This window comes from Mucilaginibacter sp. P4_D1 (genome assembly GCF_056401935.1).
Genome location: NZ_JBFUIJ010000036.1, coordinates 1 through 57,671, shown reverse-complemented (window position 1 = coordinate 57,671; position 57,671 = coordinate 1). Strand labels below are relative to the sequence as shown.

Annotated in this window: 45 protein-coding genes and 1 tRNA gene (1 of these 46 running past the window's edge); 27 read left to right on the top strand and 19 right to left on the bottom strand. The window is 43.0% G+C overall.

Going from position 1 to position 57,671, the window contains the following annotated elements; all coding sequences use genetic code 11:
• The 4 genes from pfkA to AC1DV1_RS23415 form a co-directional block, all read right to left on the bottom strand.
• A protein-coding gene (gene pfkA / locus AC1DV1_RS23430; RefSeq protein WP_477364312.1) for a 6-phosphofructokinase crosses the window boundary here: on the bottom strand, positions 1-363 show its start. Its footprint begins 615 nt before the window's first position; the window shows 363 of its 978 coding nt (coding positions 1-363); the start codon lies at positions 361-363; its stop codon lies off the left edge, out of view.
• Between the two features lie 142 nt (positions 364-505).
• Positions 506-2,269, bottom strand: a complete 1,764-nt coding sequence (locus AC1DV1_RS23425; RefSeq protein ID WP_477364309.1) for a protein-disulfide reductase DsbD family protein — start codon at positions 2,267-2,269, stop codon at positions 506-508.
• 18 nt (positions 2,270-2,287) lie between these two features.
• Positions 2,288-2,740, bottom strand: a complete 453-nt coding sequence (locus tag AC1DV1_RS23420; RefSeq protein ID WP_477364306.1) for a protein-disulfide reductase DsbD domain-containing protein — start codon at positions 2,738-2,740, stop codon at positions 2,288-2,290.
• Positions 2,741-2,743: 3 nt separating this feature from the next.
• Positions 2,744-3,517: a biotin--[acetyl-CoA-carboxylase] ligase gene (locus AC1DV1_RS23415; protein ID WP_477364303.1), complete on the bottom strand. Its 774-nt coding sequence runs from the start codon at positions 3,515-3,517 to the stop codon at positions 2,744-2,746.
• A 47-nt stretch (positions 3,518-3,564) separates the two neighbouring features.
• On the opposite strand from AC1DV1_RS23415, the gene rsfS reads away from it, so the two are divergent.
• The 11 genes from rsfS (at position 3,565) to AC1DV1_RS23360 (ending at position 13,334) form a co-directional block, all read left to right on the top strand.
• On the top strand, positions 3,565-3,939 hold the full coding sequence (rsfS, locus tag AC1DV1_RS23410; protein WP_274211159.1) for a ribosome silencing factor: 375 nt from the start codon (positions 3,565-3,567) through the stop codon (positions 3,937-3,939).
• A gap of 90 nt (positions 3,940-4,029) precedes the next feature.
• Positions 4,030-6,126, top strand: a complete 2,097-nt coding sequence (ftsH, locus tag AC1DV1_RS23405) for an ATP-dependent zinc metalloprotease FtsH (protein ID WP_274211158.1) — start codon at positions 4,030-4,032, stop codon at positions 6,124-6,126.
• Positions 6,127-6,182: 56 nt separating this feature from the next.
• Positions 6,183-6,833 (top strand): LutC/YkgG family protein, encoded by a 651-nt coding sequence (locus AC1DV1_RS23400; RefSeq protein ID WP_477364300.1) that lies wholly within the window; start codon positions 6,183-6,185, stop codon positions 6,831-6,833.
• Positions 6,834-7,074: 241 nt separating this feature from the next.
• The gene (locus tag AC1DV1_RS23395; RefSeq protein WP_477364297.1) at positions 7,075-7,428 is read left to right on the top strand and encodes a hypothetical protein; all 354 of its coding nucleotides are present in this window, start codon (positions 7,075-7,077) and stop codon (positions 7,426-7,428) included.
• 79 nt (positions 7,429-7,507) lie between these two features.
• Positions 7,508-8,179 (top strand): hypothetical protein, encoded by a 672-nt coding sequence (locus tag AC1DV1_RS23390; protein ID WP_477364294.1) that lies wholly within the window; start codon positions 7,508-7,510, stop codon positions 8,177-8,179.
• A gap of 377 nt (positions 8,180-8,556) precedes the next feature.
• Positions 8,557-8,919: a hypothetical protein gene (locus AC1DV1_RS23385; RefSeq protein ID WP_477364291.1), complete on the top strand. Its 363-nt coding sequence runs from the start codon at positions 8,557-8,559 to the stop codon at positions 8,917-8,919.
• A gap of 374 nt (positions 8,920-9,293) precedes the next feature.
• On the top strand, positions 9,294-9,959 hold the full coding sequence (locus AC1DV1_RS23380; protein ID WP_477364288.1) for a hypothetical protein: 666 nt from the start codon (positions 9,294-9,296) through the stop codon (positions 9,957-9,959).
• Between the two features lie 106 nt (positions 9,960-10,065).
• On the top strand, positions 10,066-10,659 hold the full coding sequence (locus AC1DV1_RS23375; RefSeq protein WP_477364285.1) for a hypothetical protein: 594 nt from the start codon (positions 10,066-10,068) through the stop codon (positions 10,657-10,659).
• Positions 10,660-10,793: 134 nt separating this feature from the next.
• Positions 10,794-11,627, top strand: coding sequence for a sensor histidine kinase (locus tag AC1DV1_RS23370; RefSeq protein ID WP_477364282.1), 834 nt, complete (start codon positions 10,794-10,796; stop codon positions 11,625-11,627).
• Positions 11,590-12,234 (top strand): response regulator, encoded by a 645-nt coding sequence (locus AC1DV1_RS23365; protein WP_477364279.1) that lies wholly within the window; start codon positions 11,590-11,592, stop codon positions 12,232-12,234. Before AC1DV1_RS23370 ends, AC1DV1_RS23365 begins: the two co-directional genes overlap by 38 nt.
• Positions 12,235-12,263: 29 nt before the next feature.
• Positions 12,264-13,334, top strand: a complete 1,071-nt coding sequence (locus AC1DV1_RS23360; RefSeq protein ID WP_477364276.1) for a PA0069 family radical SAM protein — start codon at positions 12,264-12,266, stop codon at positions 13,332-13,334.
• 1 nt (position 13,335) lies between these two features.
• Here the strand turns inward: AC1DV1_RS23360 and AC1DV1_RS23355 are convergent, their stop codons facing one another.
• From AC1DV1_RS23355 to AC1DV1_RS23340, 4 genes are all read right to left on the bottom strand, one after another.
• Entirely contained in the window at positions 13,336-13,710 is a 375-nt protein-coding gene (locus AC1DV1_RS23355; RefSeq protein ID WP_477364273.1) for a ribosomal maturation YjgA family protein, read from the bottom strand.
• A gap of 67 nt (positions 13,711-13,777) precedes the next feature.
• The gene (locus tag AC1DV1_RS23350) at positions 13,778-14,521 is read right to left on the bottom strand and encodes a zinc ribbon domain-containing protein (RefSeq protein WP_090652193.1); all 744 of its coding nucleotides are present in this window, start codon (positions 14,519-14,521) and stop codon (positions 13,778-13,780) included.
• Positions 14,521-15,618, bottom strand: a complete 1,098-nt coding sequence (locus AC1DV1_RS23345) for a Nif3-like dinuclear metal center hexameric protein (protein WP_477364270.1) — start codon at positions 15,616-15,618, stop codon at positions 14,521-14,523. Before AC1DV1_RS23345 ends, AC1DV1_RS23350 begins: the two co-directional genes overlap by 1 nt.
• A gap of 31 nt (positions 15,619-15,649) precedes the next feature.
• Positions 15,650-16,012: a TM2 domain-containing protein gene (locus AC1DV1_RS23340; RefSeq protein ID WP_477364267.1), complete on the bottom strand. Its 363-nt coding sequence runs from the start codon at positions 16,010-16,012 to the stop codon at positions 15,650-15,652.
• Between the two features lie 201 nt (positions 16,013-16,213).
• Here AC1DV1_RS23340 and AC1DV1_RS23335 point away from each other — a divergent pair, with 201 nt between their 5' ends.
• A complete protein-coding gene (locus AC1DV1_RS23335) occupies positions 16,214-17,872 on the top strand; it encodes a glutamine--tRNA ligase/YqeY domain fusion protein (RefSeq protein WP_477364264.1) in 1,659 nt (552 codons plus the stop codon).
• Positions 17,873-17,989: 117 nt separating this feature from the next.
• Here the strand turns inward: AC1DV1_RS23335 and AC1DV1_RS23330 are convergent, their stop codons facing one another.
• Positions 17,990-18,826 carry an N-acetylmuramoyl-L-alanine amidase gene (locus AC1DV1_RS23330; RefSeq protein ID WP_477364261.1) on the bottom strand — a complete coding sequence of 279 codons (837 nt, stop codon included), beginning with the start codon at positions 18,824-18,826 and terminating at the stop codon, positions 17,990-17,992.
• Positions 18,827-19,387: 561 nt separating this feature from the next.
• Positions 19,388-19,738, bottom strand: coding sequence for a hypothetical protein (locus tag AC1DV1_RS23325; RefSeq protein ID WP_477364258.1), 351 nt, complete (start codon positions 19,736-19,738; stop codon positions 19,388-19,390).
• 154 nt (positions 19,739-19,892) lie between these two features.
• On the opposite strand from AC1DV1_RS23325, the gene AC1DV1_RS23320 reads away from it, so the two are divergent.
• The 4 genes from AC1DV1_RS23320 to AC1DV1_RS23305 all read left to right on the top strand — a co-directional run bounded on the left by AC1DV1_RS23320 (position 19,893) and on the right by AC1DV1_RS23305 (position 27,583).
• Complete coding sequence (locus AC1DV1_RS23320) at positions 19,893-20,540, top strand: hypothetical protein (protein ID WP_477364255.1); 648 nt, start codon at positions 19,893-19,895, stop codon at positions 20,538-20,540.
• A 1,164-nt stretch (positions 20,541-21,704) separates the two neighbouring features.
• Positions 21,705-24,176, top strand: a complete 2,472-nt coding sequence (locus AC1DV1_RS23315; RefSeq protein ID WP_477364252.1) for a TIR domain-containing protein — start codon at positions 21,705-21,707, stop codon at positions 24,174-24,176.
• A gap of 741 nt (positions 24,177-24,917) precedes the next feature.
• Positions 24,918-25,985: an AAA family ATPase gene (locus AC1DV1_RS23310; RefSeq protein WP_477364249.1), complete on the top strand. Its 1,068-nt coding sequence runs from the start codon at positions 24,918-24,920 to the stop codon at positions 25,983-25,985.
• A gap of 632 nt (positions 25,986-26,617) precedes the next feature.
• Entirely contained in the window at positions 26,618-27,583 is a 966-nt protein-coding gene (locus tag AC1DV1_RS23305) for a DUF6371 domain-containing protein (protein WP_477364245.1), read from the top strand.
• Positions 27,584-28,177: 594 nt separating this feature from the next.
• Here the strand turns inward: AC1DV1_RS23305 and AC1DV1_RS23300 are convergent.
• Together AC1DV1_RS23300 and recQ are read right to left on the bottom strand one after the other, a co-directional pair.
• Entirely contained in the window at positions 28,178-29,497 is a 1,320-nt protein-coding gene (locus tag AC1DV1_RS23300) for a UDP-N-acetylmuramoyl-tripeptide--D-alanyl-D-alanine ligase (RefSeq protein ID WP_477364242.1), read from the bottom strand.
• Between the two features lie 192 nt (positions 29,498-29,689).
• Positions 29,690-31,861, bottom strand: coding sequence for a DNA helicase RecQ (gene recQ / locus AC1DV1_RS23295; protein WP_477364238.1), 2,172 nt, complete (start codon positions 31,859-31,861; stop codon positions 29,690-29,692).
• A 313-nt stretch (positions 31,862-32,174) separates the two neighbouring features.
• On the opposite strand from recQ, the gene AC1DV1_RS23290 reads away from it, so the two are divergent.
• Positions 32,175-34,670 (top strand): M14 family metallopeptidase, encoded by a 2,496-nt coding sequence (locus AC1DV1_RS23290; RefSeq protein WP_477364236.1) that lies wholly within the window; start codon positions 32,175-32,177, stop codon positions 34,668-34,670.
• 177 nt (positions 34,671-34,847) lie between these two features.
• Here AC1DV1_RS23290 and AC1DV1_RS23285 read toward each other — a convergent pair whose 3' ends face one another.
• From AC1DV1_RS23285 to AC1DV1_RS23270, 4 genes are all read right to left on the bottom strand, one after another.
• A complete protein-coding gene (locus tag AC1DV1_RS23285; RefSeq protein ID WP_477364232.1) occupies positions 34,848-37,298 on the bottom strand; it encodes a TonB-dependent receptor domain-containing protein in 2,451 nt (816 codons plus the stop codon).
• Positions 37,299-37,545: 247 nt separating this feature from the next.
• On the bottom strand, positions 37,546-37,767 hold the full coding sequence (locus tag AC1DV1_RS23280) for a hypothetical protein (protein WP_477364229.1): 222 nt from the start codon (positions 37,765-37,767) through the stop codon (positions 37,546-37,548).
• 17 nt (positions 37,768-37,784) lie between these two features.
• Positions 37,785-39,479 (bottom strand): PspC domain-containing protein, encoded by a 1,695-nt coding sequence (locus tag AC1DV1_RS23275; RefSeq protein ID WP_477364226.1) that lies wholly within the window; start codon positions 39,477-39,479, stop codon positions 37,785-37,787.
• Positions 39,480-39,503: 24 nt separating this feature from the next.
• A complete protein-coding gene (locus tag AC1DV1_RS23270; RefSeq protein ID WP_090639171.1) occupies positions 39,504-39,836 on the bottom strand; it encodes a PadR family transcriptional regulator in 333 nt (110 codons plus the stop codon).
• 183 nt (positions 39,837-40,019) lie between these two features.
• On the opposite strand from AC1DV1_RS23270, the gene AC1DV1_RS23265 reads away from it, so the two are divergent.
• The 5 genes from AC1DV1_RS23265 to AC1DV1_RS23245 all read left to right on the top strand — a co-directional run bounded on the left by AC1DV1_RS23265 (position 40,020) and on the right by AC1DV1_RS23245 (position 47,900).
• Positions 40,020-43,235, top strand: coding sequence for a SusC/RagA family TonB-linked outer membrane protein (locus AC1DV1_RS23265; protein ID WP_477364223.1), 3,216 nt, complete (start codon positions 40,020-40,022; stop codon positions 43,233-43,235).
• Positions 43,236-43,255: 20 nt separating this feature from the next.
• Entirely contained in the window at positions 43,256-44,827 is a 1,572-nt protein-coding gene (locus AC1DV1_RS23260) for a SusD/RagB family nutrient-binding outer membrane lipoprotein (protein WP_477364220.1), read from the top strand.
• Between the two features lie 42 nt (positions 44,828-44,869).
• Positions 44,870-45,790, top strand: coding sequence for a DUF1735 domain-containing protein (locus AC1DV1_RS23255; protein ID WP_477364217.1), 921 nt, complete (start codon positions 44,870-44,872; stop codon positions 45,788-45,790).
• A gap of 326 nt (positions 45,791-46,116) precedes the next feature.
• Entirely contained in the window at positions 46,117-47,100 is a 984-nt protein-coding gene (locus tag AC1DV1_RS23250) for a carboxypeptidase-like regulatory domain-containing protein (protein WP_477364214.1), read from the top strand.
• Between the two features lie 95 nt (positions 47,101-47,195).
• Complete coding sequence (locus tag AC1DV1_RS23245; RefSeq protein WP_477364211.1) at positions 47,196-47,900, top strand: hypothetical protein; 705 nt, start codon at positions 47,196-47,198, stop codon at positions 47,898-47,900.
• 46 nt (positions 47,901-47,946) lie between these two features.
• Here the strand turns inward: AC1DV1_RS23245 and AC1DV1_RS23240 are convergent, their stop codons facing one another.
• Together AC1DV1_RS23240 and AC1DV1_RS23235 are read right to left on the bottom strand one after the other, a co-directional pair.
• Positions 47,947-48,354, bottom strand: coding sequence for a DoxX family protein (locus AC1DV1_RS23240; RefSeq protein ID WP_477364208.1), 408 nt, complete (start codon positions 48,352-48,354; stop codon positions 47,947-47,949).
• 179 nt (positions 48,355-48,533) lie between these two features.
• Entirely contained in the window at positions 48,534-49,496 is a 963-nt protein-coding gene (locus AC1DV1_RS23235) for a S66 peptidase family protein (RefSeq protein WP_477364204.1), read from the bottom strand.
• A 118-nt stretch (positions 49,497-49,614) separates the two neighbouring features.
• Between AC1DV1_RS23235 and metG the strand changes: the two genes are divergently transcribed.
• The 5 genes from metG to AC1DV1_RS23210 all read left to right on the top strand — a co-directional run bounded on the left by metG (position 49,615) and on the right by AC1DV1_RS23210 (position 54,738).
• Positions 49,615-51,687, top strand: coding sequence for a methionine--tRNA ligase (gene metG / locus AC1DV1_RS23230; protein WP_477364201.1), 2,073 nt, complete (start codon positions 49,615-49,617; stop codon positions 51,685-51,687).
• 170 nt (positions 51,688-51,857) lie between these two features.
• Positions 51,858-51,929 (top strand) — tRNA-Arg (locus AC1DV1_RS23225).
• Between the two features lie 259 nt (positions 51,930-52,188).
• The gene (locus tag AC1DV1_RS23220; RefSeq protein ID WP_477364198.1) at positions 52,189-53,484 is read left to right on the top strand and encodes a site-specific integrase; all 1,296 of its coding nucleotides are present in this window, start codon (positions 52,189-52,191) and stop codon (positions 53,482-53,484) included.
• A gap of 103 nt (positions 53,485-53,587) precedes the next feature.
• A complete protein-coding gene (locus AC1DV1_RS23215; RefSeq protein WP_477364195.1) occupies positions 53,588-54,094 on the top strand; it encodes a DUF6922 domain-containing protein in 507 nt (168 codons plus the stop codon).
• Positions 54,052-54,738 (top strand): nucleotidyl transferase AbiEii/AbiGii toxin family protein, encoded by a 687-nt coding sequence (locus tag AC1DV1_RS23210; RefSeq protein ID WP_477364191.1) that lies wholly within the window; start codon positions 54,052-54,054, stop codon positions 54,736-54,738. The genes AC1DV1_RS23215 and AC1DV1_RS23210 overlap by 43 nt, the downstream gene beginning before the upstream one ends.
• 576 nt (positions 54,739-55,314) lie before the next feature.
• Here the strand turns inward: AC1DV1_RS23210 and AC1DV1_RS23205 are convergent.
• The gene (locus AC1DV1_RS23205) at positions 55,315-57,246 is read right to left on the bottom strand and encodes a hypothetical protein (protein ID WP_477364187.1); all 1,932 of its coding nucleotides are present in this window, start codon (positions 57,244-57,246) and stop codon (positions 55,315-55,317) included.
• Between the last annotated feature and the right edge of the window lie 425 nt (positions 57,247-57,671).

Sequence of the window (57,671 nt, the reverse complement as noted above, 5' to 3'; positions counted from 1 at the left end):
CACATCATATTCGGCACCAAAAACCTTGGCCCCGGTAAATGTACCATCGCCACCAATACCTACAAGGGCATCAATGTTATTCTTTTTAAGATGGTCATATGCCTGCTGGCGGCCTTCGGGCGTGCGGAAGTTATCGCAGCGTGCGGTTTTTAGTATAGTACCGCCGCGTTGAATAATGTTTGAAACCGATTTGCGGTTCATGGGTACAAAATCGCCCTTGGTCATGCCTTCATAACCACGGCGAATGCCCATCACCTCGATACCATAATATATAGCCGTACGTACAACCGCCCTGATGGCAGCGTTCATGCCCGGCGAATCTCCGCCCGAAGTATAAAGTCCTATTTTTTTAATCTGCGTCATTTTTTATCCTGATATGGCCTGTTTGCCCTACCTTAAAAAATTGAATAATTTAATTAGTGGCTTTTAAACAACCCCGTAACCAAAAAACGCGGCAAACTTTTAAAAGTTGCCGCGAATTTACACTTAATTTTTTAACGCTGTATCACTTTTTATAAGCGGCTATACCACTATCTAAAAATTTGATGTAACGGTCAATATGGTAGTCGGCATTATAGTGTGGCAAAACAGTTCCTTTTTTATCGGTCATTTCCTTGCCATCGCTATCAAGCATCACATATAATGGCTGCGAATTTGAGTTGAAACGGCTCGCCTCCAGTTCGCTCCACTTATCGCCAATATTGGTTATCTTTTTAAAACTGTAAGTTGATGTGTACTGATCTTTAATATCTAAGGCCGCTTTATCATCTACCACAAGTTGTAAAAGAACAAAGTCGTTCTGCAGTTTACTAAATACCACCGGGTCCGACCATACGTTGGCTTCCATGTTTCGGCAGTTAACGCAGGCAAAGCCTGTAAAATCAATCAGTATTGGTTTGTGCAGTTCTTTTGAAACCTGCAAAGCCTGGTCGTAATCAAACCAGGGGGCCAAACCTCTTATTGTAAGCGCCGAATAATTTGCAGCATATTTTCGCTCTTTGCCATCTTGTTTTGATGTTGTGGCAGTAGCACCTCCCGGTATTGGCGACAGATCAAAGTCCTGCGTGCCTATTGGTGGTAAAAAGGCCCCGATAGATTTGAGCGGGGCGCCCCATAAACCCGGGATCATATAAACAACGAATGCAAATACAATTATTGATAAAAACACCCTCGGGATAGAGAGGTATGGCGCATCGCTATCATGCGAAAATTTAATTTTGCCTAACAAGTATAGCCCTACCATTATACCAATGGCTATCCAAAGCGATAAAAACACTTCCCTGTCAAACCAATGCCAATGATAGGCCAGGTCAACATTTGATAGGAACTTTAGGGCGAAAGCGAGTTCAAGGAAGCCCAAAACTACCTTCACACTGTTTAGCCACCCGCCCGATTTCGGTAAGCTTTTTAAAGCAGAGGGGAACAAAGCAAAAATAGTAAACGGCAATGCCAGCGCTAAAGAAAAGCCAAACATCCCCATTGCCGGCCCAAGCCTGTCGCCTTTTGAGGCGGCATCTACCAGCAGTGTGCCTATAATAGGCCCGGTACATGAAAACGAAACAACCACCAGGGTAGATGCCATAAAAAAGATGCCTGCAAGGCCACCCTTGTCGGCATTTTCGTCGAGCTTGTTGGCCAGTGAACTTGGCAATGTAATTTCAAATGCGCCCAGGAATGATATACCAAAAACAATAAGCAGCAGGAAGAAAAACATATTGAATATGCCATTTGTAGCCAGCTGATTGAGGGCGCTTGAGCCAAAAATTATAGAGATTAATAATCCAAGTGTTACGTATATTACAATGATAGATACCCCGTAAATAGAGGATTGCATAATTGCTTTACTGCGGCTGCCGCTCTTTTTAGTAAAAAAGCTAACGGTTAATGGCAATAACGGATAAATACAAGGGAGTATTACAGCGGTAAAGCCACCAATAAGACCCTCTATAAATATTTGCCAAAGTGTTTTTGGCGCCTCGGGTTTTGAATGAGCCGCTTGTTTGGCAGCAACTACCGATTGTTTTGCTGCCGCTGCCACTTGTTGCGAAAGTTTTTCTGCATCCTGCATTGCCGCCTTTTTACGTATGGCAATACTATCGGCTGCGGTAGGTATATCGGTAAATTGCATATCGGCGGGAGCCGCTACTGTATCTTTGCCGCTTTTTTGTGCTGCGTAAACCGGTTTTGGCGCGTTTAAGCCAAATATAATAAGCATGGTTACTACAGCTATTAACGTTGGTAACCAGTTGATCTTTTTAAATAGGTTCATCTTTTTATTCCCTGGTAATTATTTGCCTAAAGGAATGGTGAAATCTACATCATCTGGTGGAAGGCATTTTTTATCGTTACAGGTCATATAAGTAAGTTTTCCTGTAACCGCTGTTGCTGTTGCCGATTTTAAGCTTACTTTTTGCGAAAAAACAACCTCTTTTTCAAAATAAGTAACATTCATTTTGAATGATTCCTCGTATTTAGATAGTGGTTTTGGTTCGGTAGTTTTGCCAACCGGGGCAAAATCTTTTGATTTTGAAAATACAAACGAAGTAGCTATCGGGCCGCCATCGCCAACATTAAGCGAATAAATGTGCCAGCCCGGTTGTATGGTTGCCTTTAAATATACAACGGCTTCTTTGCTGTTCAGCTTTTTTGCGGCGTATGCCCAGCGTACCGGTGTTTCAATTTGCGCATAGGCCCCGGCGCAAATAACCAGCGCCACCATCATTAACAATAACTTTTTCATGTATTACTTATTTAAAAATTCAATTTGTTTTAAGCTAAACTCACGGGTGCCAAAATTATTATGTTCAACTACCAGTAGGCCTTCATCTTTCACCCCAACAATGGTTCCCCTAAACGTTTCACCATCTGACCGAAAATCCCTTGCTTCGTTTAACCAGTATAGTCGGTTTAAATAAGCGTTCCTTACAAACAAAAATTTACCGGCCTTAAGCTTAAGATAGTATCCTTCAATATGCCCGCAAATTTCTAATAATAAAGCTCGTAAATCATAATCCTTTTGTAATATCTGCTTTACAGATATGGCATTGCCGGCACCCGCCTCAAAATGCTCCTGGTTTATGTTAAGGCCTATACCAATAATGGCATCTTTTATCCTGTCGCCATGCAGGTGTGTTTCAATCAAAATACCGCCAAGTTTGTGGTCGTCATAATAAATGTCGTTTGGCCATTTTATTTTTAAGCGGTCGCCCAGTAGCGGATTAAGGGCTTCAATTACCCCCAGGCTTATCACCCGCGTAAGGTCAAACTGTTGTAAAACTGGTAAAAATGAGGGGGTTAGCAAAATGCTGAAAGTTAGGTTTTTGCCCGGCTGGCTATGCCATTTGTTTTGTTGCTGCCCCCGGCCGGCAAATTGGCTTTCTGCCATAATGGCTGTACCTTCGGGCAATGGCTTGGAATTTGACAGTAATGTTTTAAGGTAAGTGTTGGTTGAATCAACTTCTTTAATTGTTACTAAATTTTGACCAACAAATAATGCCGAAAATATGTTATTTTGCAAAGTGTAATAATTTTTAACCAAAAAACGTTCAAAACTAATTCTTTTTGATGGTAAAAAATAAAAAGGTAGGGCAATCAACCTATATTTCTGAACTTGCGATACATGGTATCCAGGAAAAAAAAGGTAATGAAATTGTAAGGTTAGACCTTCGTAACCTAAATAGTTCGGTAACAGATTACTTTGTAGTTTGCCATGCCGACTCGACCACGCAGGTAAAAGCGATAGCCAACAGCATTGAAGATGAAATTTTTAAGGCAACCCAAACCGAGCCCTGGCGCAAAGAAGGTTTGGAATATGGCGAGTGGATACTGCTTGATTATGTGGATGTTGTGATTCACGTTTTCCGGACAGACAAGCGTGAATTTTATGGCGTAGAAGAATTGTGGGGTGATGCCGAAATAAAATATTACAAAAGCGCTTAAGCGATAGTCACATAAAGGCTTGCAATAGCGTCATGGTAATAACCTTGTTTTTTAAATTATAGATAGTAAGTTTGAGCTCGTAACAAAGAGATGAAAGATAACGATAATAAATCAGAAAGTCCGAAACCGATCAGGAAGATCCTGAATAAAAAAACGCCGCCTAAGCCACCTAAGTTTAATATTATGTGGATTTATGGCATCATTGTTTTAGCGTTCCTGCTTGCAACAACCTTGTTAAGCAACGATACGGGTAAACGGATAACCTACCAGGACTTTGAAACCAAGATGCTTAAACAGCATGATGTTGAAAAAATTATAGCTTATAAAAGCGGCGATTTGATCATTGGGGAAGTATATATTAAAAAACAAAGCCTTGATACCAAGCCAGAATATACTGCCCTTGGTAAAGAGCAACACATGTTTGCAGGAAGCAGCGGCCCCCAGTATACTTTTACCGATGACTCTTTCGAGAGCCTGAAAAAATCAATTGCTGCAGCACAAGCTGCCGACCCATCTTTAAGTGATGTTTCGCTTGAATTGCAACAGGGCCGCGAAAGCTTTTTATCGAACTGGCTTGTACAGGGTGTAATTATGGTGATATTATTTGCAGCAGTGTGGATATTTATTATGCGCCGTATGAGTGGTGGTTCGGGCGGTGGCCCGGGTGGCCAGATATTCAATATCGGCAAATCAAAAGCAACCTTGTTTGATAAAGAGGCACAGGTAACCGTTACATTTAATGATGTTGCCGGTTTAGAAGAAGCCAAGCAAGAGGTGATGGAGATTGTAGATTTCCTAAAAAATCCTAAAAAATACACCAACCTGGGTGGTAAAATTCCTAAAGGCGCATTGCTTGTAGGTTCGCCGGGTACGGGTAAAACTTTATTGGCAAAAGCCGTTGCCGGCGAAGCTCATGTTCCCTTCTTCTCCCTTTCAGGATCTGACTTTGTGGAGATGTTTGTGGGTGTAGGTGCATCACGTGTGCGCGACTTGTTCCGCCAGGCAAAAGATAAAGCGCCATGTATTATATTTATTGACGAGATTGATGCCATTGGCCGTGCCCGTGGTAAAAACAATATTGTTGGTGGTAATGACGAACGCGAAAATACATTGAACCAGTTGTTGGTTGAGATGGATGGTTTTGGTACCGATTCGGGTATCATTATCCTTGCCGCAACCAACCGCCCCGATGTATTGGATTCGGCCTTATTACGTCCCGGACGTTTTGACAGGCAGGTATCTATTGATAAACCTGATTTGAATGGCCGTGAGCAGATCTTTAAAGTTCACTTAAAACCGCTTAAATTATCCGATGATGTTGATGCCAAAAAATTATCGGCACAAACCCCTGGTTTTGCAGGTGCCGAAATTGCCAACGTTTGTAACGAGGCTGCCCTTATAGCGGCCCGTAAAAACAAAGAGGCGGTTGACATGTCTGATTTTCAGGATGCGGTTGACCGTGTAATTGGTGGTTTGGAGAAAAAGAACACGCTGATTTCGCCCGAAGAAAAACGCGTGGTAGCTTACCACGAAGCCGGCCATGCTATAGCGGGATGGTTTTTAGAGCATACCGATCCGTTGGTTAAAGTTTCTATTGTACCGCGTGGTGTTGCCGCTTTAGGATATGCCCAGTACCTGCCAAACGAAAGATTCCTGGTTGCTAAAGAAGAGTTGATTGATGATATGATATTATCAATGGGCGGCCGTGTTGCCGAAGATATTACTTTCGGTAAAATCACCACTGGTGCCTTGAGCGATTTGGAACGCATTACCCGCCTGGCTTATGGCATGGTGAAAATTTATGGTATGAATGGTAAAGTTGGTAACGTATCGTTTTACGATCCGCAAGGCGAAAACCAGTTTAGCAAACCATACTCTGATGTTACCGCAAACCTCATCGACTCGGAAGTAAGAAGCCTGGTTGAAGATGTTTATGCCAAAACAAAAGAGTTGCTGATAAAACACCGCGACGGATTAGAAAAAGTTGCGAAAAAGTTATTGGAGAAAGAAGTATTGTTCCAGGCCGACCTGGAAGAGCTTTTGGGCAAACGTCCTTTTGAGCACCGTACCGCTTATGATAAGTTTGTAAACGGCGAACCAACGTTAGTACCTGATAATAATGCGATACCCGAGAATGTGATCAATCCTGAGTTATCAAGGATGGATGAGCCGGATCCGAAGTTTTAATTAAATACTATATAAAAAAGCCATCAGCTTAGCTGGTGGCTTTCCTTTTTTATACTATGAGGGATATTACCACATCAAAAGAAAAACTGCTAAAGAAGATCCGCAAGGCACTACTGGAGAAAAGGGACAACCCATATCCCCAACTGGAAGACCTGCCGCTTTACGCAACCGATGATGAAATACCCGAAGTTGTTTTTGCCGAACAATTTACCGCCGTTAACGGCCAGTTTATTTTTTGCGAGGACGAGGTACAATTTATAGAAACCCTGCTTACCCTGGCCGAAGAGCGTAACTGGCACAAAATATACTGCTGGGAGCCCGGCCTGCAGGAGGTACTTACCCGCTTTGAATACCCCTTTTACGAAACCGATAAAGACTTTGAACTGGCCGAGGTAGGTTTTACCCTGTGCGAGGCTTTAATAGCCCGTAATGGCAGTATATTGTTATCTAACGGCAATATGGCCGGCCGGCGCTTAAGTATCTATCCGCCGGTACACATTGTGCTGGCTTATACATCGCAAATGGTAATGGATATTAAGGATGGGTTTAAACTGTTAAAAAATAAATACGGCAACCGCCTGCCCTCCATGATCACCAATGTAACCGGCCCCAGCCGCACTGCCGATATTGAGAAGACCCTGGTACTTGGCGCACACGGCCCCAAAGAGCTTTTTGTTTTTTTATTAGACGACTCGAACGAGGGTTAATATCTCAGCTATTTTTTGAATTATATTCCGGCCGCATACCCATTGCGTCGCCTGAATTTATTGGTGGGTATTAGCTAACTCTTCCTGCACATCTTGACTGTGGAATAACCGGAAAAGATTAGAAAATATTATTAAAATATCGCCGGCTGCTAAATTATAATTTAAATAAATTATAATTGTTTATAATAACCCAATGCGGTGTTAAACACGTATAACCCTAACTAAAAACCCCCTTATTAACATGAAGAAAATTGATTTAACCGAAGCAAAAAAAATGGTAGACCACTACCATGCCACCCGTAAAAACGTTATCGACAAAACACACGGTATTAATGATACCAAATCTGTTTGGTTTGATATCGGCGCATTTAAAGATTTTGTAAACAAATTACCGGCACATGCTACCGGCGTGCGGGTACATTTGGCCAGTTATGATGAAACACACCCTACCTCACCTGGCCAAACAACCGTGGTTTTTGCAGGGACGGTAAACAAGGACGACGTGCACGCCGATGCTCTTTCAGAAGGGGTGGCGCTCGCCGATGGGTTAGATCCTGTAAATCAAGGGAAGAATTGCCCGCCTGAGTGTCCCTGATTTTTAATTGACTAATCTAACATTCAATATTTATGCAGATTTTTGTAAGGAACTAAAACTTAATGAACGTAAATATTGAATGCTATATAATTTTTACTTAGTCTCGCTCCCTATAACTTTTGCTTTTTGCCTTTATGCTTACAAGAATCTTGATAGGAACTTTAAATGGTTCCTGCCGTACTTTGCTTTTGTAATTATTTACGAAGCGGCTAATTATTTTGGTTTAATGCTGCTGGAAAAAAGTAATGCCTGGTGCAATAACCTGGAGGGCTTACTGGAGCTTGTGCTTTTTACATGGTTTTTAGCCTCGCTTGTAAACAGTGAACTATATAGAAAGGCTGTTTATAAATTGGCGATAATACCAATGTTGCTTTCTTTGATTGATATTATATATATACAAGGATTTTTCAAACGTGCTACCATTGCAATAGTACTGCAGGGTTTATTTCTCGTGGTGTTAATATGTATTTATTATCGTTCACTATTTGAAGAGGCCGATGAGCATTTAAACCTTTTAAAACATCCACCATTTTTAGCTGCAACAGGTCTGCTTTTTTTCTTCCTATCAAATACGTTGTTCTATGCTTGCTTTAGTTATATGATATATAAGAATAATTACCATTTTTATATCGTTGCGACGAGTATTCCCGGGATTTCAAACCTGTTATTAAACGGCCTTTTGGCATACGCTTTCTTATGTTCTTCGAAAGGGAATACGGGCACTATAAACGATTCTACAAATGAGAATTAGTTTATCGATGCCAAATATATTATTACTTAGCGCTCCTCATGTTATTTTTGTATCATACGTATTACGCTTCATTATTTGTAACAGCAGTTTTCTGCTTATACGCCTATAAATATCTCGACGCAAATTTTAAATGGCTTTTGCCATTCATCTTGTTTTGTATCGTGTTTGAAACCGCAAGTGAATTCGATTGGCTGGTAATTAACCACACTAATGCTTCTGCAACTAATTTTGAGGAGATAATAGAATTCATATTATATGCCCGCTTTTTGCTGTCGCTTTCAGACCGCCGATTGTATATACGAAAAGCCTACGTGTGTTTTGGGATAATATTACTTTTCGGCGTTATCAATATGGCCGTTTTACAAGGGTTTTGGAAAATGAATACTATTACAATGGTATTACAGTCGTTGTTCATAATTACTTTAGTGGTTAATTATTACTACAGAACACTTGATAAAGCTGAAGAGGGTTTGGACCTGGTAAAATATCCTCCTTTTTTAATAGTAACCGGTTTACTCTTTTACTCTCTTGGAAAATTCTTTTTGTACACCTGTTTTAGTTATATGGCATATAAAAATAACTATGATTTCTACATTCTTGCAGCTACCATTCCTGGCCTATCCAACCTGTTACTTAATTTCATGTTGATGTATGCGTTTTTCTGTGCACGAAGAAATAAGTTAAAAACGACAAATGGATCAATCCCGGCTACATCAGCATTTTTCAAAATCAAAAACTAATGGCGTTTATTAAGTGTCTAAACCGCAGCCTTAATTAACAAATTTTTGCTCCATTTTTGCAGTGGGACCTACATTCAACAAAGCACGTAAATATACTATATCGCATTTATTTTGTATCGTTATTTATAACCTTTTTCTTCTGTATATACGCATATAAGTCGCTTGCTCCCAATCTCAAATGGCTTTTATACCATATATGAAATCAAACAATGAATTAAAGTTATCGTTAACATTGTTGCCACGATTGAGGCGGGGTAGATGGGTTTTGATGTTCAAATCGCTATTGTTATTTTTAACTGATTTAGCACAATTTCGGTAGGTTAAACTGGATATTAATATACTACTATCTTAGCATCTATTAAAAGCAATATTGAATGCTGTTATTTAATCTTTACATTCTTTCTCTCCCTTTAACACTTGCAGCCTGCTTTTACGCTTATAAATCATTCGATGATAGTTTTAAGCCTTTTCTGCCATATCTTGCTTTGATAACAGCATATGTAACCGCAGACTTTTTTAATCTGCTAACCATTAACCATAGCAATGCATGGTGCAATAATTTAGCGAATATATTGGATTTTACGATGTTCGCTTATTTTATCATATCGCAGGATAAGAGGTTCTTATATAAAAGAAGTGCATATATATCAGGGAGTGTTGTAATGTTATTATCTTTTATCGATATTTTTTTTATTCAAGGGTTTTGGCATCGGGCAACTTTAGCAATTGTATTACAGGGATTGTTTATTTTAACATTGGTTTGTATTTATTATTACAACTTGCTTGTAGAGGCGCCGGAACATCTTTTTTTGTTAAGGCATCCGCCATTTTTAGCGGCTACCGGATTGCTTTTCTATTTTCTTTCRCTTACTTTTTACTATTCCTTTTTTAGCTATATGCTATATAAAAATACTTATCACTTTGCTATCTTGGCATCTACAATAGTAGGAATTGCCAACCTAATGCTAAACGCTATTTTAATTTATGCTTTTATATGCTCTTCTAAAAACAGTAAAGGCTTTAGAAATGAACTTCAATAAACAATCTGGATTGTATTAATACTATATGTTATATAATGTTTATTGCGTATCGCTCGTTGTAGCTTTTTTGTATTGTATATATACCTATAGACAAATAGACAAAACCTTGAAAGTTTTTCTAATTTGTTTATCCGTTGGAGTGCTGTATGAATCTGCTGACATGCTTGGTTGGACAAGATTTAATCATACCAACGCCTGGCTGGCAAACTTCGAGGAGCTATTTGAGTTTATAATTTACACTTATTTTTTTACTTCGCTCGAAAAAAACCGACGTTATAAAAGCACCGTGTATAAATACGCATGCATTGTTATAGTAATAACCATCATAGATAATCTTTTTATTCAAGGATTTTGGAAGCTAAATACATTGGCTATGGTGATTCAGTCGCTATTTATTCTCTTGTTGATAGGAATTTATTATTATAAACTCTTGGACAAAGAGGGGCAAATTGTTCTATTACGGCATCCTGCTTTTTTAGTCGCTACAGGTTTGCTTTTTTATTTTCTTGCAAAAACATTTTATTATTCTTGTTTTAGCCTAATGGCATACAAAAGCAATTACTCATTTCTTATACTAACCCGCGTTATACTTGGCCTTGCTAATTTGATGCTTTATACTTTGTTATTATATGCCTTTTTCTGTTCTTCTAAAGCAACAAAGTTATCTTTACAACGGTCAGAAATGAAAGCCAACCCGTAAATGTCGTAAGTCTTTTTCGCCGGACTTTTGAGCTATATATAATATGAAAATAGCCGCTATTTTCTTATCCTTGCAATTGAGCAGTCGGGAAATTAAAAACTATTGCTCAATCCTCCTTTAACTACTGCCTTTTTATGCTTTTCAAAGACGAAGAAGTTATCCTTATAATTATAGCTGGTACAGCGTTACTGCTGTTGCTTGGTTTTTTTATGGTCGGTTTTTTATTGATGTTTCAAAAAAAGCAAAATAAAAATGCCATGGAAAAGGCCGAGTTGAAATCGTCATTTAAGCAGGAATTGCTAAAAACCCGAATAGAGATACAGGAGGAAACCCTGAACTATGTTAGTCGCGAGATGCATGATAACATTACACAGGTACTATCATTTGTAAAACTCAATATGGGCCTGCTGGCCAACAAGCTCGGCGGCGAGGAAAAAGTAAAGTTGAACGACAGTCGCGAACTTATAGCGCAAACCATCACAGATTTACGTAACCTTTCAAAAAGTTTAAGCTTTGAACATATCAACTCCTTAGGCCTGGTAAAAACGTTGGAACTGGAAGCGATAAGGGTAAACAAAAGCGGCCTTATTAATATGGACTTAAACGTTGAGGGCGAAATTTATGCCCTTGGCGAGCAGCGCGAACTGGTATTGTTCAGGATATTCCAGGAGGCGCTTAATAACGCGTTGAAACATGCGGATGCAGCAAACATTAAAATCGGTTTGTATTATAATGCACAAATGTTTAATTTGACCATCGAAGATGATGGCGCAGGTTTCCAACCCGAATTGCTGACCGACAAGAGCGGATCGGGATTGCGTAACATGAAAAATAGGGCGGGGTTGATTGGGGCAGAGGCTGTTATAACCAGTTCGCTCAAACAAGGCTGTACTATTAAGTTATCACTTAATCCCCTGGTTGAAGAAAATTATGCTAACGAAACCCATTCAAATAGCCCTGGTAGATGATCATCGCCTTTTCAGGAGTGGCATTGCAGCGCTCATTGATAGCTTTGGCGGCTATAATATACTATTTGAAGCCGCGCACGGGCAGGAATTAATACGAAGTATCGATTCTGGCCTTGTTCCCGATATTATTTTGCTTGATATTAATATGCCTGTGATGGATGGTATATCCACCGCACAATGGCTTCGCAAATACCATCCATCTATCCGCATCATTATCCTGTCTATGTTTGAAGATGCCGAGAAGGTATTATTAATGGTAAGGGCTGGCGTAAAAGGATATTTGCTGAAGGATGCCGAGCCGGACGAGTTTGAACGTGCGCTGATCAAAGTAAGCGAAGGCGACCTGTTTTACCCGGATTTTGTTACCCGCCACCTGTTAAATAATTTCAATATTGATAAGGAAGCCCAGGTGCAGCTAAACCCCCGCGAAATTGAGTTTCTACGCCTTACAAGCACCGAACTTACCTACAAGGAGATTGCCGATACCATGAATATCAGCGTGCGTACGGTTGATAGTTTCCGCGATCATCTGTTTGAAAAACTACAGATAAAAAGCCGGGTGGGGCTGGTTTTATATAGCATTAAAAACAAGCTGATAGATTTGTAATTTGCTAATTAATTTAGCAAATTTGCCCTATGGCGCATGAGGACAACCCCGTTTTTTTTAAGGGCAGAGGGGCACAGGTTAACACCCACAACAAATTTTTGAAAAGCAAATATGTGGCCGACCATATGGAAGGGCTTGACGAGCCCATGCTTGAAAACAGCGCCACGCAACTTTTTGAAGAAACGCCCAAAAAGATTGTAAGCGAATCAAATAGCCCCGATTTAAGCCACATGTACTCTATAAACCCCTACCAGGGTTGCGAGCATGGTTGTATTTACTGCTATGCCCGCAACACGCATGAGTACTATGGCTTTAGCGCCGGCCTTGATTTTGAACGCAAGATTATCGTAAAGCGCAATGCCCCGGAGTTGCTCGAGCAATATTTTAATAAAAAGAATTATAAACCGGTATGCATCCTGCTATCGGGCAATACCGATTGTTATCAGCCCATTGAACGCGATTTGCAAATTACCCGGCGGTTGCTGGAGGTTTTCCTGAAATATAAGAATCCGGTAGCGATCATCACCAAAAACAACCTGGTACTGCGCGACCTGGATATTTTGACCGAGTTGGCCGCCATGAACCTGGTACATGTTAACGTATCAATTACTTCGCTTGACGAACAACTTCGCCAAAAACTGGAACCAAGAACGGTTACCGCGACCGGCAGGTTGGCTGTTGTTCAAAAGCTATCAGAAAAAGGCATTCCGGTACGGGTAATGGCGGCGCCTATTATTCCGGGCCTTAACAGCAACGAAGTGCCTAACATTATCAAGGCTGCAGCCGATAGGGGCGCTTTGGCTGCCGGATTTACCATAGTGCGCCTTAACGGGAGTATTGCCGAATTATTTAGCGACTGGATCTATAAAGCTTTCCCCAATCGTGCCGAAAAGGTGTTGAACATGATTCGCTCCTGCCACGACGGCAACCTGAATGATAGCGACTTTGGCAGGCGCATGAGCGGCGAGGGAAAGGTAGCCGAATCTATCCACCAGATGTTCAGGATGGCCTGTAACCGCTTTTTGGATGGCCGGGAGATGCCGGAGTATGACTATAGCTTATTTGTGCCGAGGAAGGGCAAACAGACGAGTATGTTTTAAGCTATTTTGCATCTTTTTTAAGCATGTAAAAGTCAATGATACATCCTATCCCCACACCAGCCACATAACACAACAAATCGCTCCATAAAAAGCCTGCGCCTAAAACAAGCCTGCCAAACAGGGTATGCCTCAAATCATTTATCCAGGGCGCTTTGTAGAGCTGGCTAAACTCTATCGCGAAGCAAAACAATAAACTTGCAGTGGCTACGAATTTTATAGGCTTATTGATAAGCAGGAAGCTCACTATAAAATAAACCATCAGCGCCCAAAGGATATCGCCAATAAACAGCGGGATGCTTTTAAAATGCCGGGAAAGCAGGCCTGTAATTATGGTAACTATAATGAGTATAAAATAAAGCAGCCTTGATCTTCTCATAAAAACTCAGTCAACAAAAAAAGGCACCCTGAAGATGCCTTTTATATTAATTTTATAAGTGGTTTGCTTATACAGTTTCGGCTTCTAAGGCCATCTGCTCATCAACCAGGATACGTCCGCAATGCTCGCAAACGATGATCTTTTTGCGTTGACGGATATCCGACTGGCGTTGAGGCGGGATCTGGTTAAAACAGCCAGAGCATGAATCGCGCTGAATGGTTACTACTGCTAAACCATTTTTTGCATTTTGGCGCAAACGGGTATAAGCTGTAAATAAACGCTCTTCGATGTTCGGGATAGCTTTTTCTGCCTGGGCAACAAGGTCGTTCTCTTCTTTTTCAGTTTCGGCAGTAATTACACCTAACTCATCTTTTTTTGCATCCAGATCGTTCTTGCGTGCTTCCAGATCGGCAAGGGCTTTTTCGTATACCTGGGTTTTTGAAGTTATCTCGAAACCATACTCCCTTATCTTCTTCTCACTTACCTGTATATCTAATCCTTGTATCTCAATTTCTTTTGATATGGCATCATACTCGCGGTTGTTCTTAACTTCGTTAAGTTGCGCTTCGTATTTTTTGATGTTGGCCTGAGCATCTTTGATCAGGTTTTTGCGGGTTACAATCTCATCCTCTACATCATCCAGCTCATATTTGATTTTCTGTATGCGGGTTTCAAGGCCTGCAACATCATCTTCCAGATCGGCAACTTCCATTGGCAGTTCGCCACGTACCTGGCGTATTCTGTCAATTTTGGTGTGGATGGTTTGGAGTTCGTATAAAGCTTTAAGCTTCTGTTCTACGGTTTGTTCCATTAAATAAAATATTTGACGGGGTTTGTATTTACTTCTGTTAAACGGACGGCAAAGATAGGGAATTTTTTTCTAATTATTTCATACAATAATTGCACCGTAAATTGTTCACTCTCAAAGTGTCCGATATCGGCAATCACTATCTTTCCTTCGGCATCAAAAAACTCGTGATACTTGTAGTCGGAGGTGATGAAAATGTCGGCTCCGGCGGCTATGGCATGCTTCAGTAAAAAGCCTCCCGAGCCTCCGCAAACAGCCACTTTTTTGATGGGTTTGTGGGTAAAAGCGGTATGCCTTATCACATGCGTGCGCATCTTATCTTTTACATGAAACAAAAACGATTCCTGGTTGGTGGGCACTTCCAGCTCGCCAATCATACCCGAACCTACCTCTTGGTTTTGGTTGGTTAAACTGTACAGGTCATAAGCCACCTCTTCGTAGGGGTGGGCCAGTATCAGCGCCATGATTATTTTACTTTCCAGGTTGGCGGGGTAAACGGTTTGAATACAAACTTCGCTTTCGCGGTGACGCCTGCCTGGCTCGCCTACATGGGGTATGGTGAGTTCGTTTCCTTTAAAAGTGCCTGTTCCCTCGGCATTAAAGCTAACTTCGCTGTAATTGCCAATATTACCTGCCCCGGCTGCAAACAAGGCTTCGCGCACGGCATCGGCATGGCTGTGGGGTACAAAGGTAACCAGCTTTTTGATCAGGTTATGTTTGGGCAGCAGTATACGGCAGTTTTTAAGGCCAAGGGTATCGCATATGCGGCTGTTAACCCCATGCATTACATTATCAAGGTTGGTATGAATGGCGTACAGGGCTATGCCCTTGCGTATGGCTTTTTCAACCACGCGCTCCACATATGTTTTGCTGTTAAATTTCTTTAATCCCCTGAAAACTATGGGGTGATGGGATATAATTAGCTGGCAACCTGTGGCAATAGCTTCGTCAACAACCGCTTCGGTACAATCTAAAGATAGCAGCGCCTGGGATATTTCCTGGTCGGGGTGGCCTACAATAAGGCCTGTATTATCATAATCTTCCTGGTAAACAAGCGGCGCAAGGCTTTCAAGGTAAGCAGTAAGTGCGGATAGTTTCATGAGCAAATATAGAAATAAGTATGGCCTTGGTTTAAGGCGTCATTAACGCCATCCGGTGACTATCATAAGCCATCTCTTTATTATACTTTAATACAAGCGATTTATTGTTCACCAAATCAACAATTGTACCTATGAGGCAAAAGCCACCGGTAAAAAGGTAAAGTAAACCCATTCCTATTTGCCCCAAAGCAAAACGCTGCACGCCTGCAACCACAATAAAACCCAGCAGGGTAAATATGAGTATTTCCTGTGCCGATTTCCTTTTGCTGCCATAAACCATATAAAAATAGTCGGTTTGGCTTTCGTTAAGGTTTGCTGTAGCTTGCTGTAAAAAGGCCATCTCTTCGGGAGTCATATCCGTAAAGTTCATGTAGTTGCCTTGCTTCATATTCATGTTGGGTATAGGGTTTGATGTTAGCGGTTTTTCAAATTTAATGTTTTTCCGTTAAAAACAATAGGCTGCCCCTCTAAATCTCCCCTGAAGGGGAGGCTTTTTGATTAGCATACCGCCCGTTAGCGCATCAAGACGCCGTGTTCTTTCAAAAGTTCCCCCTTTAGGGGGCGGCGGGGGCTTTTTTTTATTATTTTTGCCCTTATGAGCGAAGAAAGATCACTGAACTTTATAGAAGAAATTGTTGAAGAAGATATAGCCAACGGCAAGCACGGCGGCCGGGTATTAACCCGTTTCCCGCCCGAGCCTAATGGTTACCTGCATATTGGCCACGCCAAATCTATTTGCCTTAACTTTGGTTTGGCCCAAAAATACAACGGCAAAACCAACCTGCGTTTTGATGATACCAACCCGGTTAAAGAGGATGTGGAATACGTTGACAGCATTAAAGAAGATGTTAAATGGCTGGGCTTTAACTGGGCCGAAGAACTATACGCTTCCGACTATTTCGACCAGCTATATGAGTTTGCGGTAACGCTTATTAAAGCCAACCTGGCCTATGTTGATGATAGCACAGCCGAAGAGATAGCCCATCAAAAAGGCACCCCTACCGAGCCCGGCGTACCCAACCAGTACCGCAGCCGCTCTGTTGAGGAAAATTTGGAGCTGTTTGCCGATATGAAAGCCGGCAAATACCCCGATGGCGCTAAAGTACTGCGTGCCAAGGTTGACCTGGCTGCACCCAACATGCACCTGCGCGACCCTTTGATGTACCGCATTAAACATGCCCATCACCACCGTACCGGCGATGCCTGGTGCATATACCCCATGTATGATTTTGCCCACGGCCAATCGGATGCTATTGAGCAGATTACCCACTCTATTTGTACGCTGGAGTTTATACCCCACCGGGCATTGTACGATTGGTTTATTGAGCAGTTAAGCATCTTCCCATCTAAACAATACGAATTTGCCCGCCTTAACCTCAACTACACCGTTATGAGCAAGCGCAAGCTGCTGCAACTGGTGGTTGAGAAACATGTTGACGGCTGGGACGACCCACGCATGCCTACCATTAGCGGCCTGCGTAGGCGGGGGTATACGCCTGCCAGTATCCGCGAGTTTTGCGAACGCATCGGCGTAGCCAAACGCGAAAACATGATTGATGTTGGCCTGCTGGAGTTCTGCATCCGCGAAGACCTTAACAAAACCGCATGGCGCCGCATGGCCGTGCTCGACCCCATACAATGTATCCTGACCAACTATCCTGAGGGCGAAGTGGAGATTATGCATGGCGAAAATAACCCCGAAGCCGAAGATGGCGACGGCAGCCGCGAGTTTCCGTTTAGCCGCGAACTTTGGATTGAGCGGGAAGACTTTATGGAAGTGCCACCCAAAAAGTTCTTCCGCCTGGGTGTGGGATTGATGGTGAGGCTAAAAAATGCCTACATCATCCGTTGCGACGATTTTGTGAAGGATGCCGATGGCAACGTAACCGAAATTCATTGCAGCTACCTGCCCGAATCAAAATCGGGTAATGATACCAGCGGCATCAACGTGAAGGGCACTATTCACTGGGTGAGCGTACCACACGCCAAAACTGCCGAAGTAAGGCTGTACGACCGCCTTTTCCAGGTAGAGAACCCACAAAGCGAAGAAGGCGACTTTAAGGATTACATTAACCCAAACAGCCTGCACATTATCCCAACAGCCTATATTGAACCCGACCTGGCCAACGCCACACCCGGCACCGCCGTACAGTTCATGCGCAAAGGATATTTTACGTTAGATAAATACTCAACCGATGATAAACTGATCTTTAACAGAACGGTAACGCTGAAGGATGGGTGGGTTAAGAAGTAGCAGAAAGCCCCCCAGCCCCCTGAAGGGGGAGCTTTTGATTTGCGGCTTTAACCAAAAAGGCCATTCGCTAAAAGTGAATGGCCCTTTTTGTTGCGCTATTGTTCCCCCTTCAGGGGGTTAGGGGGCATATTTCCTATACACATTATACAGCACATTCAAATCCAGCTGGCCCATGGTGTGGCTGTCTTCAAGTTGTACAAAATGGCGTTTAAAGGCGGTTATGGCGGCGGGCAGGTTGCTGGTATCGTAGCCGATGAGGCGCAGGGCGGTTGCGTAGTCAAAGTTATCGGGGGGCAGTTCCAGCAGTTCGTCGGGCCAGTAGCCGAAACCTTTGGCGGCCAGTAGTTTCCAGGGGAACAGCGGGCCCGGATCGGGCTTGCGGGCGGGGGCAATATCCTGGTGGCCAATAAAGTTGGCCGTGGGTATGTTATAAGCTTTTTTAAGCTGGGCGAGCAGCGCCAGCAGGCTGCGTACTTGAGGGTCGGTAAAAGGCTCGTGGCCGTTGTTATCAATCTCGATACCTATCGAGCAGCTGTTCATATCGGTAATGCTGCCCCATTTGCTGATGCCGGCCTGCCAGGCGCGCAGGTAATCGTTAAGCATGTGCACCACTTTGCCATCCTTGCCCACCACGTAATGGGCGCTCACCTGCGGTTTTACCAGGGTAAAGGTTTTAATGGTTTGCGCCAGCGAATCCTGGGCCGTATAATGGATAATTACATAGTTGGGCTTGCGGGCGTTAAAGTTAACGGTGCCAATCCATTCGCTGGGAATGGGCAAGCCAAGGCTATCAACCAACATGGCAGGCTGCTCGCGCCCAAACACTTCCAGCAGCGAATCGGTTTGGTGGTTGTATACCTTGTTGGTGGCCGCATAGGGCAACACCTTGGGCGAGCAGGATGCCGCGGTTATCAGAATAGCCAGGGCCAGTATATAATAAGCGGTATTTTTCATAGGCGCGTGTTAAGCTTAAAGCTAAAGTAAGCAATTAACGCACCGAAGCCGAAAATGTGTCGGTAAAATGTTTGGGGGGGGATGCCCGGGCTCCCTAATTCCCTCCCCGCGGGCTACTGTGTGTACACATCTTTAAAACAAAAGAAAATGTCATTTCGAACGAGGTACGAGGAGAAATCCTATACGACATGCATTCAACCATGCAAATTTGCAAGCATGTCGCAGAAGATTTCTCCTCACCCCTCCTCTCAAATCCACCTCTGATTCGTTCGAAATGACATTTTTCTATTTATTGATAAGTTTCCAAAAGACGTGTACACACAGTAGCCCCGCGGGAGGGGTGTGCCGGAAAACGAGCGCAAAGGCAGGGAGGGGTTTCTGCAAGCGACTATACGCCATGTTAATAAACGCGAAAGCCCCTACCTCGACGGCATCGGTAACCCCGCAAATCATTTCCCCTTTTGAATTAAAATCCGTCCGTCCGCAAGGGATGCCACCACTTACACGGACATGCGCAGGCACTCAACTTATGCGCCTGTATGCCATTTTTCAGTTTAAAAGTTACCTGTTCCCCTTTTTTTTGTATGCAATAATGCGGCCGGTAAAGTCGGCTATTTTTTGCTGGCCTTTTTGCAGGGCTTCAAGGGGGTCGCGCAGGTCAATGTTAAACAGCAGCTTTTCGTACTCAATATATTCGTTTTTGTCTTTTTCAATAAACTCCTCGGGGGTGTACCACACTTTGGCCACACGGTCAAAAATCCAAAGGCGCATGGTTTTGGCATGTTGGGCAAACTCATGGTAGTTTTTACGCATTTGCGGGTCTTGTAGCTTTTTACGCTCTTCCAGGGCGGCGCGGTCGCGCTGGCGCTGGTAATTTTCCTGCTTTTGGTTATAACTATTATCGTGTGCCATATTGCAAAATTGCTAAAAATATTAGTATATTTGTAGTGTGTGTTGGTAAATAATGCACCACCTTTTTTTGCCCCAATCTTCGGGCTTAGTACGCAGGCATGGCCGGTACGCCAAAATCAAACAACAAGCAACAAACAATTAAATTTTTATACACATGAGCACACTTAAATTAGCCCACATGGGCGTAAGCAGTTTAAACGGTATAGGTACCGAAATTAACTTTGGCTGCGACGACTACCTGTTAGATTACGACTTTATTGTAGTAAGCGCCGCCGAAATACACGAAAGCGCCGGTTTTTTACTGGAAGACATGGATGCCGACCCTAACCGCGCGCTGGCCTTTTTAACCAAACGGCAGCAGGATTTAAAAGATTTTTACCACTACGGCGGCACGCTGGTGTTACTGCTTGATGAAGAGCCCATTTGCCAGCCCATGGAGTACATACCCGAGTTTGGTTACGGCAAACTGATAGATGTGCTAAGCACCCGCCCGGCAAAAATTAACTATGTAATACAACACGGTACCAACGTGCAGCACCACCCCATAGCCAGCCCCCTTGCCCATACGGTAGACGTTTATTTTAAGGCCATCCTGAACCATAGCGGCGCCAATACCCTGCTGCGCACCCAACGCACCAAACAGCCCGTAAGCTACCATTGCCGGGTAGATAAAGGCTTCTTTTTAACCCTGCCCGACATTGCTTTTAAAAACCCCGACAACCCCGACGCCCCCGCCGAAGTACTGGCGCAAATCATCAGCATTTGCCAAACCCTTAAACAACCCCAATTGCAATTAGCATAAACAGCAAAGGCCGCGGTTAATGCGGCCTTTTTACGTTATAAGGTGTCCGTCCGTCCGGTTGTGTTGGTGTGTGGTTGGGTGGGCGGACAGAGTTTTAATGGGTGTCTATCTCCATTATGTCATTGCGAGTGATAAAATCCGGATGTTAAATAAGGAATGACGTATATCGCCTGTCGGCGAGTCAACTCACCCCGACGACCCCGATAACTATCGGGGCGTCTGCCCCTCTCTCCAACTGCGTCGCATAGAGGGGCGCAAAACAAAAATTGGGCTTCACCCTCTTTGCGGCGTAAGCCGGAGAGAGGGTCGGCCAGCGAAGCGTAGCCGGGGTGAGTCGTAGCCAGCGTTCAAAGCCAATGTTTGTATAAAACCGAATATGTTATGGGTTATGCATGGCGTATACTTAGCATGAGTAACCACATTCTTTAGCGCAGGTCTTGTGCCGGGGCAGGTGCAGTAGCTGACCTGTGTTCTCGATTTGAATGGCTTCCTCAAATCACAAGTGATCTTCCCGCATGCAGCCGCACAACACTTGCGCCAAGGGGGGGGGTAATGGGTGCCTATCTCCATTATGTCATTGCGGGTGATAAAATCCGGATGTTAAATAAGGAATGACGTATATCGCGTGTCGGCGAGTCGACTCAACCCGACGACCCCGATAACTATCGGGGCGTCTGCCGCTCTCTCCGACTGCGTCGCATAGAGGGGCGAAAAAATAAATAATGAGCTGCACCCTCTTTGCGGCGTAAGCCGGAGAGAGGGTCGGCCAGCGAAGCGTAGCCGGGGTGAGTCGTAGCCAGCGTTCAAAGCCAATGTTTGTATAAAACCGAATATGTTATGGGTTATGCATGGCGTATACTTAGCATGAGTAACCACATTCTTTAGCGCAGGTCTTGTGCCGGGGCAGGTGCAGTAGCTGACCTGTGTTCTCGATTTGAATGGCTTCCTAAAATCACAAGTGATCTTCCCGCATGCAGCCGCACAACACTTGCGCCAAGGGGGGGGTTGGACTGTGGTAGCGGGAGGTACAATTATTATAGTTACCGCGGATTGAAATAAGATGTCAATAAATGGACTTTATATGTTTCTACCACTCACTTCAGCAATGAACATGGTAATAATTATTAATAATATATTATCATTGTAATAACAACCTAATTAAAAATGAGTGCGATCAAACTTTTTTATTMTTATTCACAAAAAGATGAATCTTACAGAGATGACTTAGAAAAAGCTCTTGCAATGCTCAAGCGATTTGATGATTTGCAAGAATGGCATTTTAGGAAAATACTGCCGGGACAAGAAATAGATAGTGAAATCGATAAAGAGTTAGAAAATTCAGACATAATTTTGTTATTAGTTAGTATAGATTTCCTTGCTTCAAGTTATTGTTACGATATAGAAGTAAAAAAAGCTATGGAAATGCATGATAATGGGCAAGCGGTTGTTATACCCGTTATTTTAAGAGAGTGTGATTGGAAACATGTAAGTAGTCCATTCAAAAAATTAGAGGGTCTTCCGAAAAATGGAAAACCAATAAAACAATGGGAAGACGTTGACGCCGCTTTTAATGATATAACGCAACGACTTAAAGCAACAATTCAAGATATTAAACAGAGGAGGAAAAAATTAGAAAATCAACATATCGATATTGTTCCTACTTCGGTCAGTAATAATAGTAATGAAACTGAGGGTATAAAAATTCTAACAGAAGCAGTCAGGCTGATAAGTGAGGAGGTGACAAAACTTGACCATACAAGCTCAAAAGAAGAAATTGTGCAGGTTCAGAATCTAAGGAATAAAATCTTTGAAGAAATTTTTGGCAGTTTAGATAACAAACTTCAAAACATTCCATCTTTAAAAAATAATTTAGCCTCTATATTATTTGAGAAGGTTTACGCATCAGAAAAATTGGACTCTATTACTATTCAAGATATACAGAAAATTCGAGATAGAAAAGTTGCCCATCCTTGGTATGAAAGAAAAGTCATTGTTAATTCTATAACGTTATCTMTATTAAATTTTAGAACATTTGACCCGAAAAAAGTTAATTTATTAATTGATTTTTTAACGGATTTTGAAGATGACGTTTGGGAAAGCGCTTTAGTAGGTATAGTACTATCATTAACATATCATCAAAACAAATGGAGTAGGTTTAATGATTTAAAAATTCGCTTGCAAACATTACAAGAAATAGATAGCGTTCAAAGTAGCTTGGGAAACATAGAACTTATTTTAAGAAACAAACTTTATTCTAAAAGTCTAATTGACGCAGAAATGTTTAAAACGTCGTTTTTTGACAATCCATTAAATTGTTTTATGCCGTTTTATGAGGGAAATCAAGTACTCGAGGATGCAATTCAAAATAGCGAATCTCAATTAGATTTGGATGAGTTCGTAAATTATTTGAATCTCTTTCCTTTTTTGGATTCACATAAATATGCATTAAGTATAGGTTTGTCGAACAACACAGTAGAAAAAAGGGACCTGAAAAATAATGAGAAAAAAATCATGGTGGATTATTTGTCGATATCTACAAATTTAAAACCGTTTCAAAATTTGATTTGTGAATACTATAATTTTTTCAGCTATTATCCGCAAGCAAAAATCTCCGACCTTTTTTCGAATCAATTAACAATCACTCGGTCAAAACTTAAGGGGATCATTTTAAATAAGATTAATGAGTTAGAATTAGGTGCAAGTTTGCACATGGAAGAAAAAGAGTTCAGAGAAGCCATAACTGAGCTAAGTCAATTGCTTAAAATAGAACCAGGAAACAAGTGGGCTAACTCTCACATTGCGATTTGTTACGTAAATTTAAAAACGCCCGATTATTATTCAGCGATTGAGCATTTAAAAACCAACATCCAAACTGGAACAGTAGAATCTAGTGATATCATCAATTTAATTAAGTGTTATTTTAGTTTAAAGAAATTTGAAAATGCCCTCGAACAAATCGAGATTGCTAAAGAGAAATTCCCAAAAAAGAAGGCGGTGGCGTTATTAGAATGCCGGTATTATCAAAAAATGAATAACCATAATAAAGTTATTGAGATTCTTCAGCCTTGGTTAAGTAGCCACGGAAAGGATTTCAATATATTATCAGTATTGGGAGACGCTTTTACCAACTTAAATAAGTTTGATGATGCCGTAATTTATATGAAAAGAGCATTGGAAGTTGCTTCACCTGATGAAATGGAAGGCGCTCTAGTCGCGCTTACTGAAAACTGTTCTTTGAAAAAGGACTTTCAGGAGGCATTGAGGTATGGCCAAGAACTTCAAAAATTGAAACCGAAAGATATAATTACCAAGGTTGTTTTGGGAAGACTCTATTTGGTAAGTCACATTGATCACGAGTTAGCAAGAAAGAATCTCGAATTAGCTGTAGTAAAAGAAAATACACCTACAACTTATGGTAATTTGGGGCATTTAGAATTATTTGACGGTAATATTAACAAAGCTATCGAATATTACAAAAAATGTATTGCGGGGTTTTCAGATATCGACGAATTTATGATAAGAATTGATAGGGATATGGATTTTATTTTATCATATGGCATATCAAAAGAAATATATGACAAAATTATTTTGGAAGTAATCAACGATTTTAAAGATAATGCCAAAAATGTTAAATAGTTCTAATTCGTGCAGTTATTAAACGCTTCATTCGTCTTTACGAGGATTAATTACAATTCTTAGCCCACATTAAAGAATATTTGTATCGATTTTAAAAAAATACCCACCCCCCCCCGTCCGTCCGCTCCCCCATCCCCACCATCCCCCGGACACTTCCGGACAAAACCATCTTTTTTAAAGAATATTCTTTATTTTAAAGAATTATTTGTATTATTGTGGTGAATATAAATCTCCACGGGTGAGTCAGCCCGAAAGCTCTTAAAACATCGTCTGTCCGCTTTTGTCCGCAACTGTACCAGGACACCCAGCCGGACGGACACCCAAACAACCATCGCCCTACAGGCCGTATCCCCGATGAGGGGGTAGCCAAAGCCCTTTACTTAAATAATAGGCTAAAGGAGAAGTATTTTAAAAAAATCCCGGTCGGGATTTTTGGTTGATTGGGTGAGTGGTGAAATGATAGTGAAAAATAAAAAACTGTCCTTCGTACCTATCTATGTTTTCTTTTCGAGGTGCGTCGGCCTGTCACCCTGAGTCAGTCGAAGGGGCGCGCGGAGAGGCCTTTGCCCGCTATGCTTCGACAGGCTCAGCATGACAGCCCATTTTATGATGTCGTTCCCCTTCAGCATCCGCGAATTTTATACCTCAGGATGACAAGCAGGGACTACAGGCAAATTACCCCGCCAACCACCAATGAACTAATGAACCAGTGAACCAATGAACAAAAAAATGAACTAAAAAATGAACCACGAACTAATGAACAACCAAAACAGTATGCAAATTAACGCGGCCTTGCTGGCGCAGGAGAGTTTGCAGCAATTGCAACAGCAGCAATTGCCCGAGAATAACGACGATGTATTAATGGTGCGCCGTGTAAACCATTGGATGGAGCAGGCCAGCAGCAGGCCGGTGCCTTTAATGCTTTTCGGCAAATTTTGGCACCAGGGCGAGGTGTGCATTTTATTTGCCGATAGCAACCTGGGCAAAAGCATTGTAGCCGTACAAATTGCCGATGGCATAAGCCGGGGTACCGGCGATACGCCTTTTGAGGTAGAGGCAGCTGCCCAACCCGTTTTATACTGCGATTTTGAGCTTACAGATAAGCAGTTTGAAGCCCGCTACAGTGCCGATTATGCCGAGCATTACCAGTTTAACAGCAACTTTTACCGGGCCGAGCTTAACCCAGATATTGATTTGCCCGAGGGTTTTGAGGATTTTGACAGTTACCTCATTTACTCTTTAGAACGGTCGGTACTGCAAACGGGGGCAAGGGTTTTAATTATTGATAACCTTACCTACCTGCGCAGCGAAACCGAAAAAGCGCAGGATGCATCGCCACTGATGAAGCAATTGAAAAGCCTTAAAAACAAGTACGACCTGAGCATACTGGTACTTGCCCACACCCCCAAACGCGACCTTACCCAAGCCATTACCCGCAACGATTTGCAGGGCAGTAAAATGCTCATGAACTTTTGCGACAGTGCCTTTACCATTGGCGAAAGCAAAGCCGACGTTAACCTGCGCTACCTGAAACAAATTAAACAGCGCAATACCGAGCAGGTTTATGGCGAGGCCAACGTTTGCCTGTGCCAGATAACCAAGCCCCACAACTTTTTACAGTACGAGTTTGTAGCCTACGGCAAAGAGTGGGAGCAGCTTACCAAACCCAACGATGGCAAACAAAATAGGCTTGCCGAACTGGCGTTAAGCTACAAAGAACAGGGCTATAGCTTACGCGATATTGGCAAAGAGATGGGCATATCGCACCAAAAGGCAGATAGGCTGCTGAAGATAGCGCAGGGGAAATAGAGTCAGGAATCAAGACAAAAAAGCACAAGCTACTGCTAATCGATTGTTCTGTCCGTCCGCACCGGGGTGTGAGACACTCCCGGACGGACGGACAGAACACTTAGCGTTAACAATCAAGAACCAAGAGTCTCGAATCAAGACAAAAACACCATCGGGAATTTACCCTGCAAAAAACTATGTCATTGCGAGCGCAGCGCGGCAACCCAGTGGCCCTGCATGGCCGCCTTGCATGGCCACGGGATTGCTTCGTACCTTATAATGACATAATTGTAAGTTATTGATTATCAGAGTTGTTTTTTTTAATGTAGAGACGCAATACTTTGCGTCTCCCCCCCAGGACATTCAAAATTTACAGGCTCAATTTGCATGTGTGATTTGCATGCGGGAGACGCAAAATGTTGCGTCTCCCCCCCCAGGACATTCAAAATTTACAGGCTCAATTTGCATGTGTGATTTGCATGCGGGAGACGCAAAATGTTGCGTCTCTACAAAATCCCCGTTTACAATTATGTCATTACTGTTTTTTCAAGCATAGGCTGGTGGATACTCGCAATGACAAATTGGGCTATGAACCCCATTTACCCGCCCTTCCACCAATGAACTAATGAACCAGTGAACCAATGAACCAACCAATGAAATACCAATTACAACCTTACGCGGGCACGCAATCGCGCTACCGTTGCCCCGGCTGCAATCATCACACTAAAAGCTTTGTGCGCTATATTGATACCCAAACAGGCCAGCAACTACCCCCGCACATAGGCCGCTGCGGCCGGGTTGATAAATGCGGGTATCACGTTAAGCCGGGTGGGCAGTTTGCGGAGAATCAGTTTGCAGCAGGCAGCGGGCAGTTTGCAGGCAGTTCAAAAAAAAGCTTAGGCCAACTGCCAGCTGCTAACCGGAAACTGCAAACTGAAGCCGACTACTTCATTAACCCCGATTATGTACGCCTAACCCTTACCGCTTATAAGCAAAACAACTTTGTGCAGTACCTTATAATTCGCCTTGGCAGGGAAACCACCCAGCAGCTGATAAAGCGTTATCACATTGGCACACATGGGCACTGGCCGGGTGCTACGGTATTTTGGCAGTACGATAAGGATAACTGGGTACGCACCGGCAAAATAATGCTGTACAATGCCGATACAGGCAAGCGGGTTAAAACGCCATTTAACCACATTACCTGGGCGCACACGGTAATTGCCAAACAACTGCAAGCACTTGGCCAGCCCGAATATTTTGAACTGAAGCAATGCTTTTTTGGCGAACATTTGCTTGCAGCCAACCCCGGTATGCCGGTTGCCATTGTAGAGAGTGAGAAAACCGCCATTATAGCCAGCGCCCTTATGCCGCAGTTTATTTGGCTGGCCAGTGGCAGCCTGGAGGGCTTAAGCGTTGCCAAATGCGCTGTATTACAGGGCCGTAGCGTAATGCTTTTTCCGGATGTTAACGCTTATGCCAAATGGACGGCAAAAGCCGTACAGCTGCAAAAAGCCATTACTGGTACGCTTTTCTCGGTATCAAACGTGTTAGAAAACATGGCCACCGCCCATGACCGCCAAAACGGGGTAGATATTGGTGATGTAATAGGCTGGTAGCCGTCCGCCGGGGTGTGGTACCTCTGTGCGGACGGACGCTTTTAGGGGGTAAGCTGCAATCAGCGGTTTTTAATTTGATACTGTTATTTGTTTTACGTGGCGGTTTCGCGTTAGGGATTGAAATGGATACCGGCCTGTGAATAAGGCCTTGCAGGCGTATGAATGGAAAGCCCGGCGACGCTTCTACCAGCGGCGAACGCTCTTTTAGTAGTAAGTAGTTAGTATCAAGTATTAAGATTTTTGGGGGAGGGGATTGCTATTGCATTGTTGGGATAGATTCAGGATGATAGTTGTTTTACTTTCGAGGTGCGTAGGCCTGTCACCCTGAGCCTGTCGAAGGGTCGTGCGGAGAGGCCTTTGCCCGCTATGGTTCGACAGGCTCACCATGACAGCCCTTTTTACGAGGTCATTCGCGAAACTTTTACAATTCAGGATGACTGTTGTTTTTACTTTCGAAGTGCGTAGGCCTGTCACCCTGAGCCTGTCGAAGGGTCGCGCGGAGAGGCCTTTGCCCGCTATGGTTCGACAGGCTCACCATGACAGCCCTTTTTTTGAAAGGTTATTGTACTTTCAAATATGATGATCCCCCCCTCGTTAAAACAACTCCACCAGCCGCTCCAGGGCCATCCCCCGCGATCCTTTGATGAGGATGGTTGAATGGGTGATGGGGCTGGCCTTTAACGCAGCAATGGCATCTTCGGCAGTGGCGTAAAATGTTGCTGCTGACTGCTGACTTTGGACTAATGACTGCTGACTTAAAAAATCTTTCCCGATAAAAATGCGTTCGTCAACCGGGGTGTCCAGCGCCTTTTGGATCACGGAGGCATGCTCGGCCGCCGACTCGGGGCCCATCTCGAACATGTCGCCCAGGATGAGTACTTTGCGTGGGGCCTGCAGTTTGCCAATGTTTTCGATGGCTACAAACATGCTGCTGGGGTTGGCGTTGTAGTAATCGCAAATAAGGGTATTGCTTTCCGTTTTCACAATTTGCGACCGGTTGTTTTTAGGCAGATAGCCCTCGATACCGGCGTTTATTTGCGCGGCAGGGATATTAAAATAGCTGCCTATGGCAATGGCCGCCAAAATATTATGCAGGTTGTAGGCACCGGTGAGCTGGGTTTTAATAAACTGTTTTTTCTCATGGTGTTTAGCCCAGTATAACGAAAGGTACGGAGAATTCTCTGTCAACTGACCGTGTACGTAATTAATGACCGGATCGGTGCCGTAGTCATAGGCTCCTAAACCACGATCGAGTTGCATTTTTATCAAATCAGAACTATCTGTATTTATAAAAAGAATGCCATTGGTTTTTTTTAAATAATCATACAACTCCCCTTTGCCTTTCTTCACGCCCTCAACCCCGCCAAAGCCTTCCAGGTGCGCTTTGCCTACGTTGGTTATTAAACCGTGCGATGGCTGGGCGATGGTACAAAGCAGTTCGATTTCTTTTTGGTGATTGGCCCCCATTTCGATAACGGCCATCTGGTGGCTGGCATCGATGGTTAAAATGCTGAGGGGTACGCCTATATGGTTGTTTAAATTGCCCTGGGTGGCCTGGGTTTTAAAGTGTTGGGATAGTACAGCGTTGATAAGCTCTTTAGTGGTGGTTTTACCGTTGGTGCCAGTAAGGCCAATAACGGGGATGCTTAACTGGCCGCGGTGGTGGCGGGCCAGATCCTGCAGGGCGGTAAGCACATCGGCCACCAGCAAATACTCGTCGCCCAGTTGGTACGCGGGGTTATCAATTACGGCGTAGGCTGCGCCTGCCGCAATGGCCTGTTGGGCAAAGGTATTGGCATCAAATTTATCGCCTTTAAGGGCAAAAAACAGGCTGCCGGCCGCTATTTTGCGGGTATCGGTACTGATAACAGGGTGCTGCAGGTATAGCTGGTAAAGTTGCTGGGTAGTAATCATACGTGATGCGTTACGCTTTGATGGGGTAAAGGTAATAAAAAGCCCCTTTTGAATGATAGTTACGAAATGTATACGTTAATAAAGTGTTATTTCCTTATCAATAACCTGTTGTCATTTCGAACGAACCGGCAGTGGATTGCGCGGAGGAGGTAGTTTCTCCTCGTACCTCGTTCGAAATGACATTTTTTTTACCTACACATTCCCCCTGTTCATCCAGCTAATTACCGCTTTAATTTCGCCGTAACTGTAATTATCGCCGAGGATTTGTTTCAGGGGCGAGAGCATTTGGGAGCCGTAGCTTTCAACGGCATCTTTAATGGCGGGGATTTTTTGGGCGGGTACCAGGGCTTCTACCTCCAGCTGGCCCGATTGTACAAAAAAGCCGAGGTGGCTTTCGATGGTCATGGGCGAGAGGCTGCGCTCGGTGGCAATTTCGGCCACGGTTTTGCCGGTTTGGTAAAGCCGGAGCGACTCGGTACGGGTATCGTTTGTTTTGCGGGCCTTAATGGGCTGTGCCGGACGGACGGACGCTGCCTTGCGTTCTTTCTTGGGCGATTTATAGGCAATTTTTGATACGAGGCCTTTTTCTTTGGCGTAATCTTTCACGGGCTGCAGCAGCTCGCGGCCGTAGCGGGCCAGTTTTACATCGCCAAAGCCCGAGATCAGGCGCAGCTCGTCGAGGCTTTGCGGCAGATAGGTGGCCATCTCTACCAGGGTAGCATCGGATACGATGATGTAGGCCGGCACGTTTTCATGTTGGGCAATATCGTTACGTACGCGTTTAATGCGGCTTAGCAGTTCGGCTTCGTGCGGTGGCGCCTGTACGTGGGTGTGGGTTTCTTCAACGGTTTCGCTTTCAATAAACTCAACCTTTTGCAAGCCTTTGAGCACGGCGGCACTTTGGTCGGTTAGTTTTACAATGGGGTATTCGTCGCCGCCCATTTGCAGGTAGCCCATGGTAAGCAGCTCGCGAATGTAGCGCTGCCAGTCGGGCTTGCTGATATCGGCACCGATACCATAGGTTTTAAGGTGTTTATGTTCGTCGCGGATCTTCTCGGATTTCGATCCTCGTAAAAAATCAATCACATAGTTAATGCCGAAACGCTCGTTGAGCCGGGCCACGGCCGAGAGGGCTTTTTGGGCTATCAGCGTACCGTCAAAGCGTTTAAACTCGGTAAGGCACACATCGCATGAGCCGCAATTGGGCGGGAAGGCTTCGTCGAAATAGTTCATCAAGTACTGGCGGCGGCAGCTTTGCAGCTGGCAGTAGCGCACCATATCGTTCAGCTTATTCAGCATAATGCGGCTTTGGGCCTCGTTGCCCTCTATGCGTGCAAAATGCTGTAGCTTACCCGCATCACCCGGCGAATACAATAGCAATGCCTCGGATGCCAGCCCATCGCGCCCGGCACGGCCGGTTTCCTGGTAATAGCCCTCGATGTTTTTAGGAAGATCGATATGCACCACGTAGCGCACGTTTGATTTATTGATGCCCATGCCAAAGGCGATGGTTGCCACGATGATCTTCACTTCATCGCGCAAAAAGGCTTCCTGGTTGCGTACTTTGGTTTCGTTGCCGAGGCCGGCGTTGTAGGCTTCGGCAGAAAAGCCGGCGGCTTTCAGGTCGTCGGCCAAATCTTCAGTGGATTTACGGGAGAGGCAGTAGATAATGCCCGATTCGTCCTTCCGCTCGTTTAAAAAGTTAACCAGTTGCTGAAAGCTGTTTTTTTTGGGGATAACCCGGTAGGTAATATTTTCGCGGTTAAATGATGATACAAATACTTTGGGCTTGTTAAGATTGAGTTTCTCGAGGATATCCTTTTGTGTAAGCTTATCGGCAGTGGCGGTAAGGGCGATGACAGGGACATTCGGGAACTCGGTTTTCAACTGGGCCAGCATCAGGTATTCGGGGCGGAAATCGTGCCCCCATGACGAGATGCAGTGGGCTTCGTCGATAGCTATCTGTACTACATTGAGTGTTTTTAAAAACGGAACCAGTTTGTTCTCGGCACCAAACAAACGCTCGGGCGCAAGGTATAGCAGGCGGATTTGGTTGTTCCTTAATTTTTCTACCAGTTGGCGCTGCTCCTCGGGGTTTTGTGCCGAGTTTAAGAAAGCCGCCGGGATACCGCTTACGTTCAGGCTATCTACCTGGTCTTTCATCAAGGCAATAAGCGGCGATATAACGATGGTTAGCCCGTTAAGCAATACCGCGGGCAACTGGTAACATAATGATTTGCCGCCGCCGGTTGGCATTAGCGCCATTACATCCTGCCCGTTTAATATATGCTGGATAATGGCTTCCTGCTGGTGCCTGAAAGCGCTATAACCAAAATATTTTTGCAGAGCCTGGAGAGAATTCATAGATGTGCAGATATGCAAATTTCAGATGTGCAGATTGATTTTGTTTTTTCAGGGGCAAATTACAAATTATCAGGGAGATTGCTAAAATTTTTAGATTTTTTGTCTGAACCTGAATTTATCGAATTTAAGAATTACCAGAATTATGGAAGGCTGGCATTTTCAAATCTTCAAATTATCAAATTTTCAAATCGGCTTTGCCTTTGTAACAATCTGCACATCTGAAATCTGCATATCTGCACATCTGAAATCTGCATATCTGCACATTTAAAATAAATTCGCATATTTAGCTTTTACTACTATCTGTATCAATTTTATGATAAAAAAGCTACTTGTTGTTTTATTGGCTGTTGTTTCGGCAACGGTATCCTTCGCCCAAAAAATACAATCGCCGGATGAGTTCCTGGGTTATAAGCTGGGCACCCAGTTTACCCCGCACTACCGCATTGTAGAGTATTTTAAATATGTTGCCCAGGCTTCAAAAAATGTGAAGCTGCAGCAATTTGGCAGTACTAACGAGGGCAGGCCCTTGCTGGCCATGTTTATTGCATCGGATGAAAATATTGGCAGGTTGGAGGAGATCCGCCATAATAACCTGCGGGTAGCCGGAGTAGAAAGCGGACCTGCTATTGCCAATGTACCCGTAATTACCTGGTTAAGCTATAACGTGCATGGTAACGAGCCGGCATCGAGCGAAGCCGCCATGTGGACTTTGTATGATTTGGTCGACCCATCAAACGCCCAAACCCAGGCCTGGCTTAAAAACACGCTGGTGGTTATTGACCCTTGCCTAAACCCGGACGGACGCGACAGGTATGTTAATTTTTATAACTCGGTACACGGCATTGGCCCCGAGGCCTACCCAACATCGCGCGAGCATGCCGAACCATGGCCGGGCGGCAGGGTAAACCATTATTACTTTGACCTTAACCGCGATTGGGCATGGCAGCAGCAAAAAGAAACCCAGGCCCGGGTTGGCTTGTTTAACCAGTGGCTGCCGCAAATACACGTAGATTACCACGAACAGGGTTACAACGCCCCATACTACTTTGCCCCTGCTGCAGAGCCCTACCATAAGGACCTTACCCAATGGCAGCGCGACGCGCAGGTGATGATTGGTAAAAACAACGCCAAATACTTTGACCAAAACGGCTGGATGTACTTTACCAAGTACGAATTTGATTTGCTTTACCCATCTTATGGCGATACCTATCCTTTATACAATGGATCGATAGGGATGACTTATGAGCAGGGCGGGATAAGCGGAGGCCTGGCGGTTACCACACGCAGCGGCGATACGCTTACGTTGGTACAGCGGGTGGCGCACCACCACTCCACCAGTTTAAGCACGGTGGAAACGGCATCGGCCAATGCGCAAAAATTTAAGGATGAGTTTAAAAAGTTTTATGATAACAGCCGGGCCAACCCGCCGGGCGAGTACAAAACCTATGTTATTAAAAACGATAACAACAATAAAATAAACGCCATGGCCAAACTGCTTGCCCGCAACGGTATTCAGTATGGTTTTGGTTTGGCCAATAAATCGGTAACTGGGTATGATTATATTAATGGTAAAACCGAAGCTTACGCTGTAGGGCCTAATGACCTGGTGGTAAACGCGTATCAGCCCAAAGCGGTATTGCTGCATGTACTGCTGGAGCCAAAAACTATTATCCCCGATTCAAATACGTATGATATTACGGCGTGGTCGCTCCCGTACGCATTTGGGTTGAAGGCTTATGGGGTAAAAGAGTCATTAAAACCGGCAAGTGCCGAGTGGAGTATTACCGCGCCCAAGCCGCTGGTGAATACCCATGCTTATGCCTATGTATCATCATGGTCTTCGGTGGCGGATGTAAAATTCCTGGCGGCTTTATTTAAAAAGAAAATAAAAGTGCGCTACGCCGAAAAATCATTCGATGCTGCCGGCAAAACCTTTGCGCCGGGCTCATTATTAATAACCCGGGCGGGTAATGATCGTGCCGATTTTGACCAGGTGGTTACCCAAACCGCTGCCGAACTTAACCAGGAGGTTACACCGCTTTCGTCGGGCTTTGTGGATAAAGGATCGGACCTGGGGTCAGATGCCGTTAAATACATCCGCCAGCCTAAAGTAATGCTGGTTGCCGGCGATGGCGTAAACTCCGAAGCCATGGGCGAGGTATGGCACCTGTTTGAAGCCCAACTGGGCTACCCTATTACGCTGATCAGGTACCAGGATATTCCCCGCACCCGCCTGGCCGATTTTGATGTAGCTATTTTTCCGGACGGACGCTACGATGATTTTCCATCCGAGCGGCTGCAAAACTGGGTGCGCGATGGCGGCCGTTTAATTGCTATTGATAATGCCGTGGCAACACTGGTTGATAAAAAAGGCATCCTGCTGAAAAAGAAAGAAGATAAAAAGGATGATAAGGACAAAGAGAAAACCGTTAAAATTTATGGCGAGCGCGACCGTGATGCCATCCGCGAGCAAATTCCGGGTGCTATCTTCAAGCTAAACCTGGACAATACCCATCCGCTTGGTTTCGGTTTGCCAGACTATTACTACTCACTTAAACTGAACGACGATATATACGAGCTGTTTGGCGATGGCGATGGGTGGAATGTGGGCACCATTAAAAAAGACAGCTATGTATCGGGCTTTGCCGGTGCTAAAGCCAAACAGAAAATCAATAACGGCCTGTTGCTTGGTGTACAATCCCTGGGCCGTGGCTCGGTTATATATATGGCAGACGATCCACTGTTCCGCAGTTTCTGGGAAAATGGTAAACTGCTGTTTAGCAACGCCGTGTTTATGGTGGGGCAGTAAGAAACGCAGTCGAGCCCCCCAAGCCCCCTGAAGGGGGAGCTTTTTGATTGGAACGGTGGCGAAACAAGCGTCGACTACATAATCATTATATATATTAGCTAAAACGCCTGCCCGTTCAAACAGGCAGGCGTTTTAGCTAATCAAAAGCTCCCCCTTCAGGGGGCTTGGGGGGCTTGGCTAATTGTTCCCTTTCACCCTTCCCTTTTCGTCGTCGGCGCCGCTGCGGTGCTGGCGTACTTTAATGGAGTTGTTGCCAAAGTTATAAGTGAGGGTCAGCCTGCCTACTCTTGAATCGTTTCGTTGTCTTATATCAAAGTTATTGCCAAGTTCGTTGCTGCTTAAGTTATTACGGCGAATGTTAAACACATCATCGCAGGCCACCTTAACATTCAGTTTTTTATCGAAGAAGGATTTGCTGATACCTAAATCAACAGAGTAACGCGGCCTTATTTTATAAATACCATAGGTTAACTTCGATTGGTAATCGCCCATCACCTCTAAACGGGCGCCGGCAAACTTAAATGTTTGGGTTGTACGTGCCTGGTACGCCCATTGGCCATCGTTAAAGTTGAAGCCTGCAAGCGAATCGGATTTAAAGCCGAGGTAAAATGCGGTTACATTGACATTACCTTCCCACCATTTGGTAACAGTGAAGGGGGTGTTAATATTAGCATTGTAACCTGTTTGTGTTTGCAGGTTTTTATTGGTTTGAAATGTTTTTTCGCCTTCGGTTAAAATCAGCTCGGTAATAGCATCGGTGGTGCGGCTGTAGCCAAGGCTAACATTAACGGTTTTATTGTAGGTATAGTTAAACTCGAAGTTTTGGGTGTACTGCGGGTTAAGGAAGGCATTACCTTTTTGAAAAGTATATGGGTCAAGATAAAATATAAAGGGGTTAAGCGCATCATAACCCGGTCTATCAATACGGCGGCTGTATGACAGGCTTACTTCGTTTTTATCATTGATGGTATGGTTGATAAACGCACTTGGGAAAAAGTTAAGGTAGCTGCGATTTACCGGCGTGCTGCCAATAAGGTTGCCGTTTGATTGTGTGTGCTCGGCACGCAAGCCCACCTGTATCGAGGTTTTTTTGAACTGTTTGTTCAGGTTAAGGTAGCCGGCCTCAATTTTCTCATCGTAAATAAAGTGATTGCTGCGGCCTTTATCGTTAATATATACGCCGCTGCTGTCAATCTGGGCCCTTAAATCATTATCAGTTTTAACGTTGCTGTATTTGGCGCCGGCTTCCAGTTTTATGGTTTTGGTAAGCGGCTTGGCATAATCAACCTTGGCAGTATATATGGTGATGGTTGATGGGCTTTGATTGCGCAATAACTGCGATGGGCGCTGTGTGCTGCCATCGGCTAAAAAATAATCGGTAGTGTATTGGGCGTTGTTGCCGTTGTTAAATTTAGAGTAGTCAAGGTCGAAGCTTAGCTCCTGGCCGCTGGTATCAATTTTAAGCCTGTCGTTAAGGTTTACAGCTATGTTTTTGTAGGCTTGCTCAAAAACCGAATTGGTGCGCAATGATGAATCGGCAACGCCATATTTGGTACCTATTATAGTAGATGTGCTGTTGTGGTTGTTTTCGGTATTTGAATAGCCGCTTACCACAAAGCCAATGGTATGCTTAGGCGTAAGGTCATAATCGGCACCAATGCGGTAATTATTATAATGATTGGCATCGGGCATAAATGATTGCTGATTAAAATAGTTGGTAACACCCTGGGCGTTACTTACCACCCTGTCAAGCATCAAATCGTGCGCGCGTTTGCTATCGCCGCGGCTAAATGTGCCAAACACATTCAGGTTGCCATCTTTGTGGTTAAGGTTAAGGCTGCTGTTATCCCTCCAATACCTGCCTTTTGCCACGCCGGCTGTAATACTGCCGTTGGTACCCGACTGGGCATTCTTTTTTAATTTAATGTTGATGATGCCCGAATTACCCGCTGCATCGTATTTGGCTGATGGGTTGGTAATAATTTCGATAGATTTAATGGTATTGCCATCAGTTGAGCGTAATAGCGTAGCCAGTTGCGCAGGGGTAAGATAAGTAAGCTTATCATTTATCATTACGGTTACACCTTGCTTGCCCTTAAGGCTGATGTTATCGTCTTTATCAACAGTTACGCCAGGGGCCCTTGCCAAAATTTCCATAGCGGTATTGCCGGCGGCAAGTACGCTGCCTTCTACATTCATTACCGTGCGGTCAATTTTGCGTTCAACAAGTGGCTTGCTGGCAGTTACGGTAACCGTTTTTAACGTGGTATTGCCGGCCTGCATATTTATAACAGGCACTTCAATAGCGCCCGAGCCTTCGGTAACGGTAAAAGGCTTGCTGATGGCTTTTGCGTAACCTACAACGGTGGCTTTTACCAGGTATTTACCGGCTGGTATTTTATCAAAAGAGTAAACGCCATTATCATTACTCAATGCCCCTTTAACTACGGTAGAGTCGGTTGCTTTTATAATGCTTACACTGGCGTAGTCAAGTGGTTTACCCTGGTCGTTTACCAACGATCCGGATACTTTAACGGCACCCGCTTTGCCGGTTTGGGCAAAGGATGCACTCCAGCTGATAGCTACAAGCAGGAGTGTGTATAATATATAGTTGATTTTAGTTTTCATTGTTGTGTTATTAAAAAGTTTGGGCAATACAATGCCGTCAAGGAAAATAGCTCCTTTTAAAATTTGTAAATAAGTTTTTAGCTGTTTTGGCGGTAGCCTTAAGTGTGTTTAGTAGTTATTTGATATAAGCTTTTTTATTCATAGTGTATGTCAGTTTAAGGCCGATGGGCGACAAGCGTCTTCGCCGGGTGCCTGATCTGTAATTATTGTGCCTTTTTATATTAAGATGCACAATAGGGTGCATTGGTTACAGAGAAATTAAACTTTTTAACACAGGGAATAAATTTTTAGCAATATCCAGCATAACAGCCTGGCCTATCGGCTGGCCCCCGTAGGGTTGGGTTTGTGCTGAAATTAAGGGAGTTAGTTTAATAGCAATGGGTTGGCTATGGGTAAACTTAACGTAATAAAAAGGAACAATAAGCCCGCTAAATAATAGCAGGCTTATGTATTTTATAATAGTTTTCATTAAGCGGCGGTAATTGCTCATTGACCTTCATTTTTTGTAGTATCTGTTTGGTCGCGGTTTTTAAGGCTATCCGCTACCGCCTGCCTTCTCAGGCTGTCAATAGTGGCTTGTGGTACGGGTGGGATATCGCAGTCGATGCCGTTTTCTTTCATGATATACCTTGCGCCCAGCGGGTTAAGCGGTTTGTTTTTTTGCTGGCAGTCATAAGGGTTAAAACCAATATTAACATCCAGTTTAGGGTCAATAATCAGTTTTGAATTCAATGGTACCTTTAGGGTAAGGTGCAAATCCTGGCCGCGCCATAAAGTACCGGCATTGCGTTCCAGGTGCCGGTCAAATTTCAGTATCGAATCTTTTTGTATAAAACGGTAGGTAATGTTCTTGGTATTGGTAAGTGCATCCTCATAATCGCGGCCACGGGCGGTAAACGATTCAACCAATACAGGTTGTTGTACATCACTTTTTTCGATATCAATGCTTACCCGGCTTGGGCCGTCCATCTCGTCGTTGCCGTTAAAGTCGTCGTCTAAAATTACCATTCCGTTAAAACGTTCTTTTATGCGCAGGCGGGTACTATCCTCGTTGCTCAGGTATTTGGCATCGTTAAGCTGCAGGTAATAGGTATTGTTTGCCGGGGCTTTAATGTTAACGGTAGTGTTTAGCCTGGCGCCCTCCCTAAAATCAACAGAGGCCCTTACGCCATAGTATACTACCGCACCAAGCGCGGCCAGCCATACACATAATAACGTTGTGCCAACTGAGCGGTTGAATGATGCGTTGCGAAACAGAAAGCCAATAATGAGTAGAATGATGGCGGTTAAAGGGATAGCCAGTAATAAAAAGCCTCCTGCTATAAACACAAGGTTTGTATTATGGTTAACTATATTGAACGGAAATATATGATAGATATCTGTTTTGCCGAACGCTAAAAACATAATAACAATCACAATAAGCGCAATAGCGAGGCCAAAACAGCCTAATAATATGCCGCCGGCTATTATTTTACCAAGCAGGCTACCGGCGCCTCTTAAAAACACACCAAGGTGGTCAAAAAAATCGCCGATGAAATCACGGGTTTTGTAAACAAAAGGCCTGGCTTCATGCTGAAAGTTGTGCAGGTTTTCTTTAACGGAGCTCAGTTCGTCCTCGAAGCTCTTTTTAAAACCTTTCAGGTCTTGTTTCTCGCCTTTCATCGCCATCCTGTCGGCACGGCTAACGGCTTTGGGTATCACCATCCACAATATAACGTATAAAAAGAAACCGCTGCCTGCCACACAAAGGAAAATAACAAAGGCCAGCCTGATCCAAACAGCCGGGATATCAAAGTAATTGGCAATGCCTGCTGCAACGCCGCTCACCAGGTGATCGTCCGGATCGCGAAATAGCCTGCGGCGTTCGGTGTTATAAGTGTAAGGATTGTTTCCGGGCGCTTTTGCATCGCTTTCGGCCGATTCAAAATCCTCAACCGAGCCCATTTGCTCAATTACAAGTTTTACGTCCTGCTCCACAATAACCTGTTTGCTTTGGCTTGCTAAAATTTCGTTAAACATCTCGGCAATACGGTTTTCAATGTCGGTTGTTATCTCCAGGCTGTCGGCCGAGGTAGAAAAATGACGTTTTACATCTGTCATGTAAAGTTTAAGTACGTCATATGCATCCTCTTCGATGTGAAAAACGATGCCATTTATGTTGATGATGATAGTTTTGTTCATGATGGGTAATAATTTCAGGTTTTTTTATTTTCTGTCTCCAATGGCCGTTTGCACAGCGTAAACTAATTCCTGCCAGGTTTTATCCAGCTGTTCCAGCACATTCCTGCCCTCGTCTGATAGTACATAATACTTTCGTGGTGGCCCTGAAATCGACTCGACCCAGTTGTAGGTGAGCAGTCCATTGTTTTTTAAACGGGTTAATAACGGGTACAGAGTACCCTCAACTACAAGCAGTTGGGCTTTCTTTAGCTCAGCAATTATGTCTGAAGCATATGTTTCGCCCTTGGCTATGATGGATAGGATGCAGTACTCCAGTATGCCCTTCCTCATTTGGGTTTGTGTGTTTTCGACGATCATAATACAAAGATATATGTTTAAGATTGTATTATGCAATACATAGTACTAGAATTATTAATATTTATTATAAAAGATGCTTTTTTTAAAAAAAAGTCATCTTTTTAAAGATTTTACTTGACTTTTTGATAACGTAACATTACTTTTAACATTAATTAACTATTAACTGATCTTATTATTAACAAAATGAAAAAACTTCTACTAGCAAGTTTGTGCTTTCTGTTGTTATGCCTAACACAGGTTTATGCGCAAAACCGTACAGTAACGGGTACGGTTACGGACAAAGGCGATGGCCTTCCGATTCCGGGGGTATCAGTAAAGGTAAAGGGAACCTCGAGCGGAACCCAAACCAATGCTTCCGGTAAATTCTCTCTTAGCGTGTCTCCGGGCGCTGTACTTACCTTCTCATTTATTGGTTACAATGCCCAGGATGTGGCAGTTGGAACAAAAAACACGGTTGATGTTGTGCTTGCAAGTGCAAACAGCCAGTTGAATGAGGTTGTAGTTACTGCGCTGGGTATCCAAAGGCAAGCTATTTCAGTAGGTTACTCTACTGCTAAAGTTTCTGGTAAAGAAATTACCCAGGCAAAACCAATCAGTGTTGTTAACGGTTTAACCGGTAAAGTATCCGGTTTGCAGGTTACTACTACCAACAACGGTTTGTTTGCCCCTACACGTGTTACATTACGTGGTAACAGGTCGTTACTTGGTAACAACCAACCTTTGTATGTTGTTGACGGAGCTATCTTCTATAGCGATATCAGCACGCTTAACCCTGAAGATATCCTTGACATTAACACCCTGAAAGGTTCAAGTGCATCTGCGGTTTACGGTTCTGATGCATCAAACGGTGTAATCGTAATTACTACCAAACATGGTACAAAAGGCACTTCTTCGTTAACTGTATCGTCAACCTATCAGATTGAAAAGGTTTCTTACATCCCAGAATACCAATCCCGTTTTGGTGCAAACGGTGGTGAGGGCGAAGTATTTGACTTTACTAAATTTGGAGATGGAAAGGGTAACTACTACTACTACCCTTATGAGAATCAGAGCTACGGCCCGGAGTTTAACGGTCAGTTAGCTCCTATCGGTCGCCCATTGGCTGATGGTTCTTCAGAACTGGTTCCATATGCTGCAGTTAAAAACCAGAAAAAAGATTTCTTTGACACCGGTATCACTACCCAGCACAACTTTAGCTTTAACTCTGGTGATGAGAACGGAAGTTTCTTCATGTCGGGCCAGGATTTGAAGAGCAAGGCTATCGTGCCTAAAGATGAAGGCCGCCGTGATATATTCCGCGTAGGTGGCGACAGGAAATATGGAGCTTTTTCAACTTCGTACTCTATGGCTTACACTTACAAAACTACCAATCAAACCAGCACCGGTGCCGTTTACAATGACTTGATCGAGTCGCCTGTAAACATTCCGATTGTTGATTTAAAGGATCCTAATAGCAAGTACGGTGGTATCGATCAATATTATAATGATTACTACATAAGCCCTGGTCAAATTATAAACGAAGTAAGATTTTTGAATGTTGAAAACCACATTCAAGGTAACTTACAAGCAAATTTAAAAGTAGCTAAGTTTTTAAGCTTATCATACCGTACTGCTCTGGATAACACCACCAGCAGATATGAGAACAAAGATTCGGGCCGTACTTACAGCGCCTTCACAAAAAGCGCAAACACTATGGTTTACCCGGATACCAATGGCGATGGTAAACTTGATGTGGTTCCTGATGATGGAGCCGGCACAAAAGCTTCGGCCAACAATTTGCTTCCTTCATATGGCACCGGTAACTTTACCAACCTGTTGTTCAGTTCAGATTTCTTAGCCAACTTTAACTTTAAGCTTCCAAGTGATTTCAAGATCGATGGTACTTTAGGTGTTGCTTATCAGGACAACAAAATTACCTATACCAACATTGGCCAAACATCTTTGAACTTCACGCCATACAATGTATCTAACTTTACAGGTGCCCCAGGCATTGGCCAGGCACAGTTCCAGGCTCGTAAGTTAGGTTACTTTGGCACGGCAACCATCGGTTACAAAAGCTATGCATTTATCCATGGCTCGTACCGTACAGATTTAGATTCAAGGTTATCTGAAAAAAATAAATACATCCCTTATTATGGTATCGACGGTACCATCGTATTGAGCGAAATTTTCAAAAGTATAGCCGAAAATGATTACATTAACTTTGTAAAACTACGTTTTGCCCATTCATTAACAGGTAACGCATCTCCGCTGGCTGGTGGCTCTCAGTACATTGCTTACGGTGCTTATCAAACTATCCCTACTGTAGGTGCCGCTGCAAACTTCCCTTACAGTGCATCAGGTATATCTGGTTACGCACTTAACGGCACCATTGCCAACCCCGACATTAAACCGGAAAAAGTTACTGAAAACGAAATTGGTTTAGATTTGGGCTTCTTTAAAGATAGGTTAACATTAACTGCATCGGCTTACAAAGCGGTAACTACAGACGGTATCGTGCCGGCACAGATTTCACGTGCTTCGGGCTTTACCTCGGCTATATTGAATGCGGCTAACACACAGAACAAAGGTTTGGAGTTAGATTTACACGGTACAGTTATCAAATCGCAAGCGGTGAGCTGGAACGTGGGCATTAACTATACCAAACAACAAAGTAAAGTTAACAGCATTGCAGCAAGCCTGAAAGAATTAGGTATTGGCGGTAACACCTTTGCTATCCTGAACCTGCCATATGCGCAATTAAAGGGATATGACTGGTCAAGGGATCCTGCATCTGGTAAAGTAATTGTTGATGCCAACACTGGTTTGCCGGTAAGAGCATCTGCTACATCTGCCTTAGGTAACGTAAACCCAACCGACATATTAGGTTTTACATCTTCAGTAAGCTACAAGGGCTTCACGCTGAATTTAACAGTTGATTATAGAGGTGGTTACAAAATCTTTAACCAGATTTCTAACACACTTGATCACGCTGGTAACAGTATCACCTCAACCCTTGCCGGTCGTCAGCGTTTTGTATTCCCCAACTCGGTTTATAAAAACGCACAGGGAAATTATGTTGATAATACCAACATCCTTACTCAAGACGGTAACTACAACTTTTGGCCAACTACCTACTTAGGTGTTGATGCCAATTATGTAACCAGCGCTGCTGCCTGGAAATTGCGCGAAGCTACTATCAACTATAACTTCCCTAAAGCCTGGTTACGCGATGTTAAGTTTATTAAAAACGTTAACGTTGCAGTTTCTGGCCGTAACCTGATCATGATACGTCCTAAGACCAACAAATACACCGATCCTGAGTTTAACGATGATACCAGCAACGCTGTTGGTAGAACTACACTGAACCAGGCTCCGCCAACCAGAATATTCAGCGGTACATTAGCTGTAACTTTTTAACAAAGAAATTGATAGAAAAAATGAAAACGAAAACAATATTTAAGCGAAAAGTTAACCTGGGTTTGCTTTTCTCTGCGCTGCTGTTAACGGGTATTGTAGGATGTCAGAAGGGAACATTTGATGTTAACAAAGTTAACCCTAACGCGCCAACTTCTGCACCGTCACAATATCTGCTAAGCTCGTCATTAACTGCAACTGCGTCTTTAATGCATGGGGGTAACTCCGACGTATTGGATAACTGGATGGGCTACTGGACACAAAGCGGTGGTTTTACACCAAGCACCACTTACGTAATTTACCAGATAACCAGTAGTAACTATACCGGTAACTTTGATAACGCTTACATCATTTTATCAAATTACAACCTGTTGTTAAAAAATGCCGGTACTGATCCAACACAGTCATACTACAAAGCAATGGCTACCATAATGGAAGCTTTTATGTATCAGCGCCTTGTTGACTTGTACAACAGCGTGCCATATTCTCAGGCACTTAGTACAAATGCAACATTCTCATACAAGTATGATGATCCGGCTACTATTTACAAAAGCCTGGTTGCTAAGTGCGATTCGGCGGTTACTATTATAAAAGCTGCACCAACCAATGCCATAAATCCGGGCAACTACGATGTAGTATTTGGCGGTAACATGACAAACTGGATAGCGTTTGCCAAAACATTAAAATTGAAACTTTTAATGCGCCAAACCGAAGCTGGTTTAGGTAGCGCAGGTGTTAAAACTGCTTTATCGGGTATGGCAACTGCCGATTTCTTAACGGTAGATGCGTCTGTTAATCCTGGTTATTCAAATGCAACAAGCGGACAGTTAAATCCTCTTTATTATGATCTGGTTGCCAACGCAACCGGTCAGAATGGATTAAATACCACCTACTACCGTGCAAACAGCTTTGCTGTGAAATTTTACCAGGACAATAACGATCCACGTATAAATGCAATCTATGCGCCATCAGGTCAGGAGGCTATCGCTTATACTACCCAATTAGATGGTACAGTTGCTACAAACAGGGCTAAAGTAAAAGGCAGGGATTACGGCAGTACCAATGGTAATGGTGAGTCAAACTCTGTTATCTCGGCTATTGTTGGTACTGGTTTTACATCTGGTGGCAAACAAAAGGGCCCAACTCAGTCGGCACCGCTTATTACTGCATTTGAAAGCCTGTTTTTACAAGCCGAAGCTGTTCAACGCGGTTATCTTGCAGGTAATGCCGGGACCATTTATAATGCGGCAGTAGCGGCTGATTTTGCATTCCTTGGCGTATCGGGAGCAGCTGACTATACAAGTCAGCCAGATGCTTTAACCAACTATTCAGTTTCGTTAGATAAAATAACCACCATCATTACGCAAAAATGGGCTGCAATGAACTCGGTTGACCCATTAGAGTCATATAGCGACTGGAGAAGATTAAATATCCCAAGCAACCTTCCGGTTTCTCATTATCCAGGTGTTACGGTAACACACATTCCTTATCGTTTCCCTTATACTATTAATGAAACTACCTTGAACTCGGCTAACGTGCCATCGGGCGGTACAGGTACAGATTTATTCACATCTAAAATATTTTGGATGAAATAAGCAGCTGTGCTTATATTTAAGAACAATTAAAAAACGAAAGAAATGAAAAAATTAATCATACTATTAGGAGTCCTTACCGTCTCGCTTACATCTTGCTTAAAGGATAAGCCAAACGTGGATTTTTCAAATATCGGTGCTTTCACGGAGCTGGTACACAGTGGTGCGCCTTACTTTAACGAAGCTGCAATTACCGACGCTGCTGATACCATTGTAAAAACGCTGCAGGTAAACATTACCGGCCAATACCCGCCAACAAAAGATGTAACAGTAACTATAGCGGTAGATAATACTTTGCTTACAGCCTATAACGCTGCAAACACAGCAATTGTTTATGAAGCACCTCCAACAGGTTCATTCAAAATAGGGGCAACATCTGTAACTATAAAAGCCGGATCACGGTTAGCCAATATCCCGGTAACTTTTTACAAAAATCAGCTTGATCCATCAAAAAGCTATATGTTACCTATCAAGATAGTTAGCTCATCTATAGCATTAAGTGGTAACTTCACGGTTAAGTATTACCACTTTATTGGTAACGACTTTGCAGGAACATACAATCACTTTTACACCAGGTGGGAGCAGGCAGATACAACAGCAAGTGCCCCTTCAAGCAATCGTGTTAATAAAGGTACTTCGATTTTTAACCCGATAAGCCCTACGGAGTTTACGGTAACAACGTCTTATTACACCGCGCCACGTTACGATGTAACCTTTGTTAAAACTGGTAATGGCCCTACAGCAACCTATTCGAAATTTGTAATTAAATTTTACGGTACTGATATAGCTGACTTATTTACACCTGGTGGTGTAGTATTGGCTACCGGTCCGTATTTTTTACCGGCAAATTATCATACTACCCCATTTGATCCAAATGGTGTATATACTTACGCACAATCATTGAAGTTATTCAGATTTTTCTTCACAACGGCTTCAAGAGGAATTATTGACGAGTACACCAAGTAATTGTTAAAAGAATAACACAATAGTATTTAATGGCCGGTTCATTCATTTGAACCGGCCATTTTTCTTATGTTTTTAAATAAAATTGATAAACAAGCGTTGTAACAGGCCAGTGTTGTTATCATCATAAAATTTAATTAAACGCTGTTGTATCAAACAAAAGGATAATTGCGTTATCTGATTAACAATCAATGTATTGTTGTAATTGTTTATGGGTTTAACAAACGGATGCAAATTTTCGGTATGCAGATATTATATAAAAATAAATAAATGTTTGATTTTGAATCTGTTTATATTTATAGTTAACTTTAATACTTATTATAATTGAAATGAAAAAACAAATCTTACCTACCTTATTATGTGTTGCAGCTACTCATTTTGCAATGGCGCAAACAACCGCTTCGGGTACAGTTAAAAATGAGAATGGGCAAGCTGTTGCTTCGGCCCTGGTACAGGAAGCAAATACAAAAACGGCAACCTATACCGATTCAACCGGCTTTTTTACCTTGCCGTTAACGGGCAATACTGCTTTGATAGTAAGTGCCAGGGGTTATCGTGATGAAAAGGTAAATGCAAAGGACAACCTGGTGGTTGTGCTTAAGCACGGTAAATCTGCTGCTAAGGAACTGACACCTGAAGATCCTAATAAACCGGCGGCAGGCGCTGCTTTGGAAAATAAAAACCAGGGTACAACCTTTTTTAACGTATCGGGCGCGAGCGGAAGTTTATTTAATGTAAGCCATAAGGAAGATACCAAAGGTACCCGTTATTTAGTTGGCGATGGCTGGGCTAAAGGCTATGTGGTTGATAACACCGGAGCGACAGTTAAGAACGATAATTTTGCTTACAACTATGATAAAATAAATGGATCATTGTTATTAACGCAAGATAAGCGCGCCGCTGTTGATGTAAACCGCGACCAGATAAAAAGCTTTACGATTTATAATAAACTCGATCAGCCTGAAACATACCAATTGGTTGCTGCGATAAATCCAACACATTACAGCCAGGTATTATCAGACGGTAGCAAATACAAAGTTTATAAGTTTACCAAAACAACATTCGTAAAGTCGGATTTTAAAACCGATGGTATGACATCAACCGGAAACCATTATGACGAATACGTTGACGAGCCAACTTATTATGTGCTTAATGTTAAAACCGCGGCTTTGCAAAAAATCTCGTTAAAAGCAAAGGCTATTAAGCAGGTTTTTGCTGCCGATGCGGATAAAGTAAAGGCGTATTTTAACGATCACGCTGATGATGATATTAACGACATCTTCCTGAGCAACCTTGCTGATTCATTGAATTAAGAAAGAAGATAAGACTATATTCAAAAAAAGGCCGTTAGCATAAAATCTAACGGTCTTTTTTATTGTAACTTAAGTGAAAATTTTACCGGTTTAAAATGAAAATAACATATATAGCAACGCTTGCATTGTTTATGATAACAGGGAGTGTTTTAAAAGCGCAGACAGGTACAAACGGCATTTCATCAACCGGGATAACCTCGGGTACAGGGATGGCCTATAACCTGGTTAATAACGAAGATACCAAGGGCAGCCGGTATTTATTTGACACCTGGGTTAAAGGTTACGTTACCGACGCCAAAGGTAATGCAGTAAACAGCGAGAATTATACATTTAACTATGATAAAATAGGCGGCGCATTGCTATTGAGCCAGGATAAACAAACCGCCATTGCTGTTGATAAAGAACATGTAAAAAACTTTGTAGTTTACAATAAGGCCGATAAGGCTATGGCCTTTGAATACGTGCCGGTAATTGATGCCACACATTATTGCGAAGTATTGGCAATCGGGAGCAAGTATAAGATATACAAGCTTACCAAAACTAAGTTCATCAAGGCAGATTATAAAAACGACGGCATATCATCAAGCGGCAACAAATATGATGAGTATATTGATGAACCGGCTTACTACGTAGTTGGAGCTAAAATACCGGCACCACAAAAAATCAGCTTAAAAAACAAAGCGATTAAGCAAGTGTTTGCTGCAGATGCGGAAAAGGTAAAAACCTTTTTTACAGATCACAAAGACGACGACATTAACGAAGCGTTTTTAGCTGCCCTCGGCAATTATTTGAATCAATAAATTAGCAATCGGGACACATTATTTGCAGCCCGCTTGCTAATTTGGGTTACTTTTTATCTACACTATATTTGCCCGGCCCTATAAATATTAAGCCGGCAAACACTATAGCATCTTCGACAGCGTGTGCTGCTTCGCCCAGTCCGCCGCCGGTGCGCAAGTGCATTAACGCAGCAATAACCAGGTTGATAAACAGTAAAATACATACCGGGCGGAATGCTAGCCCGATAATCAGCAGGAACCCGCCCAGCAGTTCGGTGGCCGCAGCAAGCAGGCCCCACACCATGGGTAAAAAGTGAATGCCAACGTATTTCATTGATCCGCCAAGCTCGGTCCATTCCTTAGGGCCTCCCATCAGTTTAGGATAGCCGTGGTAAATAAACATAATGCCCAAACCCACGCGGATAATTAAAAGACCAACGTTTTTGTAATTGCCTAAATTGCTAAATAATGCCATGTAATAATGAATAAAGGTGTTTTAGTTGTGATTGCCTATAGAGTTATGTCAATGATAAATTAACGGATAGTCTTTGGCCCAAAGTCTTAAGTTCTAAGCGAAAAAAGAAAAAAATCAACTTTAGACTTACGACTTCGTACTGTTGACTTACAATAGCCTCGGTTTTTAATCCCCGGGTGTTAAATGAATGTCAAAAGGCTGTGCTGCTCTCCAACACTCAGGGTTACATTGCGGCCCAGTATGAGGCTGCAGTTATCCGGTATATGCCCTGCCGGGAAATCAAAACATACCGGATAATTATATTGCTGTACAATATCCATAATAATTTCGGGCACGGTTTGGCCAAAGGGAATGTCGTTGTCCTTTATGTCGGTAAACCCGCCAACCACCAGGCCTGCCAGGTTTTTGAGCTTACACGCCCTGTCCAGGCATCGCAGCATACGGTCGATACTGTAAAGATATTCGCCTACATCCTCGATGAATAACACTTTGCCTGTGTAGTCGATATCAGATACCGAGCCCGAGACTGCTACAAGTAACGACAAATTGCCACCGATAAGCAGGCCGCTGCTATCGCCCACGCGATTGGCGGTATGCGATGTAAATTCGTAAGTCAATTCTTCGCCGAATAGCGCCTTTCGCAGTGTATCTAACGACCGTGCGGATGCATCGGGAATGTTAACCGGCATTTGCCCGTGAATGGTTTGCATGCCATAATTGGCAAACAAATGCGTATGCAATACCGTAATATCGCTAAAGCCAACAAGCCATTTTGGGTTTTTAACAAAACAGGAAAAATCTACCTTGTCAATCATTCTTACCGTGCCATAACCGCCGCGCGCGGCTACAATGGCTTTTACACTGTCGTCATCAATAAAACGTTGCAGATCTTTCGCCCGCAATTCATCATCGCCCGCAAATTGATGGTAGGATGCTGTTACGGTTTGGCCCAATACAACTTCCAATCCCCATGATTGTAACAGGGCAACCGCATCTGTCATTGGATTGGGCAGTTTTTTTGCCGGGCATACAATGGCAATTTTATCGCCTTTTTTTAAGTAAGGAGGTAGTCCGGAAGTTGGATAGTCGGGAAGTCGGGAAGTTTGGACGGGCGAAGGCCCGGGATTGGCAGGTGATTCCATATATATACTAAAAATGTTCAGTCTTCCCGTCTTTCGGACTTTCGGACTTTCCGACTCCTCTCCCGACTTTCCGACTAAAAACCTATCTTTGCAAATTATTTATAACGTCGCTCTATTCATGTCACAACTCAACAAATATAAAAGATATACGGTTACATCAGCATTACCTTATGCTAATGGGCCACTCCATATTGGCCACCTGGCGGGTGCTTACCTGCCTGCCGATATTTTTGTAAGGCACCTGAGGCTCAAAAAAAAGGATGTATTATACGTTTGCGGATCTGACGAGCATGGCGCGGCCATTACCATTAAGGCAAAAAAAGAAGGCACTACCCCCCAGGCTATTATTGATAAGTACCACACCCAGATAAAAGAAAGCTTTGAAGAGTTTGGGATAGCATTTGACATTTATCACCGTACATCGTCGCCTATACATCATGATTTGTCGCAGGAGTTTTTCCTGAACCTTTACGAAAAGGACGAGTTTATCGAAAAATTCAGCGAGCAGTATTATGACGAGGATTACCAGCAATTTTTAGCAGATAGGTACATCACAGGCACCTGCCCAAACTGCCACAATGAAAATGCCTATGGCGATCAGTGCGAGCGTTGCGGCACATCGTTAAACCCTACCGACCTGATTAACCCGGTATCAACCCTAAGCGGCAAAACGCCTATATTGAAACCTACTAAACATTGGTACCTGCCTTTGGATAAATACCAGCCATGGCTGGAGCAATGGATAGATACCAAAGAAGGCGAGTGGAAAACAAACGTATTTGGCCAATGTAAATCATGGCTGAAATCGGGCCTGCAGCCCCGCTCCATGACCCGCGATTTAGATTGGGGTATTGATGTGCCTTTGGAAGAAGCTAAAGGCAAAAAACTATATGTTTGGATGGATGCGCCGATAGGCTATATCTCGGCCACCAAACAATGGGCAATAGACAACGATAAGGACTGGAAATTATACTGGAAAAAACAAGCCGATGAGCAGGACGATGCGTGTTTGCTGCATTTTATTGGCAAGGATAATATTGTGTTTCACTGTATTATTTTCCCATCTATACTGCACGCGCATGGCGAATACATTTTACCACAAAACGTACCTGCCAACGAATTTTTAAACCTGGAAGGCGATAAGCTATCCACGTCCCGTAACCACGCCGTTTGGCTACACGAATACCTGGAAGAATTTCCGGGTAAGCAGGACGAGTTGCGCTACGTGTTAACATCGATACTACCCGAAACCAGCGACAGCGAATTTACCTGGAAAGATTACCAGGCACGTATCAATAACGAGCTGGTGGCCATATTGGGCAACTTTGTAAACCGGGTAATGATACTGATGCATAAATTTTACGATGGTAAAATTGAAAGCGCAGCCGGCAAAATTGAACTTAACGACGAATACCTGGCCACCGAAATTGGTGTTTGTTATAATGAGATAGAAAAAAACCTGGAAGCATATCGCTACCGGCAGTCGCTGCAGGCCGTAATGGACATAGCGCGCCTTGGTAATCGTTACCTTACCGAAAAAGAACCCTGGAAAGCCATTAAAATCGATCCTGAGGGCGCTAAAGAAACGCTGCATAACTGTTTGCTTATCATCGGTCACCTGGCAACTGCTGCCCAGGCGTTTTTACCGGCGACAGCCAAAAAGATCATTGGCATGCTTAATATGCCCAACGAGGTTATTACTTACGACCAGGAGATCGTGTTTAATAATGGTCATCAATTAAATCCTGCTGCGTTATTGTTTGAAAAGATAGAAGATGAAGTTATCGGGTTTCAGCTAAAAAAACTACAGGACAAAAAGGAAGCTGCCGTGCCGGTAAAAGCGGTTGTTGTACAACCAGCTAAAGAAAATATCAATTACGATAGTTTTGCTACCATGGATATCCGCACCGGAACCATCCTTGCTGCCGAAAAAGTTGCCAAAACCAAAAAACTGCTGAAACTTACTATTGACACAGGTATCGATGAGCGCATAGTGGTATCGGGTATTGCTGAATATTACGAGCCGGAAAACATCATCGGGCAAAAGGTGAGCATCCTCGTAAATTTAGAGCCGCGTGAAATAAAAGGCATCGTATCGCAGGGGATGATCCTGATGGCCGAAAATAGCGAAGGCAAATTAAGCTTTGTTGCACCAGTGGAGGATTTCCATACAGGGGCGGTGATTAGGTAGCAAATATGCGGATGTAGATTAACTTCGTTGAGGGCTTCGCCGTTTCAGATGTGCAGATGGAGCAGCATTTCCGTGCCGATAAAAATTTGCCAATAAGGCATGTGATTTTTCAGGTATAATTTGCACCTTTGCAAGCTGATTAAAGGTTCTGCCTTTTATCGGCTATAACAGGTCCCGTAGTTCAACGGATAGAATAGGAGTTTCCTAAACTCTAGATATGAGTTCGATTCTCGTCGGGACCACATACGCTTAATTCAAAAACAATCAAAAGCCTGTAAATCAAACATTTACAGGCTTTTTGATTTTGGTAAAATGACCATTTTATGCACCTTTTTTCATTACTCAGGTGAGTTTTAGAGCGTTTTTTGGTCGCTTACCGATTTACTCACCAAAAGTGTCGTAAATAACTGATTGTCAACCAGTTCAAAATTTGAACATCTTGATTTTTGGGGCCTGTAAATGTAGGTTTGTAACGATTATTTAATCAAAACTGGTGAGTAAATGAAGACGAAAAATTTTAACCTGCTTTTTTATCTAAAGAAGGTAAAAGGCTATGAATCAGGCAGCCAGCCTATCTATTTGCGTATTTCCGTGGACGGAAAAAGGAGTGAAGCAACTATCGGACGGGGAATCGAACCTGAAAAATGGGACGAAAAACGCGGAAAAGCCCGTGGAAATACGGAGGATGCAAGGAGTTTAAATGCCCATTTGGATAGTATCCTGGCGAAGCTGAAACGTATCCATACCCGCCTGCTGGACAGTGAAGAAGAGATCACTGCCGATACCTTGCGGAACGAACTGGACGGGAAAGGAAAAAAATCTAAAATGTTGTTGGAGATTTTCAGCGATCACAATAAACAAATGGAATCCCTGATTGGTAGAGGCTTTGGGGCTAACACGCTCAAAACCTTTAAAAGCTCTTTTAAACATGCGCGTGAWTTTATCGAATGGAAATTTAAACGACCGGACTATGAATTGCGAAAAGTCGATTTTAATTTTATAAAAGACTATGACTTCTATTTGCGGACCGAAAGGAATTGTATCCCTATTTCAGCTGACAAATATGTCAAACACTTAAAAAAGATCATCTTGATTTGCCTTGCCAACAGATGGATCGTCGCCAATCCTTTTTTACATTATAAATCGACCGCTAAGCCTTCGCCAAGAACTTTTTTAACAAAGCATGAGTTGGACCTTATCCGAAATAAAGCGTTAAGTGTCGAACGGCTGAATCTCGTGCGGGATATTTTTATTTTCAGCTGCTATACAGGGCTGGCCTATATCGATGTGCAGAAATTGACTCCAGGTGAGATAGCTAAAGGCGACGACGATATGTTATGGGTGTTTACCAAAAGACATAAGACGGATACCCCATCACATATCCCCTTATTGAAAGAGGCACTGGAAATTATAGAAAATTACAAAGACCATCCTGTTTGCGTACGCAGGTCACTGCTCTTACCGGTACTGACCAACCAACGGATGAACAGTTATCTAAAGGAAATTGGCGACTTGTGTGGGATCAACAAAACGTTGACCTTTCATATGGCCCGGCACACTTTTGCAACTACAGTTACTTTATCTAATGGAGTTCCAATGGAAACTGTTTCAAAAATGCTCGGACACAATAGTATTAAGACAACGCAACATTACGCAAAGGTGCTAGATAGCAAAACAAGCGAGGATATGCAGAAGCTTCAAGAACGGCTATATGATAAGGCTATAACGACTAGCAACTTTGAGGCTACTGGGCCGGAACAAATTGAAATGGGGCGTGTAGTCAGCATGTTTCKTTAAGAAACACACGACCGGATATCATATTGGAATTTTTGTTTTAACACTTCAATTGACAAATATTGTACAATATTGGTTGAAAAGTTATTTTACATATCTTTGTATAATGCAGGAACAGACAGATCAAAACCGGCGCGTATTGGTAGTTCAGTGGAAAAAACTGGCTGAGCATAGTTTGGAAGTATTCTCCAGCCTGAAAAATTTCTGTGAAAATCATCCCGCTTATAACTATAACACGCTGAATAATTACCTGTCAAAGAGAAAGATCCCGTTTGAAAATGATGAGATCCGCATAGAAAGAAAACCGGTGCAACAACGATCCGCTAAACCCGACCTGCCGAAACATTTATTCTGGGAGTTTGACTATGATAAAATGGATTGGCAGCGGAGTTATCGGACGGTAATAGAACGTGTCATCGAAAGAGGGCTAGCCGCAGAATGGGAAGCGATGATCAACTTTTACAGCAGGAACCGCGTAATTAGTGCATTAACAGAAGATATACCTTATTTAACCGACCACGGCATGGAAGCCGCTTGTACCTATTTTCAGTTGAGTAAAACTCAACTCAAATGCTACACACGGAAACAGTTACGCCAGGCACACTGGAACTAATCCATCGTTTGATGGATGATGAAAAATTAAAACAATTTTATTTGGTGGGTGGCACGGCGCTTTCGTTAATGCTTGGGCACCGGGTGTCAATAGATATTGATCTTTTTACGACCGAGAATTTTAATGGTTTGGAATTAGCTAAGCACTTAAACGATAATCATCAGGCAACTATCTTAAATGCACGTAACAATTTTTTAACTGGTCATATTAATGGTGTAAGGCTGGATATGTTGTTGCATAACTACCCTCACGTAAATCCAGTACTCGATCCTGAAGGTATCCGAATGCTCGGTTTAGAAGATATCGCTGCGATGAAGATCAACGCTATAGTAGGCAATGGTACACGGGTAAAGGATTTTGTGGATATCCATTACCTATTGAAAGAAATGCCCTATCAGCAGATCGTCGATGCCTACTCAACTAAATATCCCAACACGAATATTCATCAAGTGCGTATGTCACTGCTCCATCACCAAGATATAGATTTTACAACTGAAATCCTGGTTATCAAGGATGAATTTAAATGGTCGGTTATCGAAAAGTCGATCAAAGCTGCCATTGCCGAACATGAACTCATTTTAAAAAAGAATATCGTCCATAACATCAAAAGCGGACCTAAAAAAGGCTTTGGTCGCAAAATGTGATTTGATATGCAGGCAGGATAGAAGAGCCGATGGTGAACACACGCCTTATATTCTCTAGTTAGGCAAGCCCAAGCGCTTTGTAAGGATCTATTTGAATTGATATTTAAGACGCAAGGTGGACGGGACTCGAACCGAGTTTAGTATTATCCTTATTTTCAATAATTTACAAATTTGGATTCGTGAGAACTCCCGAAGTTTTCACAAATAATTTGATATCGTTTGATTCCTAATGACTTATGTAAAAATAAGCATTAACGTTAATTGTTGCAATATATACTGGCATAAAGTTCTCGGATTAGGATCGGACTCGGTAATGATAAGTGCCTAATAGCGATTAATTAGACGTGTCGATGCTCACTCAACTTTAAGGTTTCTGCATTGCTAAAATCAGGAATTATCTGTTGGCAATTTTGTCCAAAACTAAAATCGAGGTCGTTTTTTATTTTCAATATCTCCTTGGAATAAAGTGAGGTTTTAGGTATCCTGGCAGGCTATAGCGGATGAGTACAGCCGACATATTTATTCGATAATGTTCAGTTATCCTTCATTGACAGCAGTAAATGTTGAAACCTGACTTTATTTTCTTTTAAAAGGCTTTGGCCCGCCCTCGTCATAATATTGATCGATGGCTTGTTTATGATTATCAATTTGGAGAAAACTGGCAAATTGCAGGCTCTTCTTCACTTTCATGTCTTTAGTGAAATAAAACCCCAGCATATTCACTTCATCAAGCGAAACAAATCTTTCGTCATGGTATAGTGGTAAACGTTTAGACAGATAATCCAAAAATTCGACCTCTGAGCCGATTAGCTCACTAAAGACCATTAGATCGAGTACATTAATAGTCCAGGCAAAATCTGAATTTTTGTCAATAACTCCGAATTCCTGTAACAAACTTAATGCGGAAATCACGGTCCCGGCGTAAGAAAAACTAACCGATATTTTAATAATTTTATCGCTGATAGGCCGTACAATGTCGTGATTTACGGATACAAATTCTGCATTCGGCGTATTTTTGATATAACGTTCGGCGCGATAACTTTGACAGATAGCATCGCCGACGACTTTGGAAAGATCAGATTTAATGCTTTTTATAGCGCCACGTTTCGCATCGTCACCTACTTCGCCAGCTTTAACTTCTACAAGGTAAGTGGCCTTGTCGCTAATACCTAAAACGTCCAGTTCGTAGTTGCCATCGGCGGCTTTAGCGCATTTTAAATCGATCTCATTTTCAAAATAAGTATAGGTTGCATTTGAATAAAATTTCACCTCCGGCATCATTTTTTCCAGTAATAAACATACTTTTCTTTCAATATAGGTGTCTCTTGAGTGCCTGTCCTTGCTCCCTACGAATTTTGTATTGTAATAGTCAGGATCAGCTTTTTTTAACAATTCCTGTGTAATACGGAATAGGTTTCGCGCGCCCAGGTTAACATTGAAGAGATAATAATTTCCGTCTTCATCTTCAACAAAAGGGTGATCATAAATTTTGGAAGCATTCAGCACCTCATAGGCAAACTTTTCCGGTGTTTTAAAAATAGTATTATCGCCTATTTTTAATGATAAGGCTTTCACAACCCGCTCTTCCGTTTCATTTCCAAGGAACCTGATGCGAAATAGATCTTTACTGGTATCTATTCTGTTTAATGGATAAAGGACGATGCGGTTGTTATCTACTAGTATTTCAGGGTGATCACGATTAAAGTCGTTAAAATGTTCGCCAGAATAAATAGCTTCACGGGACGGTTTATGTTGGCGAACCCAACTTTGATACAGCGCCATTTGTCTGGGATGCGGCATACCATCGGGCATCATTGTTCGACAGGCCAGTGCAAATTCCAAATGCTCAAACGCAGTTTTAATGTCCTTGCTTGTGAAGCCAAATTTATCTTTCAAAATCGTGTCATGTGGACTGAATAATTCATCGTAGAGTTGATTAATGTGAGTCAAATAACCTTCACCTCGTACGTACAAAGCATCAGTAATCATTTCATGACGGACCTTAGCTTCAACAGGAGGATATTTTTCGACAATGGATTCGCTGATAAAATACCAGTTAAATTGCCAACGAATTTCGACCAGGTCATCATAAATAGACGTCAGTACTTCCGGGCCGGGTATCTTTCCGATATTAATATTTTCCTGGTCAGAGAGCACAATACTTTGCATGTATTCTAGCGCTACCTCCGATTTTCCGTCATCTTGGGGATCAGTGTACATTTTAAACAGGCAAAATGCACTAATGGCACTGAGCACAATCAACTTGTCATAACTATTTATTTTTATCTTTAGTTGCGCAATTAAGGCTTTGATATCCTCGTAAGCTTGCGGACGTCCCTCTTTCACCTGCTCACGATACCTGCCATGCTCTTCTTCCGTCATGTGGTTTTGCAACAAAACGGTGTTCCCTTTTCGTTTGATTTCCATTGGCCCGTCACGAAACACGTCGCTGTGGCCACCGGTGGATTTTTTCTTTGTTTTCTTTTTTCTGGAACGGCTTACAGGCATAGCTATCGGTTTTTAAATAATATCAGGCATTTTACGAGAAACTTCCCGAAGGAATGACTCGTGTCTTACCGGCGCAAAATTTCCAACGTAAGTCAAATCTAACACACTTTTTTTTATGGTAATAAAACTGGCATTTAACCCAATAAGCGGGTCTTTGCTCGCATTAAGCATTATTTTTTTATCAGACGCATTTTTCAGCATACGTGCATACGGTGGATAAAACACACCAAAATGACCCCTTTTGGCCCACTCAAAAAGGCCCCCTTTGCCAGTTGAAAGTGACCACGTTCGCCAAAGCAAAGTGACCCCTCTTGCCAGACGAAAGTGACCCCTTAAAAGAGATTAAAGTAATGTACTGATAGGTTTCTTCGGACAAGGTTTTTGTTTAGCTTTTTAGATAAACAAAAACCAGCGAATACATGTCC

Coding starts and splice junctions, on each gene's coding strand:
- AC1DV1_RS23425 (WP_477364309.1), bottom strand. CDS start 2,269: ATGAACCTATTTAAAAAGATCAACTGGTTACCAACGTTAATAGCTGTA.
- AC1DV1_RS23420 (WP_477364306.1), bottom strand. CDS start 2,740: ATGAAAAAGTTATTGTTAATGATGGTGGCGCTGGTTATTTGCGCCGGG.
- rsfS (WP_274211159.1), top strand. CDS start 3,565: ATGGTAAAAAATAAAAAGGTAGGGCAATCAACCTATATTTCTGAACTT.
- ftsH (WP_274211158.1), top strand. CDS start 4,030: ATGAAAGATAACGATAATAAATCAGAAAGTCCGAAACCGATCAGGAAG.
- AC1DV1_RS23400 (WP_477364300.1), top strand. CDS start 6,183: ATGAGGGATATTACCACATCAAAAGAAAAACTGCTAAAGAAGATCCGC.
- AC1DV1_RS23395 (WP_477364297.1), top strand. CDS start 7,075: ATGAAGAAAATTGATTTAACCGAAGCAAAAAAAATGGTAGACCACTAC.
- AC1DV1_RS23390 (WP_477364294.1), top strand. CDS start 7,508: ATGCTATATAATTTTTACTTAGTCTCGCTCCCTATAACTTTTGCTTTT.
- AC1DV1_RS23385 (WP_477364291.1), top strand. CDS start 8,557: ATGAATACTATTACAATGGTATTACAGTCGTTGTTCATAATTACTTTA.
- AC1DV1_RS23370 (WP_477364282.1), top strand. CDS start 10,794: ATGCTTTTCAAAGACGAAGAAGTTATCCTTATAATTATAGCTGGTACA.
- AC1DV1_RS23365 (WP_477364279.1), top strand. CDS start 11,590: ATGCTAACGAAACCCATTCAAATAGCCCTGGTAGATGATCATCGCCTT.
- AC1DV1_RS23360 (WP_477364276.1), top strand. CDS start 12,264: ATGGCGCATGAGGACAACCCCGTTTTTTTTAAGGGCAGAGGGGCACAG.
- AC1DV1_RS23355 (WP_477364273.1), bottom strand. CDS start 13,710: ATGAGAAGATCAAGGCTGCTTTATTTTATACTCATTATAGTTACCATA.
- AC1DV1_RS23350 (WP_090652193.1), bottom strand. CDS start 14,521: ATGGAACAAACCGTAGAACAGAAGCTTAAAGCTTTATACGAACTCCAA.
- AC1DV1_RS23345 (WP_477364270.1), bottom strand. CDS start 15,618: ATGAAACTATCCGCACTTACTGCTTACCTTGAAAGCCTTGCGCCGCTT.
- AC1DV1_RS23340 (WP_477364267.1), bottom strand. CDS start 16,012: ATGAATATGAAGCAAGGCAACTACATGAACTTTACGGATATGACTCCC.
- AC1DV1_RS23335 (WP_477364264.1), top strand. CDS start 16,214: ATGAGCGAAGAAAGATCACTGAACTTTATAGAAGAAATTGTTGAAGAA.
- AC1DV1_RS23330 (WP_477364261.1), bottom strand. CDS start 18,826: ATGAAAAATACCGCTTATTATATACTGGCCCTGGCTATTCTGATAACC.
- AC1DV1_RS23325 (WP_477364258.1), bottom strand. CDS start 19,738: ATGGCACACGATAATAGTTATAACCAAAAGCAGGAAAATTACCAGCGC.
- AC1DV1_RS23320 (WP_477364255.1), top strand. CDS start 19,893: ATGAGCACACTTAAATTAGCCCACATGGGCGTAAGCAGTTTAAACGGT.
- AC1DV1_RS23310 (WP_477364249.1), top strand. CDS start 24,918: ATGAACCACGAACTAATGAACAACCAAAACAGTATGCAAATTAACGCG.
- AC1DV1_RS23305 (WP_477364245.1), top strand. CDS start 26,618: ATGAAATACCAATTACAACCTTACGCGGGCACGCAATCGCGCTACCGT.
- AC1DV1_RS23300 (WP_477364242.1), bottom strand. CDS start 29,497: ATGATTACTACCCAGCAACTTTACCAGCTATACCTGCAGCACCCTGTT.
- recQ (WP_477364238.1), bottom strand. CDS start 31,861: ATGAATTCTCTCCAGGCTCTGCAAAAATATTTTGGTTATAGCGCTTTC.
- AC1DV1_RS23290 (WP_477364236.1), top strand. CDS start 32,175: ATGATAAAAAAGCTACTTGTTGTTTTATTGGCTGTTGTTTCGGCAACG.
- AC1DV1_RS23285 (WP_477364232.1), bottom strand. CDS start 37,298: ATGAAAACTAAAATCAACTATATATTATACACACTCCTGCTTGTAGCT.
- AC1DV1_RS23280 (WP_477364229.1), bottom strand. CDS start 37,767: ATGAAAACTATTATAAAATACATAAGCCTGCTATTATTTAGCGGGCTT.
- AC1DV1_RS23275 (WP_477364226.1), bottom strand. CDS start 39,479: ATGAACAAAACTATCATCATCAACATAAATGGCATCGTTTTTCACATC.
- AC1DV1_RS23270 (WP_090639171.1), bottom strand. CDS start 39,836: ATGATCGTCGAAAACACACAAACCCAAATGAGGAAGGGCATACTGGAG.
- AC1DV1_RS23265 (WP_477364223.1), top strand. CDS start 40,020: ATGAAAAAACTTCTACTAGCAAGTTTGTGCTTTCTGTTGTTATGCCTA.
- AC1DV1_RS23260 (WP_477364220.1), top strand. CDS start 43,256: ATGAAAACGAAAACAATATTTAAGCGAAAAGTTAACCTGGGTTTGCTT.
- AC1DV1_RS23255 (WP_477364217.1), top strand. CDS start 44,870: ATGAAAAAATTAATCATACTATTAGGAGTCCTTACCGTCTCGCTTACA.
- AC1DV1_RS23250 (WP_477364214.1), top strand. CDS start 46,117: ATGAAAAAACAAATCTTACCTACCTTATTATGTGTTGCAGCTACTCAT.
- AC1DV1_RS23245 (WP_477364211.1), top strand. CDS start 47,196: ATGAAAATAACATATATAGCAACGCTTGCATTGTTTATGATAACAGGG.
- AC1DV1_RS23240 (WP_477364208.1), bottom strand. CDS start 48,354: ATGGCATTATTTAGCAATTTAGGCAATTACAAAAACGTTGGTCTTTTA.
- AC1DV1_RS23235 (WP_477364204.1), bottom strand. CDS start 49,496: ATGGAATCACCTGCCAATCCCGGGCCTTCGCCCGTCCAAACTTCCCGA.
- metG (WP_477364201.1), top strand. CDS start 49,615: ATGTCACAACTCAACAAATATAAAAGATATACGGTTACATCAGCATTA.
- AC1DV1_RS23215 (WP_477364195.1), top strand. CDS start 53,588: ATGCAGGAACAGACAGATCAAAACCGGCGCGTATTGGTAGTTCAGTGG.
- AC1DV1_RS23210 (WP_477364191.1), top strand. CDS start 54,052: ATGCTACACACGGAAACAGTTACGCCAGGCACACTGGAACTAATCCAT.
- AC1DV1_RS23205 (WP_477364187.1), bottom strand. CDS start 57,246: ATGCCTGTAAGCCGTTCCAGAAAAAAGAAAACAAAGAAAAAATCCACC.